The 50882-nt window shown below is 73.6% G+C and carries 40 protein-coding genes and 1 pseudogene (1 of these 41 only partly in view); 29 read left to right on the forward strand and 12 right to left on the reverse strand.

Translation table 11 applies throughout. The features are described 5' to 3' along the window. Positions 1-3681, reverse strand: a pseudogene (locus AC1WTP_RS15085) (ATP-dependent helicase) (its annotated part extends 915 nt beyond the left edge of the window); the annotation flags it as partial. Between the two features lie 247 nt (positions 3682-3928). On the opposite strand from AC1WTP_RS15085, the gene AC1WTP_RS15090 reads away from it, so the two are divergent. The 11 genes from AC1WTP_RS15090 to AC1WTP_RS15140 all read left to right on the forward strand — a co-directional run bounded on the left by AC1WTP_RS15090 (position 3929) and on the right by AC1WTP_RS15140 (position 16082). Beyond that, positions 3929-4315, forward strand: a complete 387-nt coding sequence (locus tag AC1WTP_RS15090; protein ID WP_481649878.1) for a hypothetical protein — start codon at positions 3929-3931, stop codon at positions 4313-4315. 304 nt (positions 4316-4619) lie between these two features. After that, on the forward strand, positions 4620-7457 hold the full coding sequence (locus AC1WTP_RS15095; RefSeq protein ID WP_481649879.1) for a Na+/H+ antiporter subunit A: 2838 nt from the start codon (positions 4620-4622) through the stop codon (positions 7455-7457). After that, a complete protein-coding gene (locus AC1WTP_RS15100) occupies positions 7454-7933 on the forward strand; it encodes a Na(+)/H(+) antiporter subunit C (RefSeq protein WP_481649880.1) in 480 nt (159 codons plus the stop codon). Before AC1WTP_RS15095 ends, AC1WTP_RS15100 begins: the two co-directional genes overlap by 4 nt. A 37-nt stretch (positions 7934-7970) precedes the next feature. Further along, complete coding sequence (locus AC1WTP_RS15105) at positions 7971-9476, forward strand: Na+/H+ antiporter subunit D (RefSeq protein WP_481649881.1); 1506 nt, start codon at positions 7971-7973, stop codon at positions 9474-9476. Beyond that, a complete protein-coding gene (locus AC1WTP_RS15110; RefSeq protein WP_481649882.1) occupies positions 9473-10066 on the forward strand; it encodes a Na+/H+ antiporter subunit E in 594 nt (197 codons plus the stop codon). The genes AC1WTP_RS15105 and AC1WTP_RS15110 overlap by 4 nt, the downstream gene beginning before the upstream one ends. Further along, positions 10063-10326 carry an MrpF/PhaF family protein gene (locus AC1WTP_RS15115; RefSeq protein WP_481649883.1) on the forward strand — a complete coding sequence of 88 codons (264 nt, stop codon included), beginning with the start codon at positions 10063-10065 and terminating at the stop codon, positions 10324-10326. Before AC1WTP_RS15110 ends, AC1WTP_RS15115 begins: the two co-directional genes overlap by 4 nt. Continuing rightward, the gene (gene mnhG / locus AC1WTP_RS15120) at positions 10326-10658 is read left to right on the forward strand and encodes a monovalent cation/H(+) antiporter subunit G (protein WP_481649884.1); all 333 of its coding nucleotides are present in this window, start codon (positions 10326-10328) and stop codon (positions 10656-10658) included. Before AC1WTP_RS15115 ends, mnhG begins: the two co-directional genes overlap by 1 nt. A gap of 237 nt (positions 10659-10895) precedes the next feature. Further along, positions 10896-12455, forward strand: a complete 1560-nt coding sequence (locus tag AC1WTP_RS15125) for a M28 family metallopeptidase (RefSeq protein ID WP_481649885.1) — start codon at positions 10896-10898, stop codon at positions 12453-12455. Positions 12456-12645: 190 nt separating this feature from the next. Then, entirely contained in the window at positions 12646-14004 is a 1359-nt protein-coding gene (locus tag AC1WTP_RS15130) for a hemolysin family protein (RefSeq protein WP_481649886.1), read from the forward strand. Beyond that, entirely contained in the window at positions 14001-15065 is a 1065-nt protein-coding gene (locus AC1WTP_RS15135) for a hemolysin family protein (RefSeq protein ID WP_481649887.1), read from the forward strand. Before AC1WTP_RS15130 ends, AC1WTP_RS15135 begins: the two co-directional genes overlap by 4 nt. A 93-nt stretch (positions 15066-15158) precedes the next feature. Continuing rightward, a complete protein-coding gene (locus AC1WTP_RS15140; RefSeq protein WP_481649888.1) occupies positions 15159-16082 on the forward strand; it encodes a sporulation protein in 924 nt (307 codons plus the stop codon). Positions 16083-16095: 13 nt separating this feature from the next. Here the strand turns inward: AC1WTP_RS15140 and leuE are convergent, their stop codons facing one another. Together leuE and AC1WTP_RS15150 are read right to left on the reverse strand one after the other, a co-directional pair. Continuing rightward, positions 16096-16764, reverse strand: coding sequence for a leucine efflux protein LeuE (leuE, locus tag AC1WTP_RS15145; protein ID WP_481649919.1), 669 nt, complete (start codon positions 16762-16764; stop codon positions 16096-16098). Further along, a complete protein-coding gene (locus AC1WTP_RS15150) occupies positions 16764-18005 on the reverse strand; it encodes a bifunctional pyridoxamine 5'-phosphate oxidase family protein/GNAT family N-acetyltransferase (RefSeq protein WP_481649889.1) in 1242 nt (413 codons plus the stop codon). Before AC1WTP_RS15150 ends, leuE begins: the two co-directional genes overlap by 1 nt. Before the next feature lie 34 nt (positions 18006-18039). Here AC1WTP_RS15150 and AC1WTP_RS15155 point away from each other — a divergent pair, with 34 nt between their 5' ends. The 8 genes from AC1WTP_RS15155 (at position 18040) to rny (ending at position 27668) form a co-directional block, all read left to right on the forward strand. Beyond that, positions 18040-19380 carry an aminotransferase class I/II-fold pyridoxal phosphate-dependent enzyme gene (locus AC1WTP_RS15155; protein WP_481649890.1) on the forward strand — a complete coding sequence of 447 codons (1341 nt, stop codon included), beginning with the start codon at positions 18040-18042 and terminating at the stop codon, positions 19378-19380. Between the two features lie 337 nt (positions 19381-19717). Continuing rightward, positions 19718-20422, forward strand: coding sequence for a UdgX family uracil-DNA binding protein (locus AC1WTP_RS15160; protein WP_481649891.1), 705 nt, complete (start codon positions 19718-19720; stop codon positions 20420-20422). Positions 20423-20500: 78 nt separating this feature from the next. Further along, positions 20501-21640 carry an acyl-CoA dehydrogenase family protein gene (locus AC1WTP_RS15165; RefSeq protein ID WP_481649892.1) on the forward strand — a complete coding sequence of 380 codons (1140 nt, stop codon included), beginning with the start codon at positions 20501-20503 and terminating at the stop codon, positions 21638-21640. 80 nt (positions 21641-21720) lie between these two features. Then, positions 21721-23064 carry an MFS transporter gene (locus AC1WTP_RS15170; protein ID WP_481649893.1) on the forward strand — a complete coding sequence of 448 codons (1344 nt, stop codon included), beginning with the start codon at positions 21721-21723 and terminating at the stop codon, positions 23062-23064. A 5-nt stretch (positions 23065-23069) separates the two neighbouring features. After that, complete coding sequence (locus AC1WTP_RS15175; protein ID WP_265007844.1) at positions 23070-23270, forward strand: DUF3046 domain-containing protein; 201 nt, start codon at positions 23070-23072, stop codon at positions 23268-23270. Positions 23271-23454: 184 nt separating this feature from the next. Then, positions 23455-24501 carry a recombinase RecA gene (gene recA / locus AC1WTP_RS15180; protein WP_088995380.1) on the forward strand — a complete coding sequence of 349 codons (1047 nt, stop codon included), beginning with the start codon at positions 23455-23457 and terminating at the stop codon, positions 24499-24501. An 8-nt stretch (positions 24502-24509) separates the two neighbouring features. Then, entirely contained in the window at positions 24510-25208 is a 699-nt protein-coding gene (locus AC1WTP_RS15185; protein WP_481649894.1) for a regulatory protein RecX, read from the forward strand. A gap of 693 nt (positions 25209-25901) precedes the next feature. Continuing rightward, positions 25902-27668 (forward strand): ribonuclease Y, encoded by a 1767-nt coding sequence (gene rny, locus AC1WTP_RS15190; RefSeq protein WP_481649895.1) that lies wholly within the window; start codon positions 25902-25904, stop codon positions 27666-27668. Positions 27669-27727: 59 nt separating this feature from the next. Here the strand turns inward: rny and AC1WTP_RS15195 are convergent, their stop codons facing one another. Genes AC1WTP_RS15195 through AC1WTP_RS15210 form a run of 4 tightly spaced genes read right to left on the reverse strand, consistent with a single transcriptional unit; the run spans position 27728 to position 31115 of the window. Then, positions 27728-28690, reverse strand: a complete 963-nt coding sequence (locus AC1WTP_RS15195) for an amino acid ABC transporter permease (RefSeq protein WP_481649896.1) — start codon at positions 28688-28690, stop codon at positions 27728-27730. After that, a complete protein-coding gene (locus AC1WTP_RS15200; RefSeq protein WP_481649897.1) occupies positions 28687-29394 on the reverse strand; it encodes an amino acid ABC transporter permease in 708 nt (235 codons plus the stop codon). Before AC1WTP_RS15200 ends, AC1WTP_RS15195 begins: the two co-directional genes overlap by 4 nt. Before the next feature lie 38 nt (positions 29395-29432). Continuing rightward, positions 29433-30311 (reverse strand): glutamate ABC transporter substrate-binding protein, encoded by an 879-nt coding sequence (locus AC1WTP_RS15205; protein ID WP_481649898.1) that lies wholly within the window; start codon positions 30309-30311, stop codon positions 29433-29435. Between the two features lie 57 nt (positions 30312-30368). After that, positions 30369-31115 carry an amino acid ABC transporter ATP-binding protein gene (locus AC1WTP_RS15210; protein ID WP_481649899.1) on the reverse strand — a complete coding sequence of 249 codons (747 nt, stop codon included), beginning with the start codon at positions 31113-31115 and terminating at the stop codon, positions 30369-30371. A gap of 203 nt (positions 31116-31318) precedes the next feature. Between AC1WTP_RS15210 and selD the strand changes: the two genes are divergently transcribed. Next, positions 31319-32308: a selenide, water dikinase SelD gene (selD, locus tag AC1WTP_RS15215; protein ID WP_481649900.1), complete on the forward strand. Its 990-nt coding sequence runs from the start codon at positions 31319-31321 to the stop codon at positions 32306-32308. A gap of 229 nt (positions 32309-32537) precedes the next feature. Then, positions 32538-33017, forward strand: coding sequence for a hypothetical protein (locus tag AC1WTP_RS15220; RefSeq protein WP_481649901.1), 480 nt, complete (start codon positions 32538-32540; stop codon positions 33015-33017). A gap of 69 nt (positions 33018-33086) precedes the next feature. On the opposite strand, the gene AC1WTP_RS15225 is transcribed toward AC1WTP_RS15220, so the two are convergent. Beyond that, positions 33087-33317: a DUF2277 family protein gene (locus AC1WTP_RS15225; protein WP_481649902.1), complete on the reverse strand. Its 231-nt coding sequence runs from the start codon at positions 33315-33317 to the stop codon at positions 33087-33089. 52 nt (positions 33318-33369) lie between these two features. Here AC1WTP_RS15225 and miaB point away from each other — a divergent pair, with 52 nt between their 5' ends. Further along, positions 33370-34869 carry a tRNA (N6-isopentenyl adenosine(37)-C2)-methylthiotransferase MiaB gene (gene miaB, locus AC1WTP_RS15230; RefSeq protein WP_481649903.1) on the forward strand — a complete coding sequence of 500 codons (1500 nt, stop codon included), beginning with the start codon at positions 33370-33372 and terminating at the stop codon, positions 34867-34869. Between the two features lie 69 nt (positions 34870-34938). On the opposite strand, the gene AC1WTP_RS15235 is transcribed toward miaB, so the two are convergent. Both AC1WTP_RS15235 and AC1WTP_RS15240 read right to left on the reverse strand, forming a co-directional pair. Further along, positions 34939-36534: a cellulase family glycosylhydrolase gene (locus AC1WTP_RS15235; RefSeq protein ID WP_481649904.1), complete on the reverse strand. Its 1596-nt coding sequence runs from the start codon at positions 36532-36534 to the stop codon at positions 34939-34941. 318 nt (positions 36535-36852) lie between these two features. Continuing rightward, complete coding sequence (locus AC1WTP_RS15240; RefSeq protein WP_481649905.1) at positions 36853-38061, reverse strand: DUF349 domain-containing protein; 1209 nt, start codon at positions 38059-38061, stop codon at positions 36853-36855. 150 nt (positions 38062-38211) lie between these two features. Here AC1WTP_RS15240 and AC1WTP_RS15245 point away from each other — a divergent pair, with 150 nt between their 5' ends. From AC1WTP_RS15245 to dapF, 3 genes are read left to right on the forward strand one after another with little or no spacing between them, the layout of a single operon-like run. After that, positions 38212-38982: a class III extradiol ring-cleavage dioxygenase family protein gene (locus AC1WTP_RS15245; RefSeq protein ID WP_481649906.1), complete on the forward strand. Its 771-nt coding sequence runs from the start codon at positions 38212-38214 to the stop codon at positions 38980-38982. Next, entirely contained in the window at positions 38979-39920 is a 942-nt protein-coding gene (gene miaA, locus AC1WTP_RS15250; RefSeq protein WP_481649907.1) for a tRNA (adenosine(37)-N6)-dimethylallyltransferase MiaA, read from the forward strand. The genes AC1WTP_RS15245 and miaA overlap by 4 nt, the downstream gene beginning before the upstream one ends. Positions 39921-39927: 7 nt before the next feature. Next, on the forward strand, positions 39928-40782 hold the full coding sequence (gene dapF, locus AC1WTP_RS15255) for a diaminopimelate epimerase (protein WP_481649908.1): 855 nt from the start codon (positions 39928-39930) through the stop codon (positions 40780-40782). A 259-nt stretch (positions 40783-41041) separates the two neighbouring features. Here the strand turns inward: dapF and AC1WTP_RS15260 are convergent, their stop codons facing one another. Further along, positions 41042-42508, reverse strand: a complete 1467-nt coding sequence (locus tag AC1WTP_RS15260) for an NAD-dependent malic enzyme (RefSeq protein ID WP_481649909.1) — start codon at positions 42506-42508, stop codon at positions 41042-41044. A gap of 178 nt (positions 42509-42686) precedes the next feature. Between AC1WTP_RS15260 and hflX the strand changes: the two genes are divergently transcribed. Beyond that, complete coding sequence (gene hflX, locus AC1WTP_RS15265; protein ID WP_481649910.1) at positions 42687-44138, forward strand: GTPase HflX; 1452 nt, start codon at positions 42687-42689, stop codon at positions 44136-44138. A 51-nt stretch (positions 44139-44189) separates the two neighbouring features. Beyond that, complete coding sequence (locus tag AC1WTP_RS15270) at positions 44190-45794, forward strand: hypothetical protein (RefSeq protein ID WP_481649911.1); 1605 nt, start codon at positions 44190-44192, stop codon at positions 45792-45794. Between the two features lie 51 nt (positions 45795-45845). On the opposite strand, the gene lexA is transcribed toward AC1WTP_RS15270, so the two are convergent. After that, on the reverse strand, positions 45846-46634 hold the full coding sequence (gene lexA / locus AC1WTP_RS15275) for a transcriptional repressor LexA (protein WP_481649912.1): 789 nt from the start codon (positions 46632-46634) through the stop codon (positions 45846-45848). Positions 46635-47198: 564 nt separating this feature from the next. Here lexA and nrdR point away from each other — a divergent pair. Both nrdR and AC1WTP_RS15285 read left to right on the forward strand, forming a co-directional pair. Beyond that, positions 47199-47699 (forward strand): transcriptional regulator NrdR, encoded by a 501-nt coding sequence (gene nrdR / locus AC1WTP_RS15280; RefSeq protein ID WP_447135494.1) that lies wholly within the window; start codon positions 47199-47201, stop codon positions 47697-47699. 33 nt (positions 47700-47732) lie between these two features. After that, complete coding sequence (locus AC1WTP_RS15285) at positions 47733-50633, forward strand: vitamin B12-dependent ribonucleotide reductase (RefSeq protein ID WP_481649913.1); 2901 nt, start codon at positions 47733-47735, stop codon at positions 50631-50633. Positions 50634-50882 lie beyond the last annotated feature (249 nt).

Below are 50882 nucleotides of genomic sequence, written 5' to 3' on the forward strand. Positions count from 1 at the left end.
GAAGAACAGCGCCTGCCCGTCGCCGAGCGCGTCCAGCACGGCGTCGTGCAACGGGGTGCGGGTGAGCGCCTCGTCCGGCGGTGGGAGCAGCAGCGGCGCCGCGTCCGCGTACGCCAGGGTGACCCAGCCGTCCCCGCCGGAGATCGCTCCCGAGCCGGCCCAGAGCACCTCGCCGCTGGCGCAGAGCTCGTCGAGCTGGGCGGGGGAGTAGTCGGCGACCCGGCCGGGTAGCACCAGCCGCTCCAGCGCCGACGCCGGGACCGCCGCCCCCTGCAACTGCTCGATCGCGGCGGCCAGCGCCTCCACCCCGCGCGCCGACGAGCCCACCTGCTGCCAGCGGGGCAGGAACGCGGCCAGCGCCCGGGGCGGCACCGGCTCGATCTCCCGGCGCAGCGCCGCGAGCGACCGGCGGCGCAGCAGCCGCAGCACCTCCGCGTCGCACCACTGGGTGCCGACGGTGTCCGGCGCGAACTCGCCGGAGACCACCCGGCCGGTCGCGGCGAGCCGGCGCAGCGCCTGCTCCACCACGAACACCCCAAGCCCGAACCGGGCCGCGCAGCTGGCGGCGGCGAACGGGCCGTGGGTGCGGGCGTACCGGGCGACCAGGTCGCCCAGCGGGTCGGCGACCGGTTCGAGGTACGCCTCGGCCACCCCGACCGGCAGCGCCACGCCGAGCGCGTCGCGCAGCCGGCCGGCGTCCTCGACGCCGATCCACCGCTCCTGGCCGGCGATGCGGACCCGCAGCACCCGGCGGGCCGCCTCCAGCTCGGTGAGCCAGTCGACCGGCGCGCCGCGCTCGGCCAACTCGTCGGTGGTCAGGTCGCCGACCAGGCGGAGCATCTCGACCACGTCCTCCGGGTCGCGCGGGCGGCGCTGCTCGGTCAGCCAGCGCAGCTGCCGCTCGGTCTCGGCCAGCACCGCCGGGTCGAGCAGCTCGCGCAGGTCGACCCGGCCGAGCAGCTCGCCGAGCAGGGCGGAATCCAGGGCCAGCGCGGCGGCCCGGCGCTCGGCCAGCGGGGCGTCGCCCTCGTAGAGGAAGGCGCCGACGTAGCCGAAGAGCAGCGACCGGGCGAACGGCGACGGCTGCTGCGTCTCCACCTCGACCAGCCGCACCTTCCGGGCGGCCAGGTCGCGCATCAGCTCGGCCAGCGCCGGCTGGTCGAAGACGTCCTGCAGGCACTCCCGGGCGGCCTCCAGGGTGACCGGGAACTCGGCGTACTCGCGGGCGACGTCGAGCAGCTGGGCGGCCCGCTGCCGTTGCTGCCACAGCGGCTGGCGGCGGCGCGGGTCGCGGCGGGGCAGCAGCAGGGACCGCGCCGCGCACTCCCGGAACCGGGCGGCGAAGAGCGCGGAGGTGCCGACCGACTCCTCGACCAGCTGGGCGATCTCGTCCGGGTCGAAGACCACCACGTCGGCGCCGGGCGGCTCGTCGGCGGTGTCCGGCAGCCGGACGACGATGCCGTCGTCGGCGGGCATCACCTGGGCGTCCACTCCGTAGCGCTCGGCCAGCCGGCGCCCGATGGCCAGCGCCCACGGCCCGTTGACCCGGGCGCCGAGCACGCTGTGCACGGCCAGCCGCCAGTCGCCCAGCTCGTCGCGGAACCGCTCCACCACCACGGTGCGGTCGTCCGGCAGGGCGCGGGTGGCGGCCCGCTGCTCGCGCAGGTAGGCCATCAGGTTGCCGGCGGCCCAGTCGTCCAGCCCGCCGGCGCGCAACGCGGCGACCGCCGACTCGTCGTCCTGGCGCAGCAGGCCGCGCACCCGGGCGCCGATCGCCCGGCCCAGCTCCACCGGCCGGCCCAGCTGGTCGCCCTTCCAGAACGGCATCTTCGCCGCCTGCCCGGGGGCCGGCGAGACCAGCACCCGGTCGGGGGTGATCTCCTCGATCCGCCAGGAGGAGGAGCCGAGCACGAAGACGTCGCCCACCCGGGACTCGTAGACCATCTCCTCGTCCAGCTCGCCGACCCGGGCGGCGCGCTCGGCGCCGGCCAGGAAGACCCCGAAGAGGCCGCGGTCGGGGATGGTGCCGCCGCTGGTCACCGCGAGCCGCTGGGCGCCGGGCCGGCCGGTGAGCAGGTCGGTGGCGCGGTCCCAGACCAGCCGGGGCCGCAGCTCGGCGAAGGCGGTGGACGGGTAGCGGCCGGAGAGCATGTCGAGCACCGCGTGCAGCGCCGAGTCGGGCAGCTCGGCGAAGGGGGCCGCCCGGCGGACCACGACCGCCAGGTCGCCGACCCGCCACGGCTCCAGCGCCACCATCGCGACGATCTGCTGGGCCAGCACGTCCAGCGGGTTGCGCGGGTAGTGCAGCTCCTCGATCGCGCCGCCGGCCATCCGCTCGGCGACCACCGTGCAGGAGAGCAGGTCGCCCCGGTGCTTCGGGAAGACCACGCCGCGGGAGACCGCGCCCACCTGGTGGCCGGCCCGGCCGACCCGCTGCAGCCCGGCGGCCACGCTCGGCGGCGCCTCGATCTGCACCACCAGGTCGACGGCGCCCATGTCGATGCCGAGTTCCAGGCTGGAGGTGGCCACCACGGCGGGCAGCTGCCCGGACTTGAGCGCCTCCTCGATCTGCTTACGCTCCTCGCGGGAGACGCTGCCGTGGTGGGCGCGGGCGATCACCGGTGGGGCGCCGGCCACCGCGCCGGCCTGGGCCATCAGCTCCGCGGGCAGCCGCCCGCCGCGTCCGCCGCCGGGGCCGCCGCTGCCGCCCGGCCTGCCGTCGCCGGCGGTCGGCGGGGCGGCCGTCTCCTCGACGGCGAGCTCGTTGAGCCGGGCGCAGAGCCGCTCGGCGGAGCGGCGCGAGTTGGTGAAGACGATGGTCGACCGGTGTGCCCGGATCAGCGCGAAGACCCGTTCCTCCACCGCCGGCCAGATCGACGCGCGGCGCGGGCCCGGCCCGCCGAGATCGTCCTCCGGCGGCTGCTCCTGCTCGTCGAGGCGGGTCATGTCCGCCACCGGGACCTCGACGGTGACCTCGATCGTCTTGGCGGTGGGCGGGGTGACCACGTCGACCGGCCGGGCCCCGCCGAGGAACCGGGCGCAGGCGTCGATCGGCCGGACGGTGGCGCTGAGGCCGATCCGCTGGGCCGGGGCGGGCAGCAGCTCGTCGAGGCGCTCGAGGGAGAGCGCCAGGTGGGCGCCGCGCTTCGTGCCGGCCACCGCGTGCACCTCGTCGACGATGACCGTCTCCACCCCGCGCAGCGAATCCCGGGCGGCGGAGGTGAGCAGCAGGAACAGCGACTCGGGCGTGGTGATGAGGATGTCCGGCGGGGTGCGGGCGAAGGCGCGGCGCTCGTCGGCGGGGGTGTCGCCGGTGCGCATCCCGACGGTGATCTCGGGTGGGGCGACGCCGAGCCGGGTCGCGGCCTGCCGGATGCCGGTGAGGGGAGTGCGCAGGTTGCGCTCGACGTCGACCGCGAGCGCCTTGAGCGGACTGACGTAGAGCACCCGGCAGCGGTGCCGGGGCTCGGCCGGGGCCGGCTCGCGGGCCAGCCGGTCCAGTGACCAGAGGAACGCGGCGAGCGTCTTGCCGGAGCCGGTGGGCGCCACCACCAGGGCGTTGCGCCCGGCGGCGATCGATCGCCAGGCGCCGGTCTGCGCCGCGGTGGGGGCGGCGAAGGCGGCGGTGAACCACTCCCGGGTGGCCGGGCCGAAGCCGGCGAGCGCCCGGGTCGCGTCGGCCCCGCCCGGCCGCTCGCCCGGTCGCTCCGCCGGACCGTCGCCGCCCGCGCCGCCTCGCACCTCTGCCACGCACCCATCCTGCCCCGCAGGTGTGACATGCCGCCCGCGCCGGGCAGGGAATCTGTCCCGGTCCGGCTCATACGCGACGGATGCGACGTTGAACGCGGTAAGTCTTACTTAACTGCTTGCTAGTGCAGCGCAACATAAAGTAACTTCACTCGCAACGCGCGGCGGGCGGAGGGGTCGGATGGCGGTCGAGCAGCGGAGCTTCGAGCCCGGCACCGACGTGCTCATCCGCAAGGTCGACAGTCATCTCGCCGCCGTCCGGGCCGGCCTGACCGGCCCCGAGCTGGAGCTGGCCGAGCGCCTCGCCGAGTGCCTGCGCGAGCTGGTGGTCTCCACCGCGCAGGCCAGCGCCGCCGACCGCGGCCAGGTTCGCGCCGCGGTGCACTTCTTCGTGCTCCGCCGGGAGAGCCGGGGCCGGCTGCTCTCGGTCCGTTCGCTCACCGCCGCCCAGCGGGTGGTGAACCGGGTGGTGCGCCAGCTCGGCCGCCCCGACCTGCTGGTGGAGGCCCGCTGGGACCGGCCGGTCCGGGAGCCGGCCGTGCCCGCCGCCGACGTCGCCGTGCACTGACCCCCGCCGCCGCGCAGCCCACCACCTCTGTGCGTACCCGGCGCTGTCGCCGGCCGCCGCTTGATCGTCTGTCGCGCAGCAGGTCCGGCGGCCCCCCTGTGACCTGCCCACCAGCAGACGGTCATCGTCCCGCCGGGCACCGGCGCGCTCGGGCGCACCACGAGAGGACCCGGAGGGGCACGGCGTGGGGCCCGGCGGGTCAATTCCGATAAAACCGCCCGTCAGCCGGCGAACTGGCGTCTGATCGCTCGTAGGCGCCGTCCCGCCTCAGCCGGTGCCGCTGCCACCTCGACCTGGAGTGCGGGTGCTCGTACTGCTGATCCTCCACCTCCTGGCGGCCCTCGTCGCGCCGCTGCTCGTCCGGTGGTGGGGCCCGCGTGCCTGCTACCCGCTCGCGCTGGCGCCGGCCGCCGCGTTCGGCTGGGCCGTGGTCCGGACGCCCGCGGTGCGCGACGGCGGTGCGGTGGTCGAGACCTACCCCTGGGTCGACCAGCTCGGGCTGGAACTGGCGCTGCGACTGACCACCCTCTCCTGGCTGATGACCCTGCTGGTGGGCGGGATCGGCGCCCTGGTGCTGATCTACAGCGCCCGCTACTTCGCGCCGGGCTCGCTGGGGCTGGCCCGGTTCGCCGCGGTCCTGGTGGCCTTCGCCGGGGCCATGCTCGGCCTGGTCCTCGCCGACGACCTGCTGCTGCTCTACGTCTGCTGGGAACTCACCACGGTCTTCTCGTACCTGCTGATCGGGCACAGCACCGAGCGGCGCTCCAGCCGCTGGGCGGCCGCCCAGGCGTTGACCGTGACCACCCTCGGCGGGCTGGCCATGCTGATCGGGTTCGTCATGCTCGGCGAGCACGCCGGCAGCTACCGCTGGTCGGCGATCGCCGCCGGGTCGCTGCCCGGCGGGACGTACCTGGGCACGGCGGTGGTGCTGATCCTCGTCGGGGCGTTGGCCAAGTCGGCGGTGCTGCCGTTCAACACCTGGCTGCCGGTGGCCATGGCGGCACCCACCCCGGTCAGCGCGTACCTGCACGCGGCGGCGATGGTGAAGGCCGGCGTCTACCTGATCGGGCTGCTCGCGCCGGTGCTCGCCGCCGTCGCCCCGTGGCGGCCCGTGGTGCTGGTCGCCGGTCTGGCCACCCTGGTGGTGGGCGGCTGGGCGGCGCTGCGGCAGACCGACCTGAAGCTGCTGCTGGCGTACGGGACGGTCAGCCAGCTCGGGCTGCTGGTGGCGGTGACCGGGGCGGGCACCCCGGACGCGGCACTGGCCGCCGCCGCGATGCTGCTCGCGCACGCGCTGTTCAAGGCGGCGCTCTTCCTCGTCGTCGGCATCATCGACCATCGGACCGGCACCCGGGACCTGGCCGAGCTGTCCGGGCTGGGCCGCAACGCGCCGCTGCTGGCCACCGTGGCGGTGCTGGCCGCGGCGTCGATGGCCGGCCTGCCGCCGCTGGTCGGGTTCGTCGCCAAGGAGGCGGTGCTCGCCGCGTTCACCGACCGGCCGCTCGCCCTCGCCGTGCTGGTCGCCGGCACCGCGCTCACCGTCGCGTACAGCGCCCGGTTCGTCTGGGGCGCGTTCGCCACCCGGCCGGGGGTGCCGGCGACCGACGTCGGGCGGGTCGCGGCGCCGCTGCTGCTCCCGCCCGCCCTGCTGGCCGGCGCCGGGCTGGTCGCCGGCCCGGCCGCGGGAGTGCTGGACGGCCTCTTCCTCCCGTACGCCGAACTCTTCGGCGCCGTCGGCGGACACCTGGCGCTCTGGCACGGCCTGACCCCCGCGCTCGGCTTCTCCGCGCTGGCTGTGGCCGGCGGCGCGCTGCTCTTCGCGCTGCGCGGGCCGCTCGCCCCGGTGCTGGCCCGGCTGCGCGCGCCGGTGAACGGCAACGAGGGGTACGAGTGGGTGATCGGGCGCTTCGACCGGTTCGCCGACGACGTCACCGGCGCCACCCAGCGCGGCTCGCTGCCGCAGTACCTCGGCACCATCCTGGTCGCGCTGGCCCTGGTGCCCGGCGGGGCGATGCTGCTGGCCCGGCCGTGGCAGGAGCGGATCGCGCTGTGGAACACCCCGCTGCAGGCCGTCGTACTGCTCGTGATCAGCGTGGCGGCCGTGCTGGCGGTCAACGCCCGCCGCCGGTTGACCGCGATGCTGCTGGTCGGCACCACCGGCTACGGCACCGCGATGCTCTTCGTGCTCTACGGCGCGCCGGACCTGGCGCTGACCCAGTTCCTCGTGGAGACCGCCACCATCGCGATCTTCGTGCTGGTGCTGCGCCGGCTGCCGCACCGGTTCTCGGCCCGGCCGTTGCGGCGCAGCCGCCTGGCCCGCCGGGCGATCGGGGTGGCGGTGGGCGTGGTGACCGCGGGGCTGGCTCTGGTGGCCGCGAACGCCCGCCAGGCACCCACGGTCGCGGAGGCCTTCCCGGCCCTCGCGGTCGGCGAGGGGTACGGCCGCAACGTCGTCAACGTGACCCTGGTCGACATCCGGGCCTGGGACACGATGGGCGAGCTGGCGGTGCTGGTGGTGGCGGCGACCGGGGTGGCCAGCCTGATCTTCGAGCGGTCCCGCACCGGGCCGCGCCCGCGCCGGCCGGAGCCGGCCGGCCGGCCGGCCCGCCCGGACCGGCCGGTCTGGCTACGCGGCGGCGCCAGCCTGCAGGAGCGGCGCCGGTCGCTGGTGCTGGAGGTGGTCACCCGGCTGATCTTCCACACCGTGGTGATCTTCTCCCTGTTCCTGCTCTTCTCCGGGCACAACGCGCCGGGCGGCGGCTTCGCCGGTGGCCTGGTGGCGAGCCTGGCGCTGGTCGTGCGCTACCTGGCCGGCGGCCGGTACGAGCTGGCCGAGGCCGCCCCGATAGGTGCCGGCACCGTGCTCGGCGCCGGGCTCGCCGTCTCGGTGGGCAGCGGGGTGATCGCCCTGGCGGCCGGCGGATCGGTGCTGCAGAGCGCGCGGATCGACCTGTCGCTGCCGCTGATCGGCGACTTCTACCTGGTCACCTCGCTCTTCTTCGACATCGGTGTCTATCTGGTGGTGGTCGGGTTGGTGCTGGACATCCTGCGCAGCCTGGGCACCGAGGTGGACCGGCACATCGAGGCAACCGGCCGGGCCGGGGCCGGGCTGGCCGTGGAGCGGGAGGGGGAACGGCCGTGACGGGCGCCGGGCCGGGCCCCACCCTGGCGTTGGTGCTCGCCAGCGGCGTGCTCGTCGCCTGCGGGGTGGCCCTGCTGCTGGAGCGCAGCCTGACCCGGATCCTGCTCGGCGTCATCATGCTCGGCAACGGGGTCAACCTGCTCATCCTGCTCGGCGGCCGGCCGGGGGCGCCACCGGTGGCGGGCACCGCCCCGACCGACGCGATGAGCGACGCTTTGGTTCAGGCCATGGTGCTCACCGCCATAGTCATCACCTTCGGGTTCACCGCGTTCCTGCTGGCGGTCAGCTATCGGAGCTGGTATCTGACCGGCGACGACGAGGTGCCGGACGACCTGGAGGACGGACAGATCCGGCGGCGGGCCGAGCGCGACGAGGTGGTCCCGGCCGACCTCGGCGGCGAGGGCCCGGACGGAGACCCCGAGCAGGTCGACCCCGAGCCGCCGCGCCGGCCCCCGGAACCGGACGGTGGCCGATGACCGGGCCCGCGGTGCCCCGGCCGGAACTGGGCGCACGGTGAGCCGGCTGCTGCCGCTGCCGGTGGTGGTGCCGCTGCTGGGCGCGGCGGTGACGCTGATGCTGGCCGGGTGGCCCCGCCTGCAGCGGGTGATCAGCGTGGCCTGCCTGGCCACCACCCTGGCGGTGGCCGTGGCGCTGCTGGTGCAGACGTACCGGCACGGGCCGGTGGTGACGCAGATCGGGGCCTGGCCGGCGCCGGTGGGCATCGTCCTGGTCGCCGACCAGTTGGCCGCGCTGGTGCTGGTGGTCTCCTCGGCGGTGACCCTCTGCGTGCTGCTCTACTCCATCGGCCAGGGCCAGAGCGACCTGGGCGAGACCACGCCGGTCACCATCTTCCACCCCACCTACCTGGTGCTGACCGCCGGCGTGACCAACGCGTTCCTGGCCGGGGACCTGTTCAACCTCTTCGTCGGCTTCGAGGTCCTGCTCGCCGCGAGCTTCGTCCTGATCACCCTCGGCAGCACCGAGGCGCGGATCCGCACCGGGTCGACGTACGTGGTGGTCAGCGTCCTGTCCTCGATGGTGTTCCTGACCGCGGTCGGCCTGGTGTACGCGGCGACCGGCACCGTCAACCTGGCCCAGCTCGCCCACCGGCTGGACGACCTGCCGACGGCTGTGCGGCTGATGCTGGAGCTGACGCTGCTGCTCGCCTTCGGGATCAAGGCGGCGGTCTTCCCGCTGTCGGCATGGCTGCCGGACAGCTACCCGACCGCGCCCGCGCCGGTCACCGCGGTCTTCGCCGGCCTGCTCACCAAGGTCGGGGTGTACGCGATCATCCGGGTCGAGACGCTGCTCTTCCCCGGCGGCCAGGCGGGGAAGCTGCTGCTGGTGGTGGCCGGGCTGACCATGATCGTCGGGATCCTGGGCGCGGTGGCCCAGTCGGATTTGAAGCGGCTCTTCTCGTTCACCCTGGTCAGCCACATCGGTTACATGATCTTCGGCGTGGCGCTGGGCACCGTCGCCGGCCTCACCGGCGCGATCTTCTACGTGCTGCACCACATCACCATCCAGACCACGCTCTTCCTGGTGGTCGGCCTGGTCCAGCTCCGGGCCGGGAGCACCGACCTGCGCCGCATCGGGGGCCTGGCGCGGCTCGCCCCGCTGCTCGCGGTGATCTTCTTCGTGCCGGCGATGAACCTGGCCGGCGTCCCGCCGTTCTCCGGCTTCCTCGGCAAGCTCAGCCTGTTCCAGGCCGGGGTGGCGGCCGGCGGCCCGCTGCCCGCCGCGCTGGTGGCGGCCGGCGCGCTGACCAGCCTGCTCACCCTCTACGTGGCCTCCCGGGTGTGGAACATCGCCTTCTGGCGGGCGCCCCGGCTGGCCACCGAGGAACCGGCCGTCCGGCTGCCCGGCCTGATGGTCGGGGCCACGGTCGCCCTGGTCGCCCTCGGCCTGGCGATGACCGCGGTGGCCGGCCCGCTCTTCGCCGTCACCGCCGACGCGGCCGCGGACCTGCGGCAACGCACGCCGTACGTGCGGGCCGTGCTCCCGGAGGGGGCGCCGTGAGCGCGGAGCCGGCCCGCCCCGACCAGGAGGCGCGCGGCCGGGTCGTCCGCTGGCGGGACCAGCTGATCACCTACGGCTGGCTGGTGCTGATCTGGATGGTGCTCTGGGGCGACTTCTCCTGGGGCAACCTGCTGGGCGGGCTGCTGGTCGGCGGGGCGGTGCTGGTCTTCTTCCCGCTGCCGCCGGTGACCTTCGGCGGCCGGCTGCGGCCCGGGCCACTGCTGCTGTTCCTGGTCCGCTTCGCCGGCGAGTTGGTCAGCGCCAGCGTGCACGTCGCCGGGATCGCCGTGCGGCCCGGCTACCGGCCCCGGTCCGGGATCATCGCGGTGCGGCTGCGGGTGCGTACCGACCTCAACCTGACCCTCACCGCCGAGGTGATCTCGCTGGTGCCGGGGACGCTGATCCTCGAGGTGGACCGGGACAGCGGAACCCTCTACGTGCACGTGCTCGACGTCCGCGGCCCGCAGGACCTGACCGGCAGCCGGGACCGGATCCTCGCCGTCGAACGGCGGCTCGTCCGGGCCGTCGGCTCGGCCGCGGAGCTGCGCCGGGTGCAGACCGACGCCCTACCGGAGGGAGACCGACCGTGACCACGATCCTCGCCGCGGTCCTCACCGTGCTGTTCTCGGTGACCGCGTTGCTCGCGCTGGTCCGGCTGTACCGGGGCCCGTCCCTGGTGGACCGGGTGATCGCCGCGGACATGCTGCTGGCCACGATGATCGGCGCGGTGGGGGCCGAGGCGGCGGTCAACCGGCACGCCACCACCCTGCCGGTGTTGGTGGCACTCTCGCTGCTCGGCTTCGTGGGCGCGGTGTCGCTGGTCCGCTTCGCCGTCCGGGAGGAGTCCTGATGCTCGCGACTCTCGCCGACTGGGTGGGCGCCGGCTTTCTGGTGGCCGGCGCGCTGCTCACCCTGGCCGCCGGGATCGGCCTGCTGCGCTTCCCGGCGGCGCTGGACCGGATACACGCGGCCACCAAGCCCCAGACGCTCGGGGTGCTGCTGCTGCTCGTCGGGGTGGCCTTGCGGCTGCGCGACCCGGCCGACATCGGCATGGTGGCGCTGGTCGGGACCTTCCAGATGATCACCGCCCCGGTCGCCGCGCAGATGATCGGCCGCGCCGCGTACCGCTCCGGTCGGGTCGACCGGAGCATGCTCGACGTGGACGAACTGGCCGGCCGCTGACCCGGCGCGGCAGCCGCGGCTCCGCCGTCCGCGTGGTCCGTCCCCGCGCCCCTTGCGCCGCCGCTCGCGTGATCCGTCCCACCGCGTCCCAATTCCGGGACTGCGGCGATTCTGCGTCCCGGGTCTTGTCGGGGTCCGGCTCCCGCTGCACGCTTCGCAGTGATGGCCATCGATCAATGGCCGCCGCCCGGTCGCCGCCCACCCGGCGGGACCGGACCACCCCACCCCGGAGGACCCATGAGCTCCCGTATCCCCCGTCCCGCCTGGCTGGCCGGGCTGGCCGTCGCGGCCGCGACCGCGCTGACCACCACCGCGGCGGCCGCGGCGCCGGCCCCGGCGCCCGCCGACGTGCCGGCCGCGCTCGTCGCCGCCCCGGACATCCCGCTGGCCAACCTGAAGGCCCACCTCACCCAGTTCCAGTCCATCGCCACCGCCAACGGCGGCAACCGGGCGCACGGCCGGCCCGGCTACCTGGCCTCGGTCAACTACGTGAAGGGCCAGCTCGACGCGGTCGGGTTCACGACCACGGTGCAGTCGTTCAGCTACAACGGCGCCACCGGCTACAACCTGATCGCCGACTGGCCGGGCGGCGACCCCAACGCCGTGGTGATGACCGGGGCCCACCTGGACAGCGTCACCGCCGGGCCGGGCATCAACGACAACGGCTCCGGCTCGGCGGCCATCCTCGAGGTGGCGCTGGCGGTGGCCCGCAGTGGGTTCACCCCCGCCAAGCACCTGCGGTTCGCCTGGTGGGGCGCGGAGGAACTGGGCCTGCGCGGATCCCGGCACTACGTGAACAGCCTGCCGACGGCCGAGCGCGCCAGGATCGCGCAGTACCTGAACTTCGACATGGTCGGCTCGCCCAACGCCGGCTACTTCGTCTACGACGGCGACAACTCCGACGGCGTGGGCTCCGGCCCCGGCCCGGCCGGCTCCGCCCAGATCGAGCAGACCATCCAGGCGTACTTCACCTCGATCGGGGTGCCGACCCGGGGCACCGACTTCGACGGCCGCAGCGACTACGGCCCGTTCATCGGCGTCGGCATCCCGGCCGGCGGCACCTTCACCGGCGCCGAGGGGATCAAGTCGAGCGCCCAGGCGTCGCTCTGGGGCGGCACCGCCGGTCAGGCGTTCGACCCCTGCTACCACCGCTCCTGCGACACCACCGGCAACATCAACGACACCGCGTTGGACCGCAACGCCGACGCGATCGCGTACACGGTGTGGACGCTGGCCGGGGCCGGAACGCCGCCGGGCAGCACGGTCTGGAGCGACACCTTCGAGACGGCGACCGGCTGGACGGCCAACCCGTCCGGCACCGACACCGCCACGCTGGGCCAGTGGGAGCGCGGCGATCCCGCCACCACCAGCAGCTCGGGCGTGACCACCCAGCTGGGCAGCACGGTCAGCGGCAGCTACGACCTGGTCACCGGTGCCGCCGCGGGCAGCAGCGCCGGCGCGTACGACCTCGACGGCGGGGTGAGCAGCATCCGCTCGCCGGCGATCACGCTGCCGGCCACCGGCACGCTCACCCTCTCCTTCTCCTGGTACCTCGCCCACCTGAACAACGCCAGCAGCGCCGACTACCTCCGGGTGCGCGTGGTCGGCGGCAGCACCGTCACCGCGCTGACCGCGACCGGGGCGGCGAGCAACCGGGCGGCGTCCTGGCAGAGCGCGAGCGCGGACGTCTCGGCGCTGCGCGGCCAGACGGTCCGCATCCTGGTCGAGGCCGCGGACGCCAGCGGCGCCAGCCTCGTCGAGGCGGCCGTGGACGACATGACGGTCACCCAGAGCTGAACCGGGCGAAGGGCCCCCGGCACCCGAAACGGGCGACCGGGGGCCCTTCCGCACACCTTCAGCGGACGTCCAGCCGACGCGGATAAAATGGCCGCATGATCGACTCCTCTGCCCAGGAGGGCAGCAGTAGCCAGCCGGGTCGCGCCCGGCAGCTGACGACCCCGACGTCCCCGGGAGCCCTGAGCGGCCCGTGTTGATCGTCGTCGGTCTCCTTCTCATCATCGTGCTCACCGCCGCCACCGGTTACTTCGTGGCCCAGGAGTTCGGTTACGTCGCCGTGGACCGGGGCAAGCTCAAGCAGCTCGCCGACGACGGCGACCAGGCCGCCGCCCGGGCCCTGGAGGTCACCGGCCGGCTCTCCTTCATGCTCTCCGGCGCCCAGCTCGGCATCACCGTCACCGCGCTGCTGGTCGGTTACGTCGCCGAGCCGTTCCTCGGCGCCGGGCTGGCCGAGCTGCTCGGCGTGGCCGGCGTCTCCCGCGCCGTGAGCCTGCCGCTCTCCGTGGCGCTGGCCCTGGTCATCGCCACCGTGGTGCAGATGGTCCTGGGTGAGCTGGCGCCGAAGAACCTGGCCATCGCCCGGGCCGAGCCCATCGCCCGGGCGCTGAGCCGGTCCACCCTGATGTACCTGAGGATCTTCGGGCCGGTGATCACCCTCTTCGACCGCTCCGCGGTCCGCCTGCTCCGCCGGGTCGGCATCGAGCCGATCGAGGAGCTGCCCAGCGGCGCCACGCCCGAGGACCTGGAGCAGATCATCGCCGAGTCCCGGGAGGAGGGGCGCCTCGACGCGGAGATGTCCACCCTGCTGGACCGGGGTCTCGACTTCCGCGAGCTGACCGCCGGCGAGGCCATGGTGCCGCGGGTCGACGTGCACACCGTACGGGCGCACGAGCCGGTCAGCCGGGTGGTCGAGCTGCTCGACACCGGCCACTCCCGGTTCCCGGTCCGCGGTGCCGAGGGCGTCGACGACCTGGTCGGCGTGGTCGGCATCGCCGACGTGCTCGGGGTGCCGCCGGCCCGGCGCGCCAGCACCCCGGTCGGCGCGGTGGCCGGCCCCCCGCTGCTGGTACCGGAGACCCTGCCACTGCCCACGGTGCTGGACCGGCTGCGCTCCGGCCACCGGCAGATGGCCTGCGTGGTCGACGAGTACGGCGGCTTCGCCGGCGTGATCACGCTGGAGGACATCGCCGAGGAGCTGGTCGGGCCGATCCGCGACGAGGACGACCCGCCGGAGCGCGCCCCGGCCCGGCAGGACGACGGCTCCTGGGTGGTGCCCGCCCGCTGGCGCATCGACGAGGTGGCCGACAGCACCGGCATCGCGCTGCCCGAGGCCCCCGAGTACGACACCCTCTCCGGGCTGGTGATGCGCGAGCTGGGCCGGGTGCCCGAGGTCGGCGACCGGCTGGAGATCAGCCTGCCCGCCGACGGCGAGGACGGCGCGGTGGAGCCGCGCGCCCTGGTCGAGGTGCTCGCGGTCGACCGGCACGTGGCCGACTCGGTCCGGCTGCGGCTGGCCGAGCCGGGTGAGCGCCGGGAGGTGTCCGCGTGAGCCCCGGGGTGGCGCTGTTCAGCTCGGTGCTGCTGCTGGCGCTGAACGGGTTCTTCGTGGCCGCCGAGTTCGCCCTGGTGGCGAGCAAGCGCTACCGGCTGGAGCAGGCGGCCGCCTCCGGGGGCCGGGCGGCCCGGGCCGCCCTGGACGGGGTGCGCGAGCTGTCGTTGATGCTGGCCGGCGCCCAGCTGGGCATCACCCTGTGCACGCTGGGCCTCGGCGCGCTCGCCGAGCCGGCGATCGAGCACCTGCTCAGCCCGCTGCTGCACGCGGTCGGCCTGCCCGACGCGGCGAGCCACGCGATCGCGCTGATCTTCGCGCTGAGCGTGGTCACCTTCCTGCACCTGGTGATCGGCGAGATGGCCCCGAAGTCCTGGGCGATCACCGACGCGGAGCGCTCGGCGATGCTGCTGGCGCTGCCGTTCCGGGCCTTCGCCCGGGTCTCCCGGCCGGTGCTCTCCGCGCTGAACGCCGTGGCCAACGCGATCCTGCGGCTGTTCCGGGTGAATCCCCAGGACCAGCTCGCCCAGGTGCACGGCCCGGACGAGCTGCGCATCCTGCTGGAGCAGTCCCGCGAGCACGGCCTGCTCGGCGCCGAGCAGCACCAGTTGCTGACCAGCATGCTGGAGCTGCAGGGCACCACCGTGGCGCAGGTGATGGAACCGTTCCACCGGATGGTGACGGTGCGCCGCGACGACGCCGCCGACCGGATCGAGCAGGTCAGCCGGGACAGCGGCCGCTCCCGCCTGGCGGTGCTGGACGCCGCCGGCGACGTCTGCGGCCTGGTGCACGTACGGGAGGCGGTGCGGGCCACCACCACCGGCCGGCCGGTCACCGCGGGGGACCTGATGACCGCCGCGTTCACCCTGCCGGCGACGGCGACGGTCACCGAGGCGGTGGCCGCGATGCGGGCCCGGCAGTCCCAGCTCGCGCTGGTCCGCAACGGCGGCGGCCCGGCCCGGCCGATCGGCTTCGTCGCGCTGGAGGACCTGCTGGAGGAGGTCATCGGCGAGTTCGACGACGAGACCGACCCGGTGCCGCGCGGGCGGCGGTTGCGCTGACGCCGGCCGGGTAAGCCGGCTCCGGCGGCGGGGCGGTCCCGCCCGGGCGGGGGCGGCGGCCCCGCGCCCGGTCCGCCGGGACGGGGGAGCGCGGTGCGGTTGACGGGGGTGTCGCCGGAGTCCGGCTGGACCGGGCTGACCGTGCAGACCGCCCTGGCCAACCCGAGCACCCGTCCCGGGCTGCGGTTGCCGGGCCGGATCACGGTCACCGCCGGCCGGTTCGACGTGCCGGTGCGACACATCCGGCTCGGCCTGGTCACCACCGTCGAGCCGGACGACCCGGAGGCGCCCCGCCGCCTGGTGCAGTTCCACCAGGCGGTGGTCTCCGGCGCTTTCGTGGTGCGGGCCGGGCGGGCCCGGACCATGCCGTTCACGTTCCCGATGCCCTGGGAGACGCCGGTGACCATCTTCGGCGGGGTCCCGCTGCTCAGCCTGCGGATGGGGCTGCGGACCGAGGTGGCGATCGAGCCGCAGCTGGACCAGGGCGCGATGGTGCCGGTCTTCGTGCATCCGCTGCCCACCCAGGCGCACATCCTGGCCGCGCTGGACACGCTCGGCTTCCGCCTGCGCCAGGCCGGCCTGCTCGACGGCCGGCTGCCGGGGGTGGAGCAGGCGCTGCCGCTGCACCAGCGGTTGGGCTACTGGGTGGCGCCGCTCTACGCGGGGCCGCTCACCGAGCTGGAGCTGATCTTCGTGGCCAACCCGGCCGGCCTGGAGGTGATCCTCTGGCTGGACCGCCGGCTGGCCCTGGCCGGGATCACCCACCAGAGCATCAGCCGGTTCCGGGTCTGGCACGTCGGCGCGGAGCGGCGGGACTGGGTGGCGACGGTGGACGGGTGGCTGCGGCACGCGATCAACCGGCACGCGGCCGCGGCGGCGCACGCCGACTGGTCCGCGAACATCACCGAGTCGGCGCACGTCAGCCGCCCACCCGACGAGCCGCTGCACCCCGGCTTCGGCCTCGGCGGCACCGCCGGCGGCGCCGGCATCGGCGGCGGCAGCGGCGACGGCACCTGACCCCCGCCCCGGGTCAGACGGTGGCGGTGGCGAGCTTGACGCTGAAACCGAGGAAGAGGGCGGCCACGCCGGTGGTGGCGCCGGCGGCGAGCCGGCGGCGCCGGCGGAACTGGGCGGCCAGGAAGGTGCCGGCGAAGATCAGCGCGGTCAGGTAGAGCGCGCTGGTGACCTGGGCGATCAGCCCGAGCAGCAGGAACGACAGCGCCGGCCAGGCGTACCCGGGGTCGACGAACTGGATGAAGAAGGAGATGAAGAAGAGGATCGCCTTCGGGTTGAGCAGGCTGATCACCAGTGCCTTGCGGAACGGGCTGCGCATCGCCGCCGGCTCCGCGGCGTCGATCAACCGCGGCGTGCTCGGGTCGTGCCGGTCCCGCCAGCGCCGCCAGGCCCCGCGCAGCATGGTCAACCCCACATAGCCGAGGTACGCCGCGCCGGCGTACTTGACCACCAGGAACAGCGGCGGGTACGCCTGGAGCAGCGACGCCACCCCGGCGGCGGAGAGGACCATCAGCACCCCGTCGCCGACGAACACCCCGCCGGCGGCGCGGTAGCCGGCCGCCACGCCCCGCTGCGCGGCGGTGGAGAGCACGAAGAGCGAGTTGGGCCCGGGCAGCAGGATGATCGCCACGGTGCCCAACACGTACGTCCAGAGGTCGGTGATGCCCAGCACGCCCGACATCATCACGCCACCGGCACCGTCCGGCGAAGCCTTTCCCGGAGCGTGACCTGTGCGTTCGGCCACTCGTCGACGGTCATCGAATACTGCACGGTGTCCCGCCACGAGCCGTCCGGACGGATCCGGTGCATCCGCAGCACCCCCTCGCGGGACGCGCCGAGCCGCTCGATCGCCCGTTGCGACCGCTCGTTGCGGATGTCGGTGTGCCAGACCACCCGCACCGCGCCCAGCTCCTCGAAGGCGCGGGTGAGCAGCAGCAGCTTCGCCTCGGTGTTGATCCCGGTCCGCCACCAGGGCCGGCCCAGGAAGGTGTGCCCGATCGCCACCGAACGGCGCTCCGGATCCACCTCGTAGAAGGAGGTGGTGCCGACCACCGCCCCGGTGACCGCGCAGCGCTGCACCCACGGCACCCGCTCGCCCCGCCGGTGCGCGGCCAGCGCGGCGGCGACCACCTCGGCGGTGCCGGCCGGGTCGGCGGGCAGCGGGCTGCTCAGGTGCCGCCAGACCTCCGGATCGGCGGTCGCGGCGTGCAGTTCGTCGGCGTGCGCGAGGTCGAGCGGCTCCAGCACGACGTGCCCGCCGCGCAGCACCGCCGGGTCGAGCCAGGGCGAGCGCTCCGGCCGCAGGTACGCCGGGACCGGCGCGGTGACACCGGCGTCCGGCTCGGGTACGCCGGCGGTGAGCCGCAGCGGCACCACCCCGGCCCAGTGCGGCAGGTCGAGGTCGGCCTCGTCCTCGCGGACGCCGCCGGCGCGGGCCCGCACCGAGACCTCGCGCAGCGGCAGGGCCAGCACGGCGGTCTCGGTCAGCTCCCGCCGGCTCGGCGGGCGGCTGTCCGCGCTGCGCCCGGCGCCGACCTTCTCCACCAGTGCGGTGAGCACCTCGGCCTTCTCCCGCTCGTCGGTGACCAGGCGGGCGGTGCCGTGCGCGACGACCGAGCGGTAGTTCGCGCTGTGGTGGAACTGGGAGCGGCCGTAGACCAGGGCGTCGAGCAGGGTGACCGCGACGCAGACCGGCAGCCCGTCGCCCCGGGCGGCGAGCAGTGGCCGGCTGCCGGTGGAGCCGTGCAGGTAGAGGGTGTCGCCGACGCGCACGTGCAGGGTGGGCAGCACCCGCGGCTCGCCGTCGACGGTGAACCCGAGCGCGCAGTGGTACGCCTCGTCCAGCACGGCGTGCGCGGCGGCGCGGTCGTAGCTCATCCGGTCCCGGGAGCGGCTGGCGGTGGTCCGGGGGGTCCGTGGGTACATGCTCCCGCCTTTGTTCTAGTACAATCTTGGATTTGTGTCAGCACACTATCAGGTCACCGGTACGACGGCCGTCGAGATTTCGGCCAGCATCGAGTCCGGCATCCGGGCCGCCGACCTGCCGCCGGGGGCGGCGCTGCCGCCGGTCCGGGCGCTCGCCGCCGCGCTGGCGGTCAGCCCGGCCACCGTCGCCCGGGCCTACCAGGACCTGCGCCAGCGCGGACTGGTGGTCACCGCCGGCCGGCACGGCACCCGGGTCCGGCCCCGCCCGCCGGTGGCGGCCCGCCGCTCGGCGCTACGCCCGCCGCCGGTGCCCGGCCTGCGCGACCTGTCCACCGGCGAGCCCGACCCGGCGTTGCTGCCGCCGCTCGGCCCGCAGCTGGCCACGCTCGCCGCGGCGCCCGGCGCGCCGGTGAGCTACTCGGGCGCCGGGGCGCTCCCCGAGCTGGTCGAGGCGGCCCGCGCGCGGCTGGCCGCCGACGGCGTACCGGCCGACCAGCTGACCATCACCGGTGGCGCGCTCGACGGCATCGAGCGGTTGCTCGGGGCCCACCTGCGCCCCGGTGACGCGGTGGCGGTCGAGGACCCGGGCTGGGCCAACCTGCTCGACCTGGTGGCCGCCCTCGGGCTGCGCCCGATCGGGGTGCCGGTCGACGACGACGGCCCGCTGGTCGCCGGGGTCCGGTCGGCGCTCGCCGCCGGTGCCCGGGCGCTCGTCGTGACCAGCCGGGCGCAGAACCCGACCGGCGCGGCGGTCTCCGCGCACCGGGCGGCCCAGCTGCGCGACCTGCTCGCCGGCCGGCCCGACCTGTTGCTGATCGAGGACGACCACGCCGCCGAGCTGGCCCGCGTACCGCTGCATCCGCTCGCCGGGGCGACCCCGACGTGGGCCTTCGTCCGGTCGGTGAGCAAGCCGTTCGGCCCCGACCTGCGGCTGGCCGTGCTGGTCGGCGACGAGACGACGGTGGCCCGGGTGGCCGGCCGGGCCCGGGTCGGCGCCGGCTGGGTCTCCACCGTGCTGCAACGGCTGGTGCTGTCGCTCTGGCGTGACCCGGCGGTGGCCGACCTGGTCGACCGGGCGGCCGGCAGCTACGAGCGGCGCCGTGGCGCGCTGCTCGCCGCGCTGGCCGGGCGCGGCCTCACCGCGCACGGACGCACCGGCATCAACGTCTGGCTGCCGGTCGAGGACGAGACCAGCGCGCTGACCGCGCTGCGCGACGCCGGCTGGTCGGTCTCGCCCGGCGCCCGCTACCGGATCGCCGCCCCGCCCGCCCTGCGGATCACCGTCAGCCGGCTCGCCGACGGCGACGTGGAGCCGCTCGCCGACGCGTTGGCCCGCGCGGTCCGCCCGGCCCCGACCGCCGGCTTCACCGCCTGACCGGCGCGTCCTCGCCGCCCGCGGTGGCCCCGGTGCCGCCCCGGTTCCCTTGTGACCGCGGGCCGGTGCGGCGCGGCGACGGTCGGTGCCACGGCACCCGCGGGCGCACGGGCGTGAGCCGCCCGGCACGGGGTAAGCGCGGCGCCGGAGGTGAGCGACCATGGGGTCGAAGAAAGGGGTCTGGATCGCCGTCGCGGTGGCGGTGATCGTGATCATTATCGTGATCATCGCGATGGCGTCCGGTGGCGGTGACGGCGGCGGTGGCGGCTACTGACGGCGCGGGGCCCGACGGCGGCGCGTCGGGCAGAGTCCGCGGAACGGGTATATAACAGTCGGCATGGCCGAGCAGACCGAGAGCGCCCCCGGCGCCCAGCGGTTCATCCCGCCGGAGGCGGACACCATCGACGCGCTCCGCGCCGCCGCCGCCGGCTGCCGTGGCTGCGAGCTCTACCGGGACGCCTCGCAGACGGTCTTCGGCCGGGGCGACGAGAGCGCCCGGGTGGTCTTCGTGGGCGAGCAGCCCGGCGACATGGAGGACCAGAAAGGGCTGCCGTTCGTCGGCCCCGCCGGCCGGCTGCTCCGCAAGGCGGTCGACGACGCCGGGCTGGACCCGGGGCACATCTACCTGACCAACGCCGTCAAGCACTTCCGCTTCGAACTGCGCGGCAAGCGCCGCATCCACCAGACCCCGGACCGGGTGCACATCACGGCCTGCCGGCCCTGGCTGGTCGCCGAGTTCGCCCGGCTGCACCCGGAGATCGTGGTGGTGCTGGGCGCCACCGCCGCCAAGGCGCTGCTCGGCCCGACGTTCCGGGTCACCCGCCAGCGTGGCGAGCTGCTGCCCTGGCCGGCCTCCGCCCAGCACCCCGAGGACTTCCGGCGGGTGCCGGTGGACGCCGAGGGGAAGGTCGCCGACGCGCCGCAGGCGCGGCTGCTGGCCACCATCCACCCGTCCGCCGTGCTGCGCGCGGACGACCAGGACAAGGCGTACGACGGGCTGGTCGCCGACCTCACCGTCGCCGCCCGCGCCCTGGCCGCCTGACCACCGGCCGCTCACCGCAGACCCCGGGACGTCCACCGGCACTGTTCCGCGCGGGTGGCCGGTGCCACACTTGCCGCCATGGAGCAGCATCTCTACGAGCGGGACCACGACGAGTTCCGCGACCTGTGCCGTGAGTTCCTGGCCCGCGAGGCGGTGCCGCACCACGAGCGCTGGGAGGCCGCCGGGATCGTCGACCGCGAGGTGTGGCGCAAGGCCGGGGCCGCCGGGCTGCTCGGCATGGACGTCGACCCGGAGTACGGCGGCGGCGGCCAGCGGGACTTCCGGTTCAACGCGGTGCTGGTGGAGGAGATCGTCGCCGCCGGCTGCTCCGGGCTCGGCTTCGGCCTGCACAACGACGTGGTGGCCCCGTACCTCACCGAGCTGACCACGGACGACCAGCGCAAGCGCTGGCTGCCCGGGTTCTGCTCCGGCGACCTGGTCACCGCGATCGCGATGAGCGAGCCCGGCGCCGGCTCCGACCTGGCCGGCGTCCGCACCAGCGCGGTCCGCGACGGCGACGCGCTCGTGCTCAACGGCCAGAAGACCTTCATCACCAACGGCGAGCTGGCCGACCTGGTGGTGGTGGTCGCCCGGACGGCGGACCAGGGCGCGCACGGGGTGAGCCTGATCGCGGTGGAGACCGGCACCCCCGGCTTCACCCGGGGCCGGCGGCTGGCCAAGGTCGGGCTGAAGGCCAACGACACCGCCGAGCTCTTCTTCGACGACTGCCGGGTGCCGGCGGAGAACCTGATCGGCACCGAGAACCACGGCTTCTACCACCTGATGGGCAACCTGCCCCGGGAGCGGCTGAGCATCGCGGTCGCCGCGGTGGCCGCCGCCGAGAAGCTGCTCGCCGTCACCCTCGACTACGCCCGCTCCCGGCAGGCGTTCGGCCGGCCGATCGGCGCCTTCCAGCACAACCGCTTCCTCCTGGCCGAGCTGGACACCGAGGTGACCATCGCGCGCACCTTCGTCAACCACTGCGTCGCCGAGTACAACGCCGGGCGGCTCTCGGTGACCGACGCGGCCAAGGCCAAGTGGTGGACCACCGAGCTGCAGAACCGGGTCGCCGACCGCTGTGTGCAGCTGCACGGCGGCTACGGCTACATGCTCGAGTACCCGGTGGCGAAGGCGTGGCTGGACGGGCGGGTGCAGACCATCTACGGCGGCACCACCGAGATCATGAAGGAGATCATCGGCCGCGGGCTCGGCCTGTAGCGAAACCGGGTGCCATCGGCCGGGGTGGCTGCGCAAGGATGGGCAGCGCCGCCACCCCTTACCCGCACCAGGAGCCGCCGATGACCACGGACCTGACCGCGCCGGTCGCCGCCCCCGACGTCGCGCCGATCCAGCGGCGGACCCTGCGGCTGCTCTTCGGCACCCAGATCATCGGCGGGATCGGCGTCACCATCGGCATCGCGGTGGGGGCGCTGCTCGCGGCCCGGGTGGCCGGCACCGCGGTGGCCGGCCTGGCGCAGAGCGCCGCCGTGGTCGGCGGGGCGCTGCTGGCGGTCCCGGTGACCCGGATCATGAACGGGCACGGCCGCCGGCCGGGGCTGGCCGTCGCCTACCTGGCCGGGGCGCTCGGCGCCGTGCTGGTGGTGCTCGCCACGGTGACCCGCTTCGTGCCGCTGCTCTTCCTCGGCATGCTCTTCTTCGGCGGGGGCACCGCGGCCAACCTCCAGGCCCGCTACGCCGCGGTGGACCTCGCCGAACCGGCCCGCCGGGGTCGCCAGCTCTCGCTGATCGTCTGGGCCACCACCATCGGCGCGGTGGCGGCGCCGAACTTCGCCGCGCTCGCCGACCGCACCACCAGCGGCTGGGGCCTGCCGCCGCTGGCCGGCCCGTTCGCGTTCAGCGCGGCCGCGTTCGTGCTCGCCGCCGGCGTACTCCTGGCGCTGCTGCGGCCCGACCCGCTGCTCACCGCGCGCCGGCTGGCGGCGGCCCCCGCCCCGGTCGCGGCCGGCCCCGCACCCGAGGTCACGCCGCCGGCCGAGGCCGTCACGCCGCCGGCCCGGACCGCCCGGCGCGGCGCCGGGATGCGGGCGGCCTGGCAGGTGGTACGCGGCCGCCCGGCCGCCCGGCTCGGCATCGCGGCAGTGGCGGTGGGCCACGTGGTGATGGTGGCGGTGATGTCGATGACCCCGGTACGGCTCGGCGAGTCGCACGGCGACGCCGACGTGCTGCGGGTGGTCGGCATCGTGCTGAGCCTGCACATCGCCGGCATGTACGCCCTCTCCCCGGTGGTCGGCTGGCTCACCGACCGGCTCGGCCGGCGGGCGGTGATCCTCACCGGCGTCGGGCTGCTGCTCGCCGCCTGCGCGGTCGCCGGCACCGCGGGGCACCACACGCCCCGGCTCTCGATCGGCCTGGTCCTGCTCGGACTGGGCTGGTCCGGCACCATGGTGGCCGGCTCCACGCTGCTGTCGGAGTCGGTGCCGGCGGCCGTCCGGCCGAGCGTGCAGGGCTTCTCCGACCTGACGATGGGGCTGGCCGGCGCCGGGGCCGCCGCGGCCAGCGGGTTTGTCATGCGGGCCGCCGGTTATCCGGTGCTCACCCTGCTGGCGGCGATCGCCGTGGTGCCCCTGGTGGCGCTAGCGTTGCGGGCGGTGCCGGCGGGCGCACCGGACGAGGAGGACTGATCACGTTGCGGCTGACCGACTTCTGGGCCCGGCTGGAGGAGGCGTTCGGGCCGGGCTACGCGGCCAGCATCGCCTCCGACCAGGTGCTGCCCCAGCTCGGCGGGCGGACCATCGAGCAGGCGCTCGCCGCGGGTGAGGAGACGCACGTGGTGTGGCGGGCGGTCGTCGCCGCCTATCCCGACCGGGTGCCGGCGCGACTACGCTGAGCAGCCGTTTCGCCGCTTCCGCGTGTCGCTTGCCGAGTCGTACACCTGTTCGGCTATTGTCCACAGCGGGGTGCTCGTCCACAGCTCGCGGCCCGTCGGCTGGTTTTCTGTCGGACCCAGCGCCTAGCGTGTCCGCGTGACGCGAAGCTCAGGAAAGACGCCGGCGAAGGCAGGGGTGGCAACGATGGCAGCAGGGCCTGACCGGGAGAAGGCACTCGACCTTGCTCTCGCTCAGATCGACAAGCAGTTCGGCAAGGGCTCGGTGATGCGGCTGGGGGAGCGGCCGGTCATCCAGACCGCGGTGATCCCGACCGGTTCCATCGCGCTCGACGTGGCGCTCGGTGTGGGCGGCCTGCCCCGCGGCCGGGTCGTCGAGATCTACGGTCCGGAGTCCAGCGGTAAGACCACGGTCGCCCTGCACGCGGTGGCCAACGCCCAGCGCGCGGGCGGCATCGCCGCCTTCGTCGACGCCGAGCACGCGCTCGACCCGGAATACGCGAAGGCCCTGGGCGTCGACACCGACGCGCTGCTGGTGTCCCAGCCGGACACCGGCGAGCAGGCGCTGGAGATCGCCGACATGCTGGTCCGCTCCGGCGCGCTCGACATCATCGTGATCGACTCGGTGGCCGCGCTGGTGCCGCGCGCCGAGATCGAGGGCGAGATGGGTGACAGCCACGTGGGTCTGCAGGCCCGGCTGATGAGCCAGGCGCTGCGGAAGATCACCGGTGTGCTCAACAACACCGGCACCACGGCGATCTTCATCAACCAGCTCCGCGAGAAGATCGGCGTGATGTTCGGCAGCCCGGAGACCACCACCGGTGGCCGGGCGCTGAAGTTCTACGCCTCGGTCCGGCTCGACGTGCGCCGCATCGAGAGCCTCAAGGACGGCACCGACGTGGTCGGTAACCGCACCCGGGTCAAGGTGGTGAAGAACAAGGTCGCCGCGCCGTTCAAGCAGGCCGAGTTCGACATCATGTACGGCAAGGGCATCTCCCGCGAGGGTTCGCTGATCGACGTCGGCGTCGAGCAGGCGATCATCCGCAAGTCCGGCGCCTGGTACACCTACGACGGCGACCAGCTCGGCCAGGGCAAGGAGAAGGCCCGCGAGTTCCTCCGGGAGAACCCGGACGTGGCCGCCGAGATCGAGAAGAAGATCTTGGAGAAGCTCGGCGTCGGGGTCGGCGCGGGCGACGCCGCCGGCGGCCCGGAGCTGCCGCCGGTCGACTTCTGACCTGAGTCGTGGCAGGACGACGCGCCCGCACGGGGCGGGGCTGGGACGCCAGCCCGCCCCGGGCGGGTGACGGCACCACGACGCCCCGGCCGCGGCGCGGCCGTCGCGACCGTGCCGCGGAGCCCGACCCCGACACGCCCGCGGTCCCGCCGCGCGACGAGGCCGAGGTGGCCCGGGAGATCTGCCTGCGCCAGCTCGCCGTCCGGCCCCGTACCCGGGCCGAGCTGGCCGGCGCGCTCGCCAAACGGGGCATCTCCGACGAGGTCTCGGCCGAGGTGCTCGACCGCTACGACGAGGTCGGCATCATCGACGACGCCGCCTTCGCCCGGGCCTGGGTCACCAGCCGGCACACCGGGCGGGGGCTGGCCCGCCGGGCGCTCGCCAACGAGCTGCGCCAGCGCGGGGTCGACGGCGACGTCGCGAGCGAGGCGCTCGGCGAGCTGGACGAGGAGACCGAGGCGGAGACCGCCCGGGCCCTGGTCGAGCGGAAGCTGCGCTCCGCCCGGGGCGAGCCCGACGCGGTGTTCCGCCGGCTGGTCGGCATGCTGGCCCGCAAGGGCTACCCGCCCGGCGTGGCCATCCGGGCGGTGAAGGACGCCCTCGCCGCGCAGAGCGCCGAGGCGGCCGAGTTCGCCGAGCAGATCGACGCCGACGCCCTGGCCGACGCCGAGGGCGAGATCGACCGCGACAGCCGGGCGGCCGGGTGACCGGCGCCGCGAGCCGCGGCCGGCCCCGGTCGCCGGGGTGCTGCGGGTGTCGGAAGGATCAGGAAGACGACAGCCGTCCCGGCCCGGGGCGGAGGCGTTGCCACCGCGCCCGGGTCGGGCCGGGCCGCTGAGCAGGCGCGATCCGGCCCGTGGCGGGCAGGCGCGCCACCTTTGTCCACTGGTGTCCGCGTCCGGGTCAGCGCTCGGTGACGCGACAACTTCTCTCCGTTCGGGGGGTTTGATCATGAGTTCTTGACCAGACCGCCCCCGGCGACCTAGCCTCGCCATACAGGCTCACATTGCCCGACCAGCGCAGGCTAAGCGCACAACATAGATCGCGTAACAGAACCGCATCACTTTGGCCAGCAGTACCGGCCATACCACCGCAGGTCCGGACAGGCCGTTCCGGAGCTGACGCGACAACTGCACCCGGCCGCCGACGATGCCTCGGGCACCGCCGGCGGAGAGAGCTACCCACGGCCAGCCGCTCCGGTCGGGCGTCCAGAGCCGCAGGAGTGTGCCCACCGGCACGGTCACTGCGGCGCCGACGTTCAGGGGAGGCGGCCATGGCGGGGCGGCACAGGTTCACCGGCGGTCCCCACGAGGTCCCGGCATGAGCGAGCGTCAGCGAGCGAATCATCGGGGCCGTGCGACCGTGCCTCATGGCGGCAGGGAGCGAAGCGGAGTGCCGGCATGAGCGGGTTCGACGTCGTGCTCCTGTTGGCGGTGCTGGTCCTCACCCTGGTGGTGGTCGGCGCCGTGCTGCTGGGAGTACGGACGCTGCGCCGGTTCCAGGCGGTACCGGCCCCCGAGGACCCGGCCTTCATCGCCGAGAAGGACCGGCAGGAGCAGTCCCTGGCCGCGCTGCGCAGCGCCGCCGACGAGGCGAACAGCACCATCGACGTGGCGAAGTCCGCCGCCGCGGCGGCGCGGGCCGAGGCGGCCGCGGCGAAGGCGGAGGCGAAGGCGGCCCGGGCCGAGGCCCGCCGGGTGCTCGACGACGCCCGCGCCGAGGCCGACACCGTGCTGGAGCGGGCGCACAAGCAGGCCGAGGCGGACGCCGAGCAACTGCGGGCGGCGGCCCGGCGCAGCGGCGAGCGCGAGGTGGCGGTGCTCGCCGCCACCACCCGGGAGCAGGCGGCCGAGGTGGAGCGCCGGGCGGCCCGGATGGACGAGCGGGAGCGGCTGCACACCGAGGAGGTCGAGCGACTCGCCGAGCGGGAGCGGCAGCTGACCGTCGCCACGGCCGCGCTGGCCGCCCGGGAGGCCGCGCTGGGTCGGCGGGAGGCGGAGCTGGCCGAGGCCGAGGAGCAGCGGCGGCGCGAGCTGGAACGGGTCGCCGGGCTCACCGCCGACGCGGCCCGGGCCGAGCTGATCGAGGCCATCGAGTCGCAGGCCAAGCGGGAGGCGGCGCTGCTGGTCCGGGACATCGAGACGGACGCGCGCAGCACGGCCGAGCAGCGGGCCCGGCACATCGTGGTCGACGCCATCCAGCGGGTGGCCAGCGAGCAGACCGCGGAGAGCGTGGTCAGCGTGCTGCACCTGCCCGGCGACGAGATGAAGGGGCGGATCATCGGCCGGGAGGGCCGCAACATCCGGGCCTTCGAGTCGGTCACCGGGGTCAACCTGATCATCGACGACACCCCCGAGGCGGTGCTCCTCTCCTGCTTCGACCCGGTGCGCCGGGAGGTCGGCCGGCTGACCCTGGAGAAGCTGGTGCTGGACGGGCGGATCCACCCGCACCGGATCGAGGAGGTCTACGACCTGGCCCGGCACGAGGTGGAGGAGCTCTGCCAGCGGGCCGCCGAGGACGCCCTGGTCGAGGTGGGCATCACCGAGATCCACCCGGAGCTGGTCACCCTGCTCGGCCGGCTGCGCTACCGGACGTCGTACGGGCAGAACGTGCTCAAGCACCTGGTGGAGACCGCGCACATCGCCGGCATCATGGCCGCCGAGCTGCGCCTGGACGTGCCCACCATCAAGCGCTGCGCGTTCCTGCACGACATCGGCAAGGCGCTCACCCACGAGGTGGAGGGCAGCCACGCGATCATCGGCGCGGACCTGGCCCGCAAGTACGGCGAGAGCGAGGACGTGGTGCACGCCATCGAGGCGCACCACAACGAGGTGCCGCCGCAGACCATCGAGGCCGTGCTCACCCAGGCCTCCGACGCCTGCTCCGGCGGCCGGCCGGGCGCCCGGCGGGAGAGCCTGGAGGCCTACGTCAAGCGGCTGGAGCGGATCGAGGAGATCGCGGCCGGCAAGCTCGGCGTGGAGAAGGTCTTCGCCATGCAGGCCGGCCGGGAGATCAGGGTGATGGTCAAGCCGGAGGACGTGGACGACATCGGCGCCGCCGTGCTGGCCCGGGACGTGGCCAAGCAGATCGAGGAGGAGCTGACCTACCCGGGTCAGATCCGGGTCACCGTGGTCCGTGAGTCCCGGGTCACCGAGATCGCCCGCTGAACCGCCGAACGCGAAGGGCCGGCCCGGAGAACCGGGCCGGCCCTTGCCGCTTCCTGACGTCAGGTGGTGGTGCCGGCCACCGCTTCGGTCTCCAGCTCCGTCCCGGCGGCGCCGGTGCGGGTGCCGGCGGTCTTCCGGCCCCGGGCGAGGCGGTGCTGCACGTACTGGGCCAGCTTCGACAGCGAGTAGTTGATCACGATGAACATCACGCCGATCACGAAGTACGTCTGGATCGGATTGTCCAGCGACCCGATGATCTGCTCCGCGATGGTCAGGGTCTCCTCGTAGCTGATGATGAAGCCGAGCGAGGTGTCCTTGAGCACCACCACGAGCTGGCTGATCAGCGCCGGCAGCATGATCCGGAAGGCCTGCGGGAGCAGGATCATCCGGGTGGTCTGCCACGGGGCGAGGCCGATCGCCGCGGCCGCCTCGCCCTGCCCGCCGGGCAGGCCCTCCATGCCGGAGCGGAGGATCTCCGCGATGACCACCGAGTTGTAGATGGTCAGGCCGATGACGAGATACCACAGCGTGTCGAAGGTGACGCCGAACTCCGGGAAGCCGCGGGCCACGAAGAAGATCGTGATGACCACGGGCAGGCCGCGGAAGACCTCGACGCAGACCCGGGTGATCGCGGCGAGCAGCGTGCTCAGCCCGCGCAGCAGGTAGGACACCGGGGTGGCCAGGCCGGTGAAGCGGCGCCGGCTCAGGCTCTTGAGCTGGATCCGCAGCATCGCCAGCAGGGTGCCGACCGCCAGCGAGGAGATGATGGCCAGCGCCGCGGCCATCAGGGTGTTCTTGAAGCCGATGCCGATCCGCTCCCAGACCAGCGCGAAGTTCTCGTGGCCGGGGTCGACCAGCGGGCCCCACAGATCCATCGAGAACTGGCCCTTGTCGGCCAGCGGACGGTAGATCAGGAAGTACGCGGCGACCAGCAGCAGGACGGTGGCCGTCACGCTGCTGACCAGGGTGATCCGGCGCTGCCGGGGACCGGGGACGTCGTAGAGGACGGTCTGCTGGCTCATCGGGCCACCGCCTGCCGCTTCTCGATCCGGTCGAGGAGGGCGCCGAGGGGGACGGTCATGATCAGGTATCCGATCGAGATGCCGATGGCGACCGGCACGAAGGCGTAGCCCTCGGCCGAGGTGAGCTGGTCGGCGGTCTGCGAGAGGTCGCCGACCACGCCGAAGAAGCCGACCAGCGCCGAGTTCTTGATCATCGCGATGATCACCGAGCCGAGCGGCACGATCGAGGCCTTCCAGGACTGCGGCAGCACCACGTACCGCAGGTTCTGCCCGAAGGTGAGCCCCAGCGACCGGGCGGCCTCCGCCTGGCCGGCGGGGACGGCGTTCACCCCGGAGCGCAGCGCCTCGCAGACGAACGCCGCGGTGTAGAGGACCAGGGCGATCAGCGCGAAGCGGAAGTAGGGCAGATCGGTGTCGAGCCGGCTGAAGAGCGCGTCCAGCCCGGGGACGCGGAGGAAGTCCGCGTTGGAGCCGAGCGCCGGCAGGCCGAAGGCGGCGAAGAACATCACCACCGTCAACGGCATGTTGCGGAACACGTTCACGTACGCCGTGCCGACCGCGCGCAGCGGCGGCACGGGCGAGATCCGCAGTACCGCCACGACGGCGCCCAGGATCAGGGCGCCGATCGCGGCGAGTACGCAGATCTGGAGGGTGAGCCAGAAGCCCCCCGCGAAAACGTCGAACCGGTCGATGAGCACACTCACGGGTCGGTCGTCCTCCCCACCCTCCAGATCAGCAGGAATCAGTAACGGTTGACGGTCGGCGCGGCGCCCAGCTCGGCACCGAACTTGCCGGCGGTGTCGTCCCAGGCCTTCTTCCAGCTGCCGTCGGCGAACGCCTTCTCGAGCGTGTCGTTGATGAAGTCGCGGAAGTCGGTGTCCTCCTTCTTCACCCCGATGCCGTACGGCTCCTTGGTGAAGTTGTCACCGGCCAGCTTGAACGACGCCTCGTCCTTGGCGACGTAGCCGAGCAGGATCACGTTGTCCGTGGTCACCGCGTCCACCTGGCCACCCTTGAGGGCGTCCCGGCACTTGTCGTACGTGTCGAAGAGCACCAGCTGGGTGGCGACGTCCTTGACGTACTTCTTGATCTCCTCCGCCGGGGTCGAGCCGGTGACCGAGCAGACCTTCTTGGTGCCGTCCTTGAAGGAGTCCGGCCCGGTGATGGTGGTGTCGTCCTTCTTCACCAGGATGTTCTGGCCGGCCTCGTAGTACGGCCCGGCGAAGGCGATCCGCTCCTTGCGCTTGTCGTTGATCGTGTAGGTCGCCGCGACGAGGTCGACGGTGCCGTTGACGATCACGTCCTCGCGGACCTTCGAGGGGGTCTCCACCCACTCGATCTTGTCCTCGGGGATGCCCAGCTCCTTGACGATGATCTTCGCGACCTCGACGTCGAAGCCCTCAGGCTTGCCCGACAGGCCCTTGAGGCCGAAGCCCGGCTGGTCGAACTTGGTGCCGATCTTGATGGCCTGGGCCTTGTTCAGCCGCTCCATGGTGGAGCCGGCGGCGAACGACTTGCTGCCGGCGCCGGTGCCCTCGCCGCCGTCGTCGCCACCGCAGGCGGCCATGCCGAGTGCCAGGGTGGCGGCCGCGGCGAGCGCCGCTACGCGCTTCATACGCATACTCTTCTCCTTCTTCGACGAAGCCGCCGGGGGACGGCGCGCTCCAGGTACGGACGCCTAGTGCGTGAGGATCTTGGAGAGGAAGTCCTTGGCCCGCTCGCTGCGCGGGTTGGCGAAGAACTCGGCCGGCGGCGCGTCCTCGACCAGCTGGCCGTCGGCCATGAAGATGACCCGGTTGGCGGCGTGCCGGGCGAAGCCCATCTCGTGGGTGACCACGACCATGGTCATGCCGTCGCGGGCCAGTGAGGTCATCACCTCCAGCACCTCGCCGACCATCTCCGGGTCGAGCGCGCTGGTGGGCTCGTCGAAGAGCATCGCCTTGGGCTGCATGGCCAGCGCGCGGGCGATCGCGGCCCGCTGCTGCTGGCCGCCGGAGAGCTGGGCCGGGAACTTGTCGGCCTGGTTGGCGATGCCGACCCGGTCGAGCAGGGCGAGGGCGCGCTCGCGGGCCACCGCGGGCTTCTCCTTGCGCACCTTGATCGGCCCGAGGGTGACGTTCTCCAGGATGGTCTTGTGCGCGAAGAGGTTGAACGACTGGAAGACCATGCCGACCTCGCTGCGCAGCTTGGCCAGCGCCTTGCCCTCGGCCGGCAGCGGCTGCCCGTCGAAGGTGATGGTGCCGGAGTTGATCGGTTCCAGCCGGTTGATCGTGCGACACAGCGTCGACTTGCCGGAGCCGGACGGGCCGATCACCACGACCACCTCGCCCTTGCCGACCGAGAGTGAGACGTCGTCCAGCACGTGCAGCGGCCCGAACCACTTGTTGACCGAGTCCAGCACGATGAGCGGTTCGCCCGTCGTCACGTTCGTCCACCGTCCCTGTCGTCGCCCCAGCGGGGTCGGATGACCCCCGGTTGGGCAACTGTAGGCGGGGGGATGTGGCGGAACGCAACTCAGTTGGTCACGGAGCGGTAACACCCTTCGTGATCAGGGCGCGAAGTCCGAATTCGACCACCGCCCGGTGCGTCTCGGTAGCGACTCGGGCGCGTTGCGGAGATCATGTGGGGATGACCGAACCGGTACGGCTGACCCGGTACGCCCGCGGCGGCGGCTGCGCCTGCAAGATCCCGCCGGGTGAGCTGGAGGCGATGGTCGCCGGGCTCGGTCCGGCCACCGGCAGCACCGAGCTGCTGGTCGGCCTGGACCACGGCGACGACGCCGCGGTGGTCCGGCTGGACGCGAGCACCGGCCTGGTCAGCACCGCCGACTTCTTCACCCCGGTGGTCGACGACGCGTACGACTGGGGGCGGATCGCCGCCGCCAACGCCCTCTCCGACGTGTACGCGATGGGCGGCACCCCGCTGGTGGCGCTGAACCTGCTCTGCTGGCCGCGCAACGTGCTGCCGCTGGAGCTGGCCCGGGAGGTGCTGCGCGGCGGCCAGGACGTGGCCCGCGAGGCCGGCTGCCACCTGGCCGGCGGGCACAGCGTGGACGACGACGGCCCGAAGTACGGGCTGGCCGTCACCGGGGTGGTCCGGCCGGAGGAGCTGATCACGCTGGACGGCGGCCGGGCCGGCCTGCCGCTGTCGCTGACCAAGCCGCTCGGCGTCGGGGTGCTCAACACAAGGCACAAGAACACCGGGGAGCACTTCCCGGCGGCGCTCGCGGCGATGACCACGCTGAACCGGGACGCGGCCCGGGCGGCGGTGGCCGCGGGCATCCGCTGCGGCACCGACGTGACCGGCTTCGGGCTGCTCGGCCACGCGTCCAAGCTGGCCCGGGCCAGCGGGCTCACGGTCGCCCTGGACGCGGCCCGGGTGCCCTACCTGGCCGGCGCCCGGGAGGCGGTGCGCGACGGGTACGTCAGCGGCGGCAGCCGGCGCAACCTGGACTGGGTGACCCCGTGGACGGACTTCGGCCGGGTCGGCGAGGACGACCGGCTGCTGCTGGCCGACGCGCAGACCTCCGGCGGCCTGCTGGTCGCCGGCGAACTCCCGGGCGGCACCGTGGTCGGCGAGCTGCGACCGCGCGGTGAGCACCTGATGGTCGTCCGCTGAGTAAGCCCTACGACAGTTGCCGGAAACCACGGCGCGCGCTGCGCGGGACGCGGCACCATACCCGATAAACTGTCATCTTCCCGCTACTCGGAGCAATGCGGCCCGAGTAAATTTTGCCCGGAATGGTCACAGACCGGTAACTTGCCCCCGGCTGAGGTCAAATGCACCCCACCATCATCAGTAAGGCCCGATCCGGAGGCCGGTGGGACGAGCACAGCGAGGAGGCGGCATGACCGAGCTGTGGAACTGGAGAATCGACCAGGCGGCGCCGGTGCAGGTCTACCCGGCACTGGCCGAGGCGCTCGGCCGGGTGGTGATGCCCCTGGCGGTGGCGGACCCGACCCGGCTGCCGACGTACGCGGTGATCTGCGACGTCTGGCAGGCGCCGGGGGAGTTCGGCACGATCGTGGACTGCTACGGCGTCCCGGAGCGGCTCCCCGAGCACGCCAGCGTCGCCGCACTGGCGCGGCTGCTGGGCCGCAACTGCCTGCTGCGCGACGACACCCTCGACGCGAGCCGACACCTGCTCGTCGCGCCCGACGGCACGATCCGGCCGGTGCACTTCACCGTCCGGGAGACCGACGACGGCGAGGTGCTCAGCGACCAGCGGCTCTGCACCGAGGCCGACCCGCGCTGCCGGGGCTGGTCCCAGTGCCACCGCTCGCGGTGGGCACCCGACTCGGTGCTGCCCGCGCTCGCCGCGGCCTGACCGCCGGCCGCCCGGCCGGCCGGCGAACCGCACGACACCGGGCGGACCGGGCCGCGGATCGCCCGCCGGTCAGCTCGCCGGGCCGGCGGACCGCCCGCCCCGGACCTCCAACTGGTCCAGCAGGGTCCGGGTGGCCGCGGACACGGCGGCCACCGCCGCGTCGAAGGCGGCGGCGTTGTGCGCGGCGGGCTTGCGGAACCCGGAGATCTTCCGGACATACTGCAACGCCGCGGCGTCGACGTCCGCCGGGGTCACCTCGGCGACGTACGGCTCACGCAGGGTCTTGATGCTCCGGCACACGGCTCCTCCTCGTTCGGTTCGGTCCGGTCCACCCGGATACGCTGTCCGGGTCATGACTACCGCAGCGGCGAGCAGCTCGCGCACCTACCAGGTGCGCACCTACGGCTGCCAGATGAACGTGCACGACTCCGAGCGCATTTCCGGGCTGCTGGAGCAGGCGGGCTACGTGCGCGCCGCCGAGGCCGACGAGCACCCGGACGTGGTGGTCTTCAACACCTGCGCGGTGCGGGAGAACGCCGACAACCGGCTCTACGGCAACCTCGGTCATCTGCGCCCCGTGAAGGACCGGCACCCGGGGATGCAGATCGCCGTCGGCGGCTGCCTGGCCCAGAAGGACCGCGGCGACATCGTCCGCAAGGCGCCCTGGGTGGACGTGGTCTTCGGCACGCACAACATCGGCTCGCTGCCGGTGCTGCTGGAGCGGGCCCGGCACAACGCCGCCGCCGAGGTGGAGATCCTGGAGTCCCTCGACGTCTTCCCGTCCACGCTGCCCACCCGCCGCGAGTCGACGTACGCCGGCTGGGTGTCGATCTCGGTGGGCTGCAACAACACCTGCACGTTCTGCATCGTGCCCTCCCTGCGCGGCAAGGAGAAGGACCGCCGCCCCGGTGACGTCCTCTCCGAGGTGCGCGCGCTGGTGGACGAGGGCGTGCTGGAGGTGACCCTGCTCGGGCAGAACGTCAACTCCTACGGCGTCGAGTTCGGCGACCGGTTCGCGTTCGGCAAGCTGCTGCGCGCCTGCGGCGACATCGAGGGCCTGGAGCGGGTCCGGTTCACCAGCCCGCACCCGAAGGACTTCACCGACGACGTGATCGCCGCGATGGCCGAGACGCCGAACGTCTGCCACTCGCTGCACATGCCGTTGCAGTCCGGTTCCGACGCGGTGCTGCGCGCCATGCGCCGCTCGTACCGGGCCGAGCGCTACCTCGGCATCATCGAGAAGGTACGGGCGGCGATGCCGGGCGCGGCGATCACCACCGACATCATCGTCGGCTTCCCCGGCGAGACCGAGGCCGACTTCGAACGCACCCTCGACGTGGTCCGCGCGGCCCGGTTCTCCTCGGCGTTCACCTTCCAGTACTCCAAGCGCCCCGGCACCCCGGCCGCGACCATGCCGGGCCAGCTCCCCAAGCAGGTCGTCCAGGAGCGTTACGAGCGGTTGATCGCCTGCGTCGAGGAGATCACCTGGGCGGAGAACAAGCGCCTGGTGGGGGAGAGCGTCGAGGTGCTGGTCGCCGTCGGGGAGGGGCGCAAGGACGAGCGCACCGGGCGGATGTCCGGCCGGGCCCGCGACGGCCGGCTCGTGCACTTCGACGCCGGTTCCCTCGCCGGGCGGATCCGCCCCGGCGACATCGTGCACACCACGGTCACCTACGCCGCCCCGCACCACCTCAACGCCGACGGCGAGCCGCTGTCGCACCGGCGTACCCGGGCCGGTGACGCGGCCGAGGCGGGGCGCTCGCCGCGTACGCCCGGGGTGCTGCTCGGCCTGCCCACCATCGGCGCGCCGGCCGCGGCCCCCGCGCCGGCGACGGGCTGCGCCGCGCACTGACCGCGCCGCGCGACGGCCGGGACCTCGGACGGAGGTCCCGGCCGTCGCCGTTCGGGCCGGCGCCCGACCTCAGCAGGCCGTGCCGTTCAACCGCACGCCGCCGGGCGCGGTGGCCGGCCCGTTCGCGGTGACCCCGACGGTCACCGAGGCGCCCGCGGCCAGCGCCGGCGCCCAGCCGGGGGCCGCCGCGGTCACCGTGCCGCCGGACTGGGTGACGGTGGCGTTCCAACCGCTGCCCAGGGTCACCCCGGCCGGCCAGGTCCAGGCGGCCTGCCACGGGTTGAGCGTCGCGGTGCCGGTGTTCGTGATGGTCAGCTCGCCCTGGAAGCCGCCCTGCCAGGCGTTGACCTGCCGCCAGGTCGCCGTGCAACCGCCGGTCGGGGCCGGCGTGGTCGGCCCCGGGGTGGTCGGGGTGGGCGTCGCCCCGCCGCCGGCCGGCGGGATCAGGTACGGCTGGAGGATGGCCTGCTTGGTGGTGTTGATGCTGGTCCAGTCGTCCAACGCGATGCCGCCGGTGTCGCCCGAGTTGGGATTCCACGACCAGTAGGTGAAGGACATCCCGCCGACCCCGGTGCCGGTGTGGGCCATCAACCGCTCCAGCCACACCCGGTCGCGCGGGTCGGCCAGGGTGCTGCCGAACTCGCCCATCATGATCGGCGCGATGTTCTCCCTGTACAGGTAACCCCAGTACCTGTCCCAGATCGCCGGCAGGTTGTCCGGGAAGTCGGCGGCCTTGAACCAGCTCTGCTCGTAGACCGAGGTGGCGTACTCGTGCGGCGAGTAGACCAGGCGGTTCGGCACGTCGAGCCGCACCGGGAAGTCCTTCGCCTTCGTCAGGTTGCCGCCCCACCAGCCGCAGTCCTCGTCGTTGCTCGGGTCGTTGTCCCAGACGTTGGAGAGGCCGCCGCTCGGGCAGCTCACCCCCTCGACGAAGATCAGCCAGTTCGGCTGCACGGAGAGGATCGCGTTGCCGGCCCGCTCGGCGGCCAGCCGCCAGTCCCGCGCCGGGACCCCGCAGCCCCAGCAGGCTCCGGTGGCCGCCGGGTTGGTCCCCTCGGCGTGCGGCTCGTTGTGCAGGTCGGCGCCGATCACCGTGGGGTTGCCCGCGTACCGCTGGGCCAGCATCTTCCAGTCGTTGATCCAGGTCGCCTCGGAGACCGTCGAGGTGTACCAGAGGGCGGACTGCCCGGCCGCCGTCGGCCGGTGCCGGTCCAGGATGATCCGCATCCCCTTGGTGCCGGCGTAGTCGACGACCTTGTCGAGGATCTGCAGCGGGGAGAGCCCGACCAGGTCCGGGTTGACGTAGTCGTTGATCCCGGTCGCGGTGGCTCCGGGCTTCAGGGCGTCGTTGGAGTACGGCACCCGCAGGGTGTTGTAGCCGAGGCTGGCCATCTTGTCGATCTGCCCCCGCCACGGGTTGCTCGACCAGAGCCCGTGGAAGGTCTTGTTGTCCGTCTCCATGCCGAACCAGTTGATGCCGGTGATCCGGACCGTGGCGCCGGTGCTGTCCACGATCCGGTTGCCGTCGGTGTGCAGGTAGCCGGTGCCGGTGCCGACCGGGTCGGCGGCGGCCGCGGTGGTGCTGACGGCGGCGGCCACGAGGACGCCGGCCGCGGCGGTGGCGAGCGCGGTGAACGCGCCGCCGAGGGCGGTGGGTCGGTGCATCGAAGCTCCATTCCGGAGGGTCCGCCGCCGCCACCGGCGGCGCGGACCGGAACCAGGCACGCCCGCTTCCAGGAGTACGCGGACAGCGCGCGACGGGACGTGCCACGCGGGATGCCGCCACTCGCGGGACCACCGGCGTCCCCCGACGGCAGTGCGTGCCGTCGGCGCCCTCGCGCCGGTGCCGGTCCTGGCTCCGCCGCCCATTCTGATCAGCCCACCTCGATGCGTCAACGCCCGCCGCTCCGGGGCCCGCCCGCCGGTGGATGCGCGGAAGCCCCCGGTCCCGTTGGGGGACCGGGGGCTTCCGGGTGGATCAGGTCAGCCGGACTGCTCGGCGAGCTGGAGGAACTGCCGCTTCGAGGCCAGCGCCTGCTCGGCCTCGCGGATCCGCTTGGCGTCGCCGGCGGCCTGGGCGCGGGCCAGCCGCTCCTCGGCCTCGGCGACCTGCGACCGCATCTGGGCCAGCAGCGGGTTGTCCTCCTTGGTGGTCCGCCGCCACGCCGAGTCCATCACCTCGCGGACCTTCTCGTCGATCGCGCGCAGCCGGCGCTCCAGCCCGGCGGCCGCCTCCCGGGGAACCCGGCCGGCCTCGTGCCACTGCGCCTGGATCTCCCGCAGCTTGGCCTGGGCGCCCTTCGGGTCGCCCTCGACGTCCAGCGCCTCGGCCTCGGCCAGCAGGGCCTGCTTGCGCTCCAGGTTGGCCCGCTGCTCGTTGTCCCGCGCCGAGAAGACCTCGCTGCGCCGGGTGAAGAACTCGTCCTGCGCCGCCCGGAACCGGTCCCAGAGCCGCTGCTCGGCCTCCTTCGAGGCGCGCGGCGCGGCCTTCCACTGGTTCATCAGCTCCTTGAGCTGGTTGGCGGTGGCCGCCCAGTCGGTGGAGTCCTTCAGCTTCTCGGCCTCGGTGACCAGTTCCTCCTTGACCGTCTGCGCCTGCTTGCGCTGGGCGTCCAGGGAGGCGAAGTGGGCGCCGCGCCGGCGGGTGAAGCCGTCGCGGGCCGCGGCGAACCGCTTCCACAGCTCGCCGTCGGTCTTCTTGTCGACGCCGCGGATGCTCTTCCACTCGTCGAGGATCTCCTTGAGCCGGTCCCCGGCGGTCTTCCAGCCGGTCGACTCGGCGGCGATCTTCTCCGCCTCCTCGACCAGGGCCGTCTTGCGGGCGAGCGCCTCGCTGCGGGCGGCGTCGCGGGCCGCCCGGGCCTCCCCGGCCTTCTCCTCGGCGACGACGGCGAGCTTGTCGAGCCGCGCGGCGAGCGCGTCGATGTCACCGACCACGTGCGCCTCGGGAAGCGAGGCGCGCAGCCGGCGGATCGTGGTCAGCGAGTGGCCGGCGTCCGCCGCGCCCGAGTTGAGCCGGGCCTCGGTGAGGTCCACCTCCGTCACCAGGTCGGCGAAGCGCCGGGCGAAGTGGGCCAGCCCCTCCTCCGGTGCTCCCGCCTGCCAGGAACCGACCACCCGCTCACCCTCGGCGGTCTTGACGTACACGGTGCCGTCCGCGTCCACCCGTCCGAAGGCAGTCCAGTCGCTCATGTGCCCATCCTCGTTCTCCCGGCGTCGGGGAGCAGCCCCTCGATCGCCGCCACGGCGCAGCAAAGTTTCTCCCGGCATTGTCACAGGTCCGCCCCCGTCCGCGTCGAGCGCCTATCGCCGACCGTGACCATACGGTGTCCTAGCCGTCGAATGACCGGATCGGCGCGGAGACGCACCGACGCGTCCCGCTACCGTGGACCCGTGCCACTGGTCGCCGCCGCCGTCTGCCCGCATCCGCCCCTGCTCCTGCCCGAGGTGGCCGGCGCCGCCGCCGGTGAGCTGGACGACCTCCGGGCCGCCTGCGACGCCGCCGTGGCCCGGCTGCTCGCCGCCGAGCCGGAACAGATCGTGCTGGTCGGCGGCGGACCTGAGACGGCCCACTTCGGCGCCGCCGACTACGGCTCCCTGCGCGCCTACGGCGTCGATCGCCACGTCCGGCTCTGGAAGACCAACTGTGCCGGCGGGGAGCGGCTGCCGTTGAGCCTGACCGTGGGCGCGTGGCTGGTCGGCCGGACGGGTACCGAGCTGCCCCGGCTCGCCGAGGCGGTCGCCACCGACGCCGCCGCCGACGACTGCGCCGACCTCGGGTCGCGGCTCGCCCGTCGGGCCGAGCAGCGGACCGCGCTGCTGGTGATGGGGGACGGGTCGGCCTGCCGGGGGGAGAAGTCGCCCGGCTACCACGACCCGCGCGCCGAACCGTACGACGAGGGGGTGGCCCGGGCGCTGGCCGGCGCGGACGCCGATGCCCTGCTCGGCCTGGACCCCGGATTGTCGGCGGAGCTGAAGGTCGCCGGGCGGGCGTCCTGGCAGGTGCTCGCCGGTGCGGCCCGCGCCACGGGCGGCGCGTGGCGCGGCGAGCTGCGCTACGACGCCGCCCCCTACGGCGTGGCCTACCTCGTCGCCACCTGGGAGCGGCCGTGACCGCCTCGACCGACGGTGGGCGGCCGCCGGTCGGGACCGTGGTCGCCGTGGTCGGGCCGACCGCCGCCGGCAAGTCGGCGCTGAGTATCGCGCTCGCCCACGCCCTGGACGGCGAGGTGGTCAACGCCGACTCGATGCAGCTCTACCGGGGCATGGACATCGGCACCGCCAAGCTCACCCCCGCCGAACGCGAGGGTGTGCCGCACCACCTGCTGGACATCTGGGAGGTCACCGAGCCGGCCAGTGTCGCCGAGTACCAGCGGCTGGCCCGGACGGCGGTCGACGACATCCTGGCCCGGGGCCGGGTGCCGCTGCTGGTCGGCGGCTCCGGGCTCTACGTCCGGGCGGTGCTGGAGCGGTTCGAGTTCCCCGGCACCGACCCGGCGGTGCGGGAGCGGCTGGAGCGTGAGCTGGCCGAGGTCGGCCCCGCCCCGCTGTACGCGCGGCTGCGCGCCACGGACCCGGCCGCGGCGGCGGGCATCCTGCCCGGCAACGGCCGGCGGATCGTCCGGGCGCTGGAGGTCATCGAGCTGACCGGGGCGTCGTTCACCGCCGCGCTGCCCGAACCGACCCCGTACTACCCGTCCGTGCAGCTCGGCGTCGACCTGGACACCGCGCTGCTGGACGAGCGGATCGCCCGGCGGGTGGACCGGATGTGGGCGGACGGCCTGGTCGCCGAGACCCGGGGGCTGGTCGGCCGTGGCCTGCCCGAGGGGCGGACGGCCAGCCGGGCGCTCGGTTACCAGCAGGTGCTGCGCTTCCTGGCCGGTGAGCTGACCGAGACCGAGGCGCACGACGAGACGATCCGGGCCACCCGGCGCTTCGTCCGCCGGCAGCGCTCCTGGTTCCGTCGCGACCCGCGGATCCACTGGCTGGACGCGGCCGCGCCGGACCTGGTCGCCGAGGCCCTGCGGCTGGTCCCGGCCGTTGCGCGATGATGGGGGCGTGGAGTTCACCAAGGGGCACGGCACCGGCAACGACTTCGTGATCCTGCCCGACCCGGACGGGCGGCTGGAGCTGACACCGGGGCTGGTCGCCGCGCTCTGCGACCGCCGGCGCGGGCTCGGCGCCGACGGCGTGCTGCGGGTGGTCCGCTCCGCCAAGCACCCCGAGGCCGCCGGCCAGGCCGGCGACGCCGAGTGGTTCATGGACTACTGGAACGCCGACGGGTCGTTCGCCGAGATGTGCGGCAACGGGGCACGGGTGTTCGTCCGGTTCCTGGTCGCCGCCGGGCTGGCCGACCAGACCGACGGCGGGACGCTGCCGGTGGCCACCCGGGCCGGCGTCGTGCGGGCCCGGGTGAGCGGGGACACCATCGCCGTCGAGATGCGCCGCCCCCGGCTGTACGACGGGTCGGCCGCCACGCTGGGTGGGCTGACCCTGCCCGGCACCTCGGTGGACGTGGGCAACCCGCACCTGGTGTGCGCGCTGCCGGCCGGGCTGGACCTGGCCGGGCTGGACCTTACCCGGGCGCCCGAGGTCGACCCGGCGGCCTTCCCCGACGGCGTGAACGTGGAGTTCACCGCCCCCGGCGACCCGGTCGACGGCGCCGACGGGCACGTGCTGATGCGGGTGTACGAGCGCGGTTCCGCCGAAACGCTCTCCTGCGGCACCGGCGCCTGCGCGGTGGCCGCGGTGGCCCTGCGCGACGCCGGCCGGGACACCGGCGTGGTGGCGGTGGACGTCCCCGGCGGTCGCGTCTCGGTCACCGTCACCGAGGACTCCTGCTGGCTCGCCGGCCCGGCCGTCCTCGTCGCCACCGGCGAGATCGCTCCCACGGCCCTGACCGGGTCCGCCTGACGAACGGCCGGGTCGCCGGGGCGGCCCGCCGCTCCGCCCCGGCCAGAGGGATGTCCCCACCACGCCCTTTGCTCTGCTTCAACGGACGCAGTACCGCCCTGTCCGATTACCGGACGTCGCGGTATTGCGTGGGTTGACGCAGAGCAAAGGATCCGACCTGGTACTCCTGACCGGCGCGGCAGCGGTTCGCGGTCGGCGGCCCGGCCGGGCCGAGCGGGGCGAAGGCCGGCGCCCGCGCGTCGGCGGACCCCTGCGGCGGTCAGGGGGTGGCGGAGGCTTCGGCGGCGATCTCGGGGAGGTCGGCGGGGCCGGGGTCGGCGGCCGGGGCGGGCGCCGGATTCTGCGCGGCGGCGCGGACGGCCGCGGCCACCGCCGGGGCGACCCGCGAGTCGAAGACGCTCGGCACGATCACCGTCGGGTTGATCTTGTCCTCGCCGACCACGTCGGCGATCGCCTGGGCGGCGGCGAGCGCCATCTCCTCGGTGAACTCCTCGGCGTGCGCGTCGAGCATGCCGCGGAAGACGCCGGGGAAGGCGAGCACGTTGTTGATCTGGTTCGGCTGGTCGGAGCGGCCGGTGGCGACCACGGCGGCGTGCTTGCGCGCCTCCCGGGGGTCCACCTCCGGGTCCGGGTTGGCCAGCGCGAAGACGATCGCGTCCTTGGCCATGGCGGCGATGTCCTCGCCGGTGAGCAGGTTGGGCGCGCTCACCCCGATGAAGACGTCCGCGCCACGGATCGCCCCGGGGAGGTCCCCGGCGTAGTTCTCCTTGTTGGTGTGCTCGGCCAGCCACTGCCAGGCCGGGTTGAGCCCGGTCAGGCCGCGGTGCAGGGCGCCCTGCCGGTCGTACGCGATGATGTCGCCCACGCCCTGGCGCAGCAGCAGCTTCATGATCGCGGTGCCCGCCGCGCCGGCCCCGGAGACCACCACCCGGACGTCCGAGAGCTGCTTGCCCACCACCCGCAGCGCGTTGGTCAGCGCGGCCAGCACGCAGATCGCGGTGCCGTGCTGGTCGTCGTGGAAGACCGGGATGTCCAGCGCCTCGCGCAGCCGGGCCTCGATCTCGAAGCAGCGCGGCGCGGCGATGTCCTCCAGGTTGATCCCGCCGTACGCCGGCGCGATGGCCTTGACGATCTGCACGATCTCGTCGGTGTCCTGGGTGTCCAGCACCACCGGCCAGGCGTCCACCCCGCCGAAGCGCTTGAAGAGCGCGGCCTTGCCCTCCATCACCGGCAGCGACGCGGCCGGGCCGAGGTTGCCCAGGCCCAGCACCGCGGAGCCGTCGCTGACCACGGCCACGGTGTTCCGCTTGATGGTCAGCCGGCGGGCGTCGGCCGGGTTCTCCGCGATCGCCATGCAGACCCGGGCCACCCCCGGCGTGTACGCCCGGGACAGCTCGTCGCGGGTCCGCAGCGCGACCTTCGAGCTCACCTCGATCTTGCCGCCGAGGTGCAGCAGGAAGGTGCGGTCGGACACCTTGCGCACGTCCACGCCGTCGAGCGCGGTCAGCGCCTCGACCACCTGGTCGGCGTGGCTGGCGTCGGCGGTGTCACAGGTGAGGTCGACGATCACGTGGGTCGGGTCGGAGTCGACGACGTCCAGTGCGGTGACGATGGCCCCGGCCTCCCCGACGGAGGTGGTCAACCGGCCGATCGACGAGGCGTCGGCCGGCACGGCGATCCGGATCGTGATCGAGAACCCCGCACTCGGAAGTCGGGTGATGGCCACGGGTGTCCCTCCGTCAGCACTGAACGGTTGTCGCCCCGCATTTCTACTCGCCCGCGCAGGTCGGCCGGCATCCGGCCCCACTACCGACGGGTACGGACCGCGGGCATATAGCAGGTGCGTTCGGCGTTGGCACATGTCAGGATTGCTCGGTACCTGACAGAACGGACAGGAGATCAGTTTGCGAGACCAGGAGACCTACGTTCCCCTCGACGACGACGAGCTCGATGCCACCACCGGTGAGTTCGAGCTGTCGGAGCGGCAGGCGCTGCGGCGGGTCCCCGGGCTCTCCACCGAGCTCACCGACATCACCGAGGTCGAATACCGCCAGCTCCGGCTGGAGCGGGTCGTCCTGGTCGGCGTCTGGACCGAGGGTACGCAGAGTGACGCCGAGAACTCCCTCGCCGAGCTGGCCGCGCTGGCCGAGACCGCCGGCTCGCAGGTGCTCGAGGGGCTGATCCAGCGGCGCAACCGGCCCGACCCGGCCACCTACATCGGTCGCGGCAAGGTCGACGACCTCGGCTCGGTGGTCCTCGCCAGCGGCGCCGACACCGTGATCTGCGACGGTGAGCTGTCCCCGTCCCAGCTGCGCAACCTGGAGCAGCGCACCAAGGTCAAGGTGGTCGACCGGACGGCGCTGATCCTCGACATCTTCGCCCAGCACGCCAAGAGCAAGGAAGGTAAGGCTCAGGTCGAGCTGGCCCAGCTGGAATACCTGCTGCCCCGCCTGCGGGGTTGGGGCGAGACGCTGTCCCGGCAGACCGGTGGTAGCGGCCGCGGCGGCGGGGCCGGCGGCGGCGTGGGTCTGCGCGGTCCGGGTGAGACCAAGCTCGAGACCGACCGGCGGCGGATCCGGCACCGGATCGCCCGGCTGCGCCGGGAGATCAAGGGCATGAAGACGGTACGCCAGACCAAGCGGGCCCGCCGGGCGCGCAACGCGGTTCCCGCGGTGGCCATCGCCGGCTACACCAACGCCGGCAAGTCGAGCCTGCTCAACCGGCTGACCGGGGCGGGCGTGCTGGTTGAGAACGCGCTCTTCGCCACCCTCGACCCGACCACCCGCCGGGCCACCGCCGCCGACGGGCGGCTCTACACCTTCTCCGACACCGTGGGTTTCGTCCGGCACCTGCCGCACCAGATCGTCGAGGCGTTCCGCTCGACGCTGGAGGAGGTCGCCGACGCCGATCTGGTGGTGCACGTGGTCGACGGCACCCACCCGGATCCGGAGGAGCAGGTCCGGGCGGTCCGCGAGGTGCTCGCCGAGGTGGGCGCCGACCGGCTGCCGGAGCTGCTGGTGGTCAACAAGACCGACGCGACCGACGAGGAGACGCTGCTGCGGTTGAAGCGGCTCTGGCCGGAGGCGATCTTCGTATCCGCGCACAACGGGCGCGGCATCGACGGGTTGCGCGAGGCGGTCGAGGCACGACTGCCCCGCCCCGCGCTGGAGGTCCGGGCGGTGCTCCCGTACGACCGGGGCGACCTGGTCGCCCGGGTGCACCGGCAGGGTGAGGTGCTCAGCACCGCGCACCTGCCGGAGGGCACGTTGCTGCACGTCAGGGTGGGCGAGAGCCTCGCCGCCGAGCTGGCGCCGTTCCGGGCGGCGGAGGACCAGGTGGTCGCCGGCGCCCGGTGAGGCGTCCCGGCGTCACCCGGCGGAAACGTGGGGCATGCGACACTTGGCCCCATGCGCCGCGCTGTCTCGTCGATCATGGTTGCCCTCGGTCTGCTCGGGGTTACCGTGGCGTCCGGCGGAGTCGCCCTGGCGGCGCCCGCCGCCGCCTCGCTGCCGGCCGCCGCCCCGGGCAAGAAGCGGTGCACCATCGCCGACGAGCGACTGCGTGAGCTGTCCGGCCTGGTGGCCACCGGGAGCGGCTATGTCGTGATCAACGACGGCACCGACGTCGACAGCCGCAAACGGGTGTTCTTCCTCAACAGCAAGTGCACGGTCACCAAGGCTGTCAGCTACTCGGGCGGCGGCCCGGCCGACACGGAGGACCTGGCGCTCTCGCCGGACGCCAAGACGCTCTGGATCGCCGACATCGGCAACAACGTCACCGCTGAGGAGCGCCGCGACCGGGTGGCGGTCTGGACCATGCCGGTGAGCGGTGCCAAGCAGCCGGTGCTGCACCGGCTCACCTACCCGGAGAAGAAGCCGCACGACGCCGAGGCGCTGCTGATCGGGGACGACGGCATACCGTTGATCATCACGAAGGTGCCCACCGGCAAGGCGCAGATCTTCCGTCCGACGGCGGCGTTCAAGAAGAACGGCGACCCCGAGGCGGTGCCGATGGAGAAGGTCGGCGAGATCGCCCTGCCGAAGACCGACACCGACAACCGGATGAGCGTCTTCGGTCGGGTCGCGATCACTGGCGCCGCCCGGTCGCCGGATGGCACCCGGGTGGTGCTGCGCACGTACGCCGACGCCTTCGAGTACGACGTGCAGAACGGTGACGTGCTTGCCGCGCTGACCAAGGGCACGCCCAAGGTGACCGCTCTGGCCGACCCGTTCGGCGAGGCGATCGCCTACACCCCGGACGGCAAGACCTTCCTCACCGTCTCCGACGGCGGGCAGATGGAGGAGGGGGAGCCGGTCGAGATCCTCAGCTACACGCCCTCCACCGAGGGCGCGAAGCCGGTGTCCGACGAGGGGGGCGCCGGCCAGAAGGCGGCCGGGCAGTCCTGGTTCGACGGGCTCTCGCTGCAGGACATCACCTACCTCATCGCGGCGGTGGGCGCGGTCGGCGCGCTCTTGGTCGGTGCGGGCATCGTCGGCATCCTCCGGGCCCGGCGGCGCGTTGGACAGACCGGTGGTGACGCGGACGGCCGGGACTCCGACGACGACCTCCTCGATGACCGGCGGGTCCGGCCGGACGACGGTTTCCCCGAGCCCGACGCCCCCCGCGGCGGCGGTTACGGGGGAGCGGCCGGTGGCGGGGTCTACGGCGGTGGCCGGGGCGGTGCGCCGGCCGGTGGCGGCGTCTACGGCGGCGGCCGGCCGGCCGGTGGCGCTGGCCGCCCGGCCGGTGGCGGTGGCGGTGGCGTCTACGGCGGTGGGCGTCCGGCCGATGGTGGCGGCGTCTACGGCGGTGGTCGTCCCAACGGTGGCCGGCCGGCCGGTGGCGGCGTGTACGGCGGCGGCGGCGGCCGGGCCGAGCCGCCGCGCCGTGGCGGGCCGGACCCGGATCCCCGGGGGCCGCGGGCGGGGCGTCGCCGGGACGGCGGCTTCGACGACGGCCGTGGGTCGTACGGCCAGCCGCCCGGCCGGAGCTACCGGGGCGACCGGTACTGACACCCGCTCCCGGGGTGACCGCCGGTCGGCGGCCACCCGGAGGGACACGGGTCAGATCCGGCGGAGCACCGCGACGACCCGGCCCATGATGGTCGCGTCGTCGCCCGGGATCGGGTCGAAGGCCGGGTTCTGCGGCATCAGCCAGACGTGGCCGTCGCGCCGCCGGTAGGTCTTGACGGTCGCCTCGCCGTCGAGCATGGCCGCGACGATGTCACCGGATTCGGCGTTCGGCTGCTGCCGTACGACCACCCAGTCGCCGTCGCAGATCGCCGCGTCGAGCATCGAGTCGCCCTTGACCTGGAGCATGAAGACCTCGCCCTCACCCACCAGCTCGCGGGGGAGCGGGAAGACGTCCTCCACCGCCTGCTCGGCCAGGATCGGCCCACCGGCGGCGATCCGGCCCAGCATCGGCACGTACGCCGGGGTGGGGCGCTGCGAGCGGGTCAGCTCGTCGTCGACCGCGTCGCCGGGGGCCCGGACGTCCACCGCGCGCGGACGGTTCGGGTCGCGGCGCAGGAAGCCCTTCTTCTCCAGCTCCTTGAGCTGGTAGGCGACGCTGGACGGGGAGACCAGGCCGACCGCCTCGCCGATCTCGCGCACGCTGGGCGGGTAGCCGTGCCGGTCCACCCAGGTGCGGATGAACTCCAGGATGCGGCGCTGGCGGGCGGTCAGGTCGACCGTCGTCGGGTCGGGGAATGCGCTGACCACCGGGGTGACCGGGCGCACGGCGGGCTGCCCGGCGGCCCGGGCGCGCGTGGCGGCCCGGCGTCGGGTGGCCGGCGGGCCCGCCTCGGTGATCTGTTGCGGGCTCTTGGGCCGGCTGGCCCGGTCCTCGGTCACGTCCGTCCTCCCTGGTCGGCGCTGGGTGCCTTGGCGGCTCGTGGTGCGTGCGGTGTTCCTGTGCCGGCCGGTACGGCGGATGCCGCGACCGGTTGTTCCTGACCGTATAGGTGAGATCGGTCATTTTCAAACATCTGTACGACCTCGCCTCGGCGTGTCGGCGCCGAAAAGCCGGATGCTCGTACGCCCGTTCTGGTAAATGGTACGTCGGGTCGAACGGGTGTTCGATCCTGCCGGATCGTCGGTCGGTACCGTCCGGCCGGGCGGTAACCGCCGCCGGTTCCGGTCGGTTGGGCTTCCGGTGGGCCTCGGGAGGGTGGTTCGGCGCGGTTTGCCGGTGACGCGCCGGACACGCCGCCCAACTTGACCTCCGTTCGTCGGCGGCATACGGTCGACCCCTAGATGTAGTAGTCACACGGGCGTAAGTTGCCTATAGGTTGGGTTCGACTACCGACCGCACTCCCGTACCGTCGACCCGGCGACGGCCATCGGACGATGGCTCCGCCGTGGTCCGGCGTGCCCGGAGTGCGCCGGCGACCCGCGATCGACGAAGGAGGTCGGGCGATGCGCTGTCCGTACTGCCGGCACGCCGACTCCCGGGTGGTCGACTCGCGGGAGGCCGACGACGGTCAGTTGATCCGCCGGCGGCGGTCCTGCCCGGAGTGCGGCAAGCGGTTCACCACGGTGGAGGAGGCGGTCCTCGCGGTCGTCAAGCGCAGCGGGGTGACCGAGCCGTTCAGCCGCACGAAGATCATCGGCGGGGTGCGCAAGGCGTGCCAGGGCCGGCCGGTCGACGACGACTCGCTCGCGCTGCTGGCGCAGCGGGTCGAGGAGACCGTCCGGGCCAAGGGGGCCGCCGAGATCCCCAGCCACGAGGTGGGGCTGGCCATCCTGGGCCCGCTGCGGGACCTGGACGAGATCGCCTACCTCCGGTTCGCCAGCGTCTACCGGTCCTTCGACTCGCTCGCCGACTTCGAGCGCGAGATCGAGACGTTGCGGGCCGCGGCGCGCGCCCGGGAGAGCGGCGGGGCCGACGCGGTCGAGGCCGCCGGCCGCACCAGCTGATTCTGCACAGTTTTCAAAGAGATTGGACGCGCGGTGGGTGACCGCGCAGACGAGGGGGGCGACGGCGTGACAACGAGCCGTTCACGAAGCAAGGCGGGCGCCGGACTGAAGGTCGAGCGGGTCTGGACGACGGAGGGGGTCCACCCGTACGACGAGGTCACCTGGGAGCGCCGGGACGTCGTCATGACGAACTGGCGGGACGGCTCGATCAACTTCGAGCAGCGCGGGGTGGAGTTCCCGGAGAGCTGGAGCGTCAACGCGGCCAACATCGTGACCACCAAGTACTTCCGGGGCGCGGTGGGGACCCCGGAGCGCGAGTGGTCGCTCAAGCAGCTGATCGACCGGGTGGTCACCACCTACCGCACCGCCGGTGAGGAGTACGGCTACTTCGCCAGCCCGGCCGACGCCGAGGTGTTCGCCCACGAGCTGACCTGGATGCTGCTGCACCAGGTGTTCAGCTTCAACTCGCCGGTCTGGTTCAACGTCGGCACGCCGTCGCCGCAGCAGGTCAGCGCCTGCTTCATCCTCGCCGTCGACGACTCGATGGACTCGATCCTCGACTGGTACAAGGAGGAGGGGCTGATCTTCAAGGGCGGCTCCGGCTCCGGGGTGAACCTCTCCCGGATCCGCTCCTCCAAGGAGCTGCTCTCCTCCGGCGGCACCGCCTCCGGCCCGGTCAGCTTCATGCGCGGCGCGGACGCCTCCGCCGGCACCATCAAGTCCGGCGGCGCCACCCGGCGCGCGGCCAAGATGGTCATCCTCGACGTGGACCACCCCGACATCGAGGAGTTCGTGGTCACCAAGGCGCGCGAGGAGGACAAGATCCGCGCGCTGCGCGACGCCGGGTTCGACATGGACCTCGGCGGCGCCGACATCGTCAGCGTGCAGTACCAGAACGCCAACAACTCGGTCCGGGTCTCCGACGAGTTCATGGCCGCGGTGGAGAACGGCGGCGGCTTCGACCTGCGCGGCCGGCTCGACGGCGCGGTGATCGAGACCATCGACGCCAAGAAGCTGTTCCGCACCATCTCCCAGGCCGCCTGGGAGTGCGCCGACCCCGGCCTGCAGTACGACGACACCATCAACGACTGGCACACCTGCCCGGAGACCGGGCGGATCACCGCGTCGAACCCGTGCTCGGAGTACCTGCACCTGGACAACTCCTCGTGCAACCTGGCCTCCCTCAACCTGATGAAGTTCCTCCGGGCGGACGGGAACTTCGAGGTGGAGAAGTTCGTCAAGTCGGTCGAGCTGGTCATCACCGCGATGGACATCTCGATCTGCTTCGCCGACTTCCCGACCGAGAAGATCGGCGAGACCACCCGCGCCTACCGGCAGCTCGGCATCGGCTACGCCAACCTCGGCGCGCTGCTGATGGCCTCCGGCCTGCCGTACGACTCGGACCAGGGCCGCTCCGTCGCCGCGGCGATCACCTCGCTGATGACCGGCACCGCCTACCGCCGCTCGGCGGAGCTGGCCGGCATCGTCGGCCCGTACGACGGCTACGCCCGTAACGCCGAGCCGCACAAGCGGGTGATGCGCAAGCACGCCGCCGCCAACGACGAGATCAAGCCGGCCGGCACCGTGGCCACCGCGATCCAGCGCGAGGCCACCAGGCAGTGGACGCTGGGCAACAAGGTCGGTGAGAAGAACGGCTGGCGGAACTCGCAGGCCAGCGTGCTCGCGCCGACCGGCACCATCGGCCTGATGATGGACTGCGACACCACCGGCGTGGAGCCGGACCTGGCGCTGGTCAAGTTCAAGAAGCTGGTCGGCGGCGGCTCGATGCAGATCGTCAACCAGACGGTGCCGCGCGCCCTGCGCAGCCTCGGCTACCCCGAGGAGCAGGTCGAGGCGATCGTCGAGCACATCGCCGACCACGGCCACGTGGTGGACGCCCCGGGCCTGAAGCCGGAGCACTACCCGGTCTTCGACTGCGCCATGGGCGAGCGGTCCATCGCCCCGATGGGGCACGTGCGGATGATGGCGGCGGTCCAGCCGTTCATCTCCGGCGCGATCTCCAAGACGGTCAACATGCCGGAGCAGGCCACCGTCGAGGACGTCGAGAAGATCTACTTCGAGGGCTGGAAGCTCGGCCTCAAGGCGCTGGCGATCTACCGCGACAACTGCAAGGTCGGCCAGCCGCTGTCGGCGGCCAAGCCGAACAAGGCGGCCGCGACCACCGAGGCTCCCGCCGCGGTGGAGAAGGTGGTCGAGAAGGTCGTCGAGTACCGCCCGGTGCGCAAGCGGCTGCCGAAGAAGCGCCCGTCCCAGACGGTCAGCTTCTCCGTCGGCGGCGCCGAGGGCTACCTCACCGCGTCGTCCTACCCGGACGACGGCCTCGGCGAGGTCTTCCTCAAGATGTCGAAGCAGGGCTCGACCCTCGCCGGCGTGATGGACGCCTTCTCGGTGGCCATCTCCATCGGTCTTCAGTACGGCGTGCCGCTGGAGACGTACGTCAGCAAGTTCACCAACATGCGCTTCGAGCCGGCCGGCATGACCGACGACCCGGACGTGCGGATGGCCGCCTCGGTGATGGACTACATCTTCCGTCGGCTGGCGCTGGACTTCCTGCCGTACGAGCGGCGCGCGGAGTTGGGCATCTTCACCGCCAAGGAGCGGGCCGCCCAGCTGCGGGCCGAGGCGGAGGCGGAGAGTAGCGGCGCGGACCTCGCCGCGATGGCCGCCTCCGCCCCGGTCGAGACCAGGCCGGAGGAGCCGAAGACCGGCCCGGTCGCCCAGCCGGCCAAGGAGACCGCCGAGGTCGCCGCCGCCAAGCCGGCGCCGTCGGTGGGTTCCAGCACCGAACTGCTGGAGGCCGTGATCGGCAAGGCCGCCGACGCGCCGCTCTGCTTCACCTGCGGTACGAAGATGCGCCCGGCCGGTAGCTGCTACGTCTGCGAGGGCTGCGGCTCCACCAGCGGCTGCAGCTGACGTACGCCGAACGCGCGCTGCCCCGGCCCCGCTCCAGCGGGTCGGGGCAGCGCCGTGTCGGACCCGAGCCGTGCTGATCGTGACAGCTGCCACGACGCCGTAGCCGCGGCCAGGTTCGCCGCAGCTCCCGGCGCCGGTAGGTGCGGGGAGCGTGATACCGCAGAGGCATAAATATGGATCTTGTGACGTGTCTGTGGGTGGTCGGGCGCGTCGTTTATGGGGCACGCCGTTGTCCTGCCTAGGTTCTGG

It is taken from the genome of Micromonospora sp. R311, assembly GCF_056780015.1.

What these genes read in the sequence shown, in the direction of transcription:
- AC1WTP_RS15220 (WP_481649901.1), top strand. Translation starts at nt 32,538, where the DNA reads ATGACCGAGCTGTGGAACTGGAGAATCGACCAGGCGGCGCCGGTGCAG.
- AC1WTP_RS15170 (WP_481649893.1), top strand. Translation starts at nt 21,721, where the DNA reads ATGACCACGGACCTGACCGCGCCGGTCGCCGCCCCCGACGTCGCGCCG.
- AC1WTP_RS15270 (WP_481649911.1), top strand. Translation starts at nt 44,190, where the DNA reads ATGCGCCGCGCTGTCTCGTCGATCATGGTTGCCCTCGGTCTGCTCGGG.
- rny (WP_481649895.1), top strand. Translation starts at nt 25,902, where the DNA reads ATGAGCGGGTTCGACGTCGTGCTCCTGTTGGCGGTGCTGGTCCTCACC.
- AC1WTP_RS15160 (WP_481649891.1), top strand. Translation starts at nt 19,718, where the DNA reads ATGGCCGAGCAGACCGAGAGCGCCCCCGGCGCCCAGCGGTTCATCCCG.
- mnhG (WP_481649884.1), top strand. Translation starts at nt 10,326, where the DNA reads ATGCTCGCGACTCTCGCCGACTGGGTGGGCGCCGGCTTTCTGGTGGCC.
- AC1WTP_RS15240 (WP_481649905.1), bottom strand. Translation starts at nt 38,061, where the DNA reads ATGAGCGACTGGACTGCCTTCGGACGGGTGGACGCGGACGGCACCGTG.
- AC1WTP_RS15090 (WP_481649878.1), top strand. Translation starts at nt 3,929, where the DNA reads ATGGCGGTCGAGCAGCGGAGCTTCGAGCCCGGCACCGACGTGCTCATC.
- AC1WTP_RS15235 (WP_481649904.1), bottom strand. Translation starts at nt 36,534, where the DNA reads ATGCACCGACCCACCGCCCTCGGCGGCGCGTTCACCGCGCTCGCCACC.
- AC1WTP_RS15165 (WP_481649892.1), top strand. Translation starts at nt 20,501, where the DNA reads ATGGAGCAGCATCTCTACGAGCGGGACCACGACGAGTTCCGCGACCTG.
- miaB (WP_481649903.1), top strand. Translation starts at nt 33,370, where the DNA reads ATGACTACCGCAGCGGCGAGCAGCTCGCGCACCTACCAGGTGCGCACC.
- leuE (WP_481649919.1), bottom strand. Translation starts at nt 16,764, where the DNA reads ATGATGTCGGGCGTGCTGGGCATCACCGACCTCTGGACGTACGTGTTG.
- selD (WP_481649900.1), top strand. Translation starts at nt 31,319, where the DNA reads ATGACCGAACCGGTACGGCTGACCCGGTACGCCCGCGGCGGCGGCTGC.
- AC1WTP_RS15125 (WP_481649885.1), top strand. Translation starts at nt 10,896, where the DNA reads ATGAGCTCCCGTATCCCCCGTCCCGCCTGGCTGGCCGGGCTGGCCGTC.
- AC1WTP_RS15195 (WP_481649896.1), bottom strand. Translation starts at nt 28,690, where the DNA reads ATGAGCCAGCAGACCGTCCTCTACGACGTCCCCGGTCCCCGGCAGCGC.
- AC1WTP_RS15205 (WP_481649898.1), bottom strand. Translation starts at nt 30,311, where the DNA reads ATGCGTATGAAGCGCGTAGCGGCGCTCGCCGCGGCCGCCACCCTGGCA.
- nrdR (WP_447135494.1), top strand. Translation starts at nt 47,199, where the DNA reads ATGCGCTGTCCGTACTGCCGGCACGCCGACTCCCGGGTGGTCGACTCG.
- AC1WTP_RS15150 (WP_481649889.1), bottom strand. Translation starts at nt 18,005, where the DNA reads ATGTACCCACGGACCCCCCGGACCACCGCCAGCCGCTCCCGGGACCGG.
- recA (WP_088995380.1), top strand. Translation starts at nt 23,455, where the DNA reads ATGGCAGCAGGGCCTGACCGGGAGAAGGCACTCGACCTTGCTCTCGCT.
- AC1WTP_RS15245 (WP_481649906.1), top strand. Translation starts at nt 38,212, where the DNA reads ATGACCGGATCGGCGCGGAGACGCACCGACGCGTCCCGCTACCGTGGA.